General features: G+C 65.6%; 53 protein-coding genes and 4 tRNA genes (1 of these 57 cut by a window edge). 33 read left to right on the forward strand and 24 right to left on the reverse strand.

The window, feature by feature from the left end; translation table 11 throughout:
• Positions 1–495: 495 nt before the first annotated feature.
• The 3 genes from CT3_RS05245 to CT3_RS05255 form a co-directional block, all read right to left on the reverse strand.
• Complete coding sequence (locus tag CT3_RS05245) at positions 496–1,425, reverse strand: segregation and condensation protein A (RefSeq protein ID WP_066539385.1); 930 nt, start codon at positions 1,423–1,425, stop codon at positions 496–498.
• Between the two features lie 95 nt (positions 1,426–1,520).
• Positions 1,521–1,727, reverse strand: a complete 207-nt coding sequence (locus CT3_RS05250) for a DUF3460 family protein (protein ID WP_066539383.1) — start codon at positions 1,725–1,727, stop codon at positions 1,521–1,523.
• A gap of 36 nt (positions 1,728–1,763) precedes the next feature.
• Positions 1,764–2,240 (reverse strand): hypothetical protein, encoded by a 477-nt coding sequence (locus CT3_RS05255; protein ID WP_066539380.1) that lies wholly within the window; start codon positions 2,238–2,240, stop codon positions 1,764–1,766.
• Positions 2,241–2,387: 147 nt separating this feature from the next.
• On the opposite strand from CT3_RS05255, the gene bamE reads away from it, so the two are divergent.
• The 3 genes from bamE to CT3_RS05270 all read left to right on the forward strand — a co-directional run bounded on the left by bamE (position 2,388) and on the right by CT3_RS05270 (position 5,175).
• Entirely contained in the window at positions 2,388–2,891 is a 504-nt protein-coding gene (gene bamE / locus CT3_RS05260) for an outer membrane protein assembly factor BamE domain-containing protein (protein ID WP_066539379.1), read from the forward strand.
• Positions 2,892–3,057: 166 nt separating this feature from the next.
• Positions 3,058–3,750, forward strand: coding sequence for a YitT family protein (locus tag CT3_RS05265; RefSeq protein WP_066539378.1), 693 nt, complete (start codon positions 3,058–3,060; stop codon positions 3,748–3,750).
• Between the two features lie 342 nt (positions 3,751–4,092).
• Complete coding sequence (locus CT3_RS05270) at positions 4,093–5,175, forward strand: sensor domain-containing diguanylate cyclase (protein ID WP_066539377.1); 1,083 nt, start codon at positions 4,093–4,095, stop codon at positions 5,173–5,175.
• Positions 5,176–5,277: 102 nt separating this feature from the next.
• Here CT3_RS05270 and soxZ read toward each other — a convergent pair whose 3' ends face one another.
• The 13 genes from soxZ to CT3_RS05335 all read right to left on the reverse strand — a co-directional run bounded on the left by soxZ (position 5,278) and on the right by CT3_RS05335 (position 19,258).
• Positions 5,278–5,613, reverse strand: a complete 336-nt coding sequence (gene soxZ / locus CT3_RS05275; protein ID WP_066539375.1) for a thiosulfate oxidation carrier complex protein SoxZ — start codon at positions 5,611–5,613, stop codon at positions 5,278–5,280.
• A gap of 14 nt (positions 5,614–5,627) precedes the next feature.
• Positions 5,628–6,122, reverse strand: coding sequence for a thiosulfate oxidation carrier protein SoxY (locus CT3_RS05280; protein WP_066539373.1), 495 nt, complete (start codon positions 6,120–6,122; stop codon positions 5,628–5,630).
• A 67-nt stretch (positions 6,123–6,189) separates the two neighbouring features.
• Positions 6,190–7,530 carry an FAD-dependent oxidoreductase gene (locus CT3_RS05285; RefSeq protein ID WP_066539371.1) on the reverse strand — a complete coding sequence of 447 codons (1,341 nt, stop codon included), beginning with the start codon at positions 7,528–7,530 and terminating at the stop codon, positions 6,190–6,192.
• 367 nt (positions 7,531–7,897) lie between these two features.
• Positions 7,898–8,956, reverse strand: coding sequence for a YeeE/YedE thiosulfate transporter family protein (locus tag CT3_RS05290; protein WP_066539369.1), 1,059 nt, complete (start codon positions 8,954–8,956; stop codon positions 7,898–7,900).
• 3 nt (positions 8,957–8,959) lie between these two features.
• A complete protein-coding gene (locus CT3_RS05295) occupies positions 8,960–10,237 on the reverse strand; it encodes an NAD(P)/FAD-dependent oxidoreductase (protein WP_066539367.1) in 1,278 nt (425 codons plus the stop codon).
• Entirely contained in the window at positions 10,237–10,593 is a 357-nt protein-coding gene (locus CT3_RS05300; RefSeq protein WP_083520531.1) for a c-type cytochrome, read from the reverse strand. The genes CT3_RS05295 and CT3_RS05300 overlap by 1 nt, the downstream gene beginning before the upstream one ends.
• 364 nt (positions 10,594–10,957) lie before the next feature.
• Complete coding sequence (locus CT3_RS05305; protein WP_066539365.1) at positions 10,958–11,254, reverse strand: hypothetical protein; 297 nt, start codon at positions 11,252–11,254, stop codon at positions 10,958–10,960.
• 13 nt (positions 11,255–11,267) lie between these two features.
• Positions 11,268–13,337 carry a methionine--tRNA ligase gene (metG, locus tag CT3_RS05310; protein WP_066539363.1) on the reverse strand — a complete coding sequence of 690 codons (2,070 nt, stop codon included), beginning with the start codon at positions 13,335–13,337 and terminating at the stop codon, positions 11,268–11,270.
• A 189-nt stretch (positions 13,338–13,526) separates the two neighbouring features.
• Entirely contained in the window at positions 13,527–14,084 is a 558-nt protein-coding gene (locus CT3_RS05315; RefSeq protein ID WP_066539360.1) for a TlpA family protein disulfide reductase, read from the reverse strand.
• A gap of 27 nt (positions 14,085–14,111) precedes the next feature.
• Positions 14,112–15,203, reverse strand: coding sequence for a transglutaminase-like domain-containing protein (locus tag CT3_RS05320; RefSeq protein WP_066539358.1), 1,092 nt, complete (start codon positions 15,201–15,203; stop codon positions 14,112–14,114).
• A gap of 264 nt (positions 15,204–15,467) precedes the next feature.
• The gene (locus CT3_RS05325) at positions 15,468–17,261 is read right to left on the reverse strand and encodes a sensor domain-containing diguanylate cyclase (RefSeq protein ID WP_083520530.1); all 1,794 of its coding nucleotides are present in this window, start codon (positions 17,259–17,261) and stop codon (positions 15,468–15,470) included.
• 74 nt (positions 17,262–17,335) lie between these two features.
• The gene (locus tag CT3_RS05330; protein WP_066539544.1) at positions 17,336–18,607 is read right to left on the reverse strand and encodes a patatin-like phospholipase family protein; all 1,272 of its coding nucleotides are present in this window, start codon (positions 18,605–18,607) and stop codon (positions 17,336–17,338) included.
• 75 nt (positions 18,608–18,682) lie between these two features.
• A complete protein-coding gene (locus tag CT3_RS05335) occupies positions 18,683–19,258 on the reverse strand; it encodes a restriction endonuclease (protein ID WP_066539357.1) in 576 nt (191 codons plus the stop codon).
• A 146-nt stretch (positions 19,259–19,404) separates the two neighbouring features.
• Between CT3_RS05335 and apbC the strand changes: the two genes are divergently transcribed.
• The 5 genes from apbC to CT3_RS05360 all read left to right on the forward strand — a co-directional run bounded on the left by apbC (position 19,405) and on the right by CT3_RS05360 (position 25,522).
• A complete protein-coding gene (gene apbC, locus CT3_RS05340) occupies positions 19,405–20,496 on the forward strand; it encodes an iron-sulfur cluster carrier protein ApbC (protein ID WP_066539356.1) in 1,092 nt (363 codons plus the stop codon).
• A 171-nt stretch (positions 20,497–20,667) separates the two neighbouring features.
• Positions 20,668–21,639: a LysR substrate-binding domain-containing protein gene (locus CT3_RS05345; protein ID WP_083520529.1), complete on the forward strand. Its 972-nt coding sequence runs from the start codon at positions 20,668–20,670 to the stop codon at positions 21,637–21,639.
• Between the two features lie 299 nt (positions 21,640–21,938).
• The gene (locus CT3_RS05350; RefSeq protein ID WP_066539355.1) at positions 21,939–22,883 is read left to right on the forward strand and encodes an ornithine cyclodeaminase family protein; all 945 of its coding nucleotides are present in this window, start codon (positions 21,939–21,941) and stop codon (positions 22,881–22,883) included.
• Positions 22,884–23,054: 171 nt separating this feature from the next.
• Positions 23,055–24,035 carry a Bug family tripartite tricarboxylate transporter substrate binding protein gene (locus tag CT3_RS05355; RefSeq protein WP_066539353.1) on the forward strand — a complete coding sequence of 327 codons (981 nt, stop codon included), beginning with the start codon at positions 23,055–23,057 and terminating at the stop codon, positions 24,033–24,035.
• An 11-nt stretch (positions 24,036–24,046) separates the two neighbouring features.
• Positions 24,047–25,522, forward strand: coding sequence for an N-acyl-D-amino-acid deacylase family protein (locus CT3_RS05360; protein ID WP_066539538.1), 1,476 nt, complete (start codon positions 24,047–24,049; stop codon positions 25,520–25,522).
• Between the two features lie 87 nt (positions 25,523–25,609).
• On the opposite strand, the gene CT3_RS05365 is transcribed toward CT3_RS05360, so the two are convergent.
• Positions 25,610–27,271: an L-lactate permease gene (locus tag CT3_RS05365; RefSeq protein WP_066539352.1), complete on the reverse strand. Its 1,662-nt coding sequence runs from the start codon at positions 27,269–27,271 to the stop codon at positions 25,610–25,612.
• Between the two features lie 322 nt (positions 27,272–27,593).
• Between CT3_RS05365 and CT3_RS05370 the strand changes: the two genes are divergently transcribed.
• The 5 genes from CT3_RS05370 to CT3_RS05390 all read left to right on the forward strand — a co-directional run bounded on the left by CT3_RS05370 (position 27,594) and on the right by CT3_RS05390 (position 33,369).
• Positions 27,594–30,113, forward strand: a complete 2,520-nt coding sequence (locus CT3_RS05370) for an ABC transporter permease (RefSeq protein ID WP_066539351.1) — start codon at positions 27,594–27,596, stop codon at positions 30,111–30,113.
• Positions 30,114–30,345: 232 nt separating this feature from the next.
• The gene (locus CT3_RS05375) at positions 30,346–31,569 is read left to right on the forward strand and encodes an MFS transporter (RefSeq protein WP_066539349.1); all 1,224 of its coding nucleotides are present in this window, start codon (positions 30,346–30,348) and stop codon (positions 31,567–31,569) included.
• A gap of 58 nt (positions 31,570–31,627) precedes the next feature.
• Positions 31,628–31,993, forward strand: coding sequence for a TraR/DksA family transcriptional regulator (locus tag CT3_RS05380; protein ID WP_066539537.1), 366 nt, complete (start codon positions 31,628–31,630; stop codon positions 31,991–31,993).
• Positions 31,994–32,127: 134 nt separating this feature from the next.
• Positions 32,128–32,532: a group II truncated hemoglobin gene (locus CT3_RS05385; RefSeq protein ID WP_066539348.1), complete on the forward strand. Its 405-nt coding sequence runs from the start codon at positions 32,128–32,130 to the stop codon at positions 32,530–32,532.
• A gap of 192 nt (positions 32,533–32,724) precedes the next feature.
• Positions 32,725–33,369 (forward strand): LemA family protein, encoded by a 645-nt coding sequence (locus tag CT3_RS05390; RefSeq protein ID WP_083520528.1) that lies wholly within the window; start codon positions 32,725–32,727, stop codon positions 33,367–33,369.
• Positions 33,370–33,537: 168 nt separating this feature from the next.
• Here CT3_RS05390 and CT3_RS05395 read toward each other — a convergent pair whose 3' ends face one another.
• The 5 genes from CT3_RS05395 to radC all read right to left on the reverse strand — a co-directional run bounded on the left by CT3_RS05395 (position 33,538) and on the right by radC (position 39,383).
• Positions 33,538–34,200, reverse strand: a complete 663-nt coding sequence (locus CT3_RS05395; protein ID WP_066539347.1) for a Smr/MutS family protein — start codon at positions 34,198–34,200, stop codon at positions 33,538–33,540.
• Between the two features lie 141 nt (positions 34,201–34,341).
• Positions 34,342–36,828, reverse strand: a complete 2,487-nt coding sequence (locus tag CT3_RS05400; RefSeq protein ID WP_066539536.1) for a TonB-dependent siderophore receptor — start codon at positions 36,826–36,828, stop codon at positions 34,342–34,344.
• A gap of 225 nt (positions 36,829–37,053) precedes the next feature.
• Positions 37,054–38,061: a FecR family protein gene (locus CT3_RS05405; RefSeq protein WP_066539346.1), complete on the reverse strand. Its 1,008-nt coding sequence runs from the start codon at positions 38,059–38,061 to the stop codon at positions 37,054–37,056.
• Positions 38,061–38,570 carry a sigma-70 family RNA polymerase sigma factor gene (locus tag CT3_RS05410; RefSeq protein ID WP_066539345.1) on the reverse strand — a complete coding sequence of 170 codons (510 nt, stop codon included), beginning with the start codon at positions 38,568–38,570 and terminating at the stop codon, positions 38,061–38,063. The genes CT3_RS05405 and CT3_RS05410 overlap by 1 nt, the downstream gene beginning before the upstream one ends.
• A gap of 99 nt (positions 38,571–38,669) precedes the next feature.
• The gene (gene radC / locus CT3_RS05415; RefSeq protein ID WP_066539343.1) at positions 38,670–39,383 is read right to left on the reverse strand and encodes a RadC family protein; all 714 of its coding nucleotides are present in this window, start codon (positions 39,381–39,383) and stop codon (positions 38,670–38,672) included.
• Between the two features lie 88 nt (positions 39,384–39,471).
• Between radC and CT3_RS05420 the strand changes: the two genes are divergently transcribed.
• The gene (locus CT3_RS05420) at positions 39,472–39,939 is read left to right on the forward strand and encodes an FKBP-type peptidyl-prolyl cis-trans isomerase (RefSeq protein WP_066539341.1); all 468 of its coding nucleotides are present in this window, start codon (positions 39,472–39,474) and stop codon (positions 39,937–39,939) included.
• Position 39,940: 1 nt separating this feature from the next.
• Complete coding sequence (ispH, locus tag CT3_RS05425; RefSeq protein ID WP_172591863.1) at positions 39,941–40,930, forward strand: 4-hydroxy-3-methylbut-2-enyl diphosphate reductase; 990 nt, start codon at positions 39,941–39,943, stop codon at positions 40,928–40,930.
• Positions 40,931–41,077: 147 nt separating this feature from the next.
• Here ispH and CT3_RS05430 read toward each other — a convergent pair whose 3' ends face one another.
• Together CT3_RS05430 and CT3_RS05435 are read right to left on the reverse strand one after the other, a co-directional pair.
• Positions 41,078–41,362, reverse strand: coding sequence for a hypothetical protein (locus CT3_RS05430; protein WP_066539339.1), 285 nt, complete (start codon positions 41,360–41,362; stop codon positions 41,078–41,080).
• Between the two features lie 106 nt (positions 41,363–41,468).
• Positions 41,469–42,143, reverse strand: a complete 675-nt coding sequence (locus CT3_RS05435) for a CBS domain-containing protein (RefSeq protein WP_066539532.1) — start codon at positions 42,141–42,143, stop codon at positions 41,469–41,471.
• Positions 42,144–42,371: 228 nt separating this feature from the next.
• Between CT3_RS05435 and serS the strand changes: the two genes are divergently transcribed.
• The 18 genes from serS to nuoF all read left to right on the forward strand — a co-directional run.
• Positions 42,372–43,688, forward strand: a complete 1,317-nt coding sequence (gene serS / locus CT3_RS05440) for a serine--tRNA ligase (RefSeq protein WP_066539337.1) — start codon at positions 42,372–42,374, stop codon at positions 43,686–43,688.
• Between the two features lie 33 nt (positions 43,689–43,721).
• Positions 43,722–43,812 (forward strand) — tRNA-Ser (locus tag CT3_RS05445).
• A 2-nt stretch (positions 43,813–43,814) separates the two neighbouring features.
• Positions 43,815–43,891 (forward strand) — tRNA-Arg (locus CT3_RS05450).
• 147 nt (positions 43,892–44,038) lie between these two features.
• A tRNA-Arg gene (locus CT3_RS05455) sits at positions 44,039–44,115 on the forward strand.
• Positions 44,116–44,200: 85 nt separating this feature from the next.
• The gene (gene greB / locus CT3_RS05460; RefSeq protein ID WP_066539335.1) at positions 44,201–44,761 is read left to right on the forward strand and encodes a transcription elongation factor GreB; all 561 of its coding nucleotides are present in this window, start codon (positions 44,201–44,203) and stop codon (positions 44,759–44,761) included.
• A gap of 296 nt (positions 44,762–45,057) precedes the next feature.
• Positions 45,058–46,143 (forward strand): bifunctional diaminohydroxyphosphoribosylaminopyrimidine deaminase/5-amino-6-(5-phosphoribosylamino)uracil reductase RibD, encoded by a 1,086-nt coding sequence (gene ribD / locus CT3_RS05465; protein WP_255503402.1) that lies wholly within the window; start codon positions 45,058–45,060, stop codon positions 46,141–46,143.
• Positions 46,144–46,301: 158 nt separating this feature from the next.
• The gene (gene rpsO, locus CT3_RS05470) at positions 46,302–46,568 is read left to right on the forward strand and encodes a 30S ribosomal protein S15 (RefSeq protein ID WP_083520526.1); all 267 of its coding nucleotides are present in this window, start codon (positions 46,302–46,304) and stop codon (positions 46,566–46,568) included.
• Between the two features lie 216 nt (positions 46,569–46,784).
• Positions 46,785–49,046 carry a polyribonucleotide nucleotidyltransferase gene (gene pnp, locus CT3_RS05475; RefSeq protein ID WP_066539329.1) on the forward strand — a complete coding sequence of 754 codons (2,262 nt, stop codon included), beginning with the start codon at positions 46,785–46,787 and terminating at the stop codon, positions 49,044–49,046.
• 153 nt (positions 49,047–49,199) lie between these two features.
• Complete coding sequence (locus CT3_RS05480; RefSeq protein WP_066539327.1) at positions 49,200–50,186, forward strand: NAD(P)H-quinone oxidoreductase; 987 nt, start codon at positions 49,200–49,202, stop codon at positions 50,184–50,186.
• An 8-nt stretch (positions 50,187–50,194) separates the two neighbouring features.
• On the forward strand, positions 50,195–50,941 hold the full coding sequence (gene tpiA / locus CT3_RS05485; protein WP_066539325.1) for a triose-phosphate isomerase: 747 nt from the start codon (positions 50,195–50,197) through the stop codon (positions 50,939–50,941).
• 39 nt (positions 50,942–50,980) lie between these two features.
• Positions 50,981–51,376, forward strand: coding sequence for a preprotein translocase subunit SecG (secG, locus tag CT3_RS05490; protein ID WP_066539323.1), 396 nt, complete (start codon positions 50,981–50,983; stop codon positions 51,374–51,376).
• 127 nt (positions 51,377–51,503) lie between these two features.
• Positions 51,504–51,589, forward strand: a tRNA-Leu gene (locus CT3_RS05495).
• 67 nt (positions 51,590–51,656) lie between these two features.
• Positions 51,657–52,016 carry an NADH-quinone oxidoreductase subunit A gene (locus tag CT3_RS05500; protein WP_066539531.1) on the forward strand — a complete coding sequence of 120 codons (360 nt, stop codon included), beginning with the start codon at positions 51,657–51,659 and terminating at the stop codon, positions 52,014–52,016.
• A 25-nt stretch (positions 52,017–52,041) separates the two neighbouring features.
• Positions 52,042–52,521 (forward strand): NuoB/complex I 20 kDa subunit family protein, encoded by a 480-nt coding sequence (locus tag CT3_RS05505; protein ID WP_066539321.1) that lies wholly within the window; start codon positions 52,042–52,044, stop codon positions 52,519–52,521.
• Between the two features lie 9 nt (positions 52,522–52,530).
• On the forward strand, positions 52,531–53,142 hold the full coding sequence (locus CT3_RS05510; RefSeq protein ID WP_066539319.1) for an NADH-quinone oxidoreductase subunit C: 612 nt from the start codon (positions 52,531–52,533) through the stop codon (positions 53,140–53,142).
• Positions 53,143–53,171: 29 nt separating this feature from the next.
• Positions 53,172–54,425: an NADH-quinone oxidoreductase subunit D gene (locus tag CT3_RS05515; RefSeq protein ID WP_066539317.1), complete on the forward strand. Its 1,254-nt coding sequence runs from the start codon at positions 53,172–53,174 to the stop codon at positions 54,423–54,425.
• Positions 54,422–54,913, forward strand: a complete 492-nt coding sequence (gene nuoE, locus CT3_RS05520; protein ID WP_066539315.1) for an NADH-quinone oxidoreductase subunit NuoE — start codon at positions 54,422–54,424, stop codon at positions 54,911–54,913. The genes CT3_RS05515 and nuoE overlap by 4 nt, the downstream gene beginning before the upstream one ends.
• A protein-coding gene (gene nuoF / locus CT3_RS05525; protein ID WP_066539314.1) for an NADH-quinone oxidoreductase subunit NuoF crosses the window boundary here: on the forward strand, positions 54,910–55,926 show its 5' portion. It continues 360 nt past the right edge of the window; only the first 1,017 of its 1,377 coding nucleotides appear in the window; its start codon is at positions 54,910–54,912; the stop codon falls past the right edge of the window. Before nuoE ends, nuoF begins: the two co-directional genes overlap by 4 nt.

A 55,926-nucleotide genomic window follows, 5' to 3' on the forward strand; every position in this document is an offset into this window, starting at 1 on the left:
CATTGTGGGCATGCTGCAGCGGGTGCAAATTGCGCCAGATGGCGCTGAATGGTCCGCGTGGCGCCAGCGTGTTTTTTGGGGAGAGGTTGAGCGTGGTTGAAGGGGTGTTGCTGCAGATTGCATGCAAGGTGGCTGCATCTCCGCGCAAATGGTGGTCAATTTCCCCTCCGCTGCCCGTTGTGGCGCTGCCAAACCGACCGGGTTGGACGGTGTTGCCGCTGTTTTCGCTGCGGAAATCGGTCTCCCGGTTAGTGGTTGCAAAAAGCGCCAGCGCTGTGACGGCCTTGGTGACCAGGTCTGGCGGCTTTGGGGAAGAAAAAAGCCGCCGCAATTCCGAGCGCAGGGCCCGGGTATGGCCTGCGCAGCAGGGTTTGGCGGTGGTGGTAGTGCACTGGCGTGCAGCGCCAGCGGGTGCTGCATGGCGGGCAGGTCCTCACCCCCGGCTGCGCGCAGCGCGACGGGGCCGAAAACAAGGGCCGGAACGTGGAGGGAGACTCAGTCCGTCGAGTACACGCCTTCGTCGGCGTCCAGCGGGGCCAGCACGGGCTCGACAGGGCGATAGGCCAGGCGCACATAGATGGGTGCGTAGGCCTCTGCCTGGGTGATTTCGATCAGGGTTTCCTTGCCCAGCTCCAGCAGCGCGATAAAGGTCACCACCAGCACGGTGCTGCCTTTTTCGGGCACGAAGATGTCCTCGAACGGTACAAAGCGGCGGCCCTGCAACTGCTTGAGGATCTGGCTCATGTACTCGCGCACCGACAGTTCTTCGCGGGTGATGCGGTGGGCCTGGACCAGCTTGGTGCGTTTGAGGATGTCCTGCCAGGCTGCCTGCAGCTCGGAGACCTCCACATCCGGAAAGCGCGGCTGCAGGCTTTGCTCGATGTAGACCTGGGCCTTCAGAAAGTCGCGGCCATACTGCGGAATCTGGCCCAGCTGGGCGGCAGCGAGCTTGATCTGCTCGTACTCCAGCAGACGGCGCACCAGTTCGGCACGCGGGTCTTCGGCTTCTTCCTCCCCCTCTTTCTTCTTGGGGGGCAGCAGCATGCGCGACTTGATCTCGATGAGCATGGCGGCCATCAAGAGGTATTCGGCCGCCAGTTCCAGGTTGCGCGTGCGGATTTCGTCCACATAGCGCAGGTACTGGGCGGTGACATCCACCATGGGGATGTCGAGGATGTTGAAGTTCTGCTTGCGGATCAGATACAGCAACAAGTCCAGCGGGCCTTCAAAGGCCTCGAGGAAGACCTCCAGCGCATCCGGCGGGATGTAGAGGTCATTGGGCAGGTTGAACAGCGGCTCCCCGTACAGGCGTGCCAAGGCCACCTGGTCCACCACGTCGGGCAGGCCGTCGGGCGACAGGGGCGTGAGTGCGGACGACGCGGCCAGCGCGTCGTTGTCACCGGCCTGGGAGGCGCGCTGCTTCATGGGTGCTGCAATTCAAGGAGCCGCGGGTGCGCACGGGGTGGCGCACGCGGCCCGTAGGACTGTGCAGGGTACACAGCCGGGCAGACCGCCTGGGATCAGCTGGCGTTGGTCTGGTAGACGTAGGGCTTCTGGGCCACCTGGGCCTGGGCGGTGTCTGCCGCCACTTCATAGTTCACGTTCTTGTCCCACAGCAGGGCGCGACCGGCCAGCTGCTGGGATTCCAGCGCGGGGTTCTGCTTCTTCAGCTCGTTCAGGAACTGGGTGGTTTCGGATTGGTAGTCGGGACGGCGGAAGATGGACATGTGGGTAAACCTCTCAGAAGAGGGGATTTTAGCGGTTCACGGGCGGATCGCCTGGCGAGCGTCGTCCAGGCTGTCCTGGGCGAAGGCCTTGCACTCCTCGGAGGCCAGAGGGTGGTGCAGCAGCTGCTCCAGCACGGCGGCGTAATCGGCCGGGCGCACCGGATTGGGGCCGCAGGGCAGATCCAGCCCCTCGGCACGCACGGCGCGGTCCAGCCAGCCCATGACCTGCACGCTGGGCTGGCGCTGCAGCGAGGCCAGCAACGCCGGGGTGTAGGCGGTCAGCGGGTGTTCTTCAATCAGGCTGCCGAACGGGCCGGGGCCGCCGTAGTCCAGCGTGGGATAGGTTTCGATCAGCTGCAGGATCTGGGGCAGAAGTTGCTCCAGGGGCTGGGCGGCCAGCTGTTCCATGTGGTCGTACACGGGGTCGATCACCAGCCATTTGTTGTCCTGCTGCAGTGCTTCAGCGGCACAGGCGTGAAATTGGGCGAACAGATCGGGCAGGGAAGCAGACATGGGCGGGCGGATACTCAGTGAAAGAACGTCATCATGCCCTGTTCGCCGGGCGGAACTGCCAAGGTGCTGCGCGCAGCGGGCCTGCAAGCCCGCTAGACTGGCGGGACTGTATGGTTGCAGTGCAGCATGATGGACAGGACAAAGCCCATGAAATCTTTCTCGCGTATCGCAGGCATGCTGGCGGCCGTGGCGCTGGGCGCCGTGGGCCTGGTGGGCTGTGACCAGCACAAGATCGACAAGTTGGAAGAAGGCCTGTCCACCGAAGCCGATGTGCGTGCCGAATTCGGGGAGCCGGCCTATGTGTGGAACGAGTCTGACGGCTCGCGCACCTTTGAATACAACCGCCAGCCAGCCGGTCACCGCAACTACATGGTCACCATCGGTCCGGACGGCAAGATGAGCGCGCTGCGCCAGGTGCTGGCGCCGCACATGTTCGAAAAGATCCAGCCCGGCATGACGGACGAGCAGGTCCGCCGCATGCTGGGCATGCCGGCCAAGCGCATGCGGTTTGCACTGAAGCAGGAGACGGACTGGGACTGGCAGTGGATCGACCCGCCCAACCGCGAGATGGTGTTCACGGTGACTTTCAGCGACGAAGGCCGGGTGATCCGCAGCGCTTCGGTGCAAAAACGCGCGTCAGGCGAGCACTGACCGCGGTGTGGCCCCGGATGTGCGTGGTGATTGCACCACGGCAGTGAATGGGGTTGCTGCGTTGCAGCAAAATACGGGCTGAGCGACGTGCTTGCAGGCATTCATCTTGCAAGCGTTTTTTTGCCGGCGGCACAACTGCCGGTGCAACGTCGCAAAGGTCCATACCATGGCTCACACTGTCACTGCATCCACCTCCGCCCCCCTGGCGGCCGGCGTTTCTGCCGGCACCGCCTCCAGCCCCCTTGCAGCGGCTGAACCCCCTTCCGGCCTACGCCACGGCACTTTCGAAGATGCCCAGGCCCTGTTCACCGGCTCCCTGTTTGTGGGCATCACCATGATGATGTTCTCCCAGGCCGGGCTGCTGACGGGTAGCACGGCCGGTCTGGCCTTTGTGCTGCACTACGCCACCGGCTGGCCGTTTGGTGCGATTTACTTTGCCATCAATATCCCGTTTTACTGGTTTTCCTGGAAACATATCGGCCGGGTATTCACGATCAAGACATTTGTAAGTGTGGGCATACTTTCGTTGATTATGGAGCTGGGACCCCGCTTCATCCACATCGATTATCTGCACCCGGTGTTTGCGGCCATCGCCGGCGGTCTGCTGATGGGCACCGGCATCCTGTTTCTGGCACGCCACCGCTCCAGCCTGGGCGGGGCCACCATTGCCTCGCTGTACCTGCAGGAACGCTATGGCATCCGCGCCGGCAAGGTGCAGATGGCCATCGACTGCACGGTGGTGATGCTGGCGCTGTGGGTGGTGCCGTGGGAGCGCGTGGCCTGGTCCGTGCTGGCGGCGGTGGTCATGGGCGTGTTTCTGGCGGTGAGCCACCGGCCAGGGCGCTATCGCGGCATCTAGGGCTGGGAGGTTTTTCCTCCGTCCATCGATAAAAGGCCTCGCAAGAGGCCTTTTTTTGTATCCCTGCAATCACATGGAATGCACTCGGGAATTGATAAATGAACTGTATTGCAATCTGAGTTTCTATAATTAAAAGCTAATAAATAATAAAAGCGTCAGCGGGTGCCAAGCGCCGGCGCGCTTGGCACATCAACCGCAGCCGCAGGCCACCGTGCCACAGGGAGGAGACAGGTCGAGCCCATGCTTGATCGGCCCTGCAGAAGGTTGCACACCTTCCGTGGATCACACCGTATGGCCGCAAGTCACACCGCTGTTGCCCCGCGCGCCCATTGGGCGGTGCGCATGAACTGGAAAAACCGCAGCACCTCGTTCGCCTTGCTGGGCCTGGCCCTGGGCAGCCAGGTGCAGGCCCAGCACGGTGCGGTCTGGCTGTGGGGGCTGCTGGTGCTGCAATTTCTGGTCTATCCCCACCTGCTGTATGTGCGCGGCCTGTATGCCGACCACCCGCGCAAGGCCGAAGTGCAGCACATGCTGGCCGATGCGCTGTGCTTTGGTGCCTGGGCGGCGGTGCTGGACTTTTCGCTGTGGGTGAGCTTCATCCTGTTCGTGGGGGCCAGTGTCAATCTGCTGGCGTTCCGCAGCTGGCTGGGCTGGCTGGAGGCCCTGGTGGCCATGGCGGTGGGGGTGTTGCTGGTCGGTTTGGTGCGCCCGCTGCACTTTGTGCCCGACAGCAGCATGCTGACCACGGTGCTGTGCATGGCCACGCTGATGGCGTTTCTGGCGGTGTTTGCTCAGAACAGCTACCGGCGTGCCACCGTGCTGCACCAGCAGCGCAGCCAGTTGCGCAACAAGCTGGAAGAGATCCGTGCACTCAAGGACCGCCTGACCGAGCAGGCCGAGCGCGACCCGCTGACCGGCCTGCTCAACCGCCGCATGCTGGAAGACAGCCTGCCGCGTCTGCTGGAGTCCTGCCGGGTGCGCCAGACCAGCCTGGCGCTGATGCTGCTGGACGTGGATTTCTTCAAGCAGACCAATGACCGCCACGGCCATGCGGCGGGCGACCAGTTGCTGCAGTCTCTTGCCCGCCACCTGCAGCATTCCTGCCGGTCGCAGGACATGGTGTTCCGCTACGGCGGAGATGAGTTCCTGGTGCTGTTTCCCGATACGCCGATCGAGGCCGCCTGGGAGCGTGCCCAGACGCTGCGCCAGGCATTTGCCGGCAGCCCGCGGCGGCTGGAGCGCCATACGGTGCATGCCACGTTGTCGTGCGGGCTGGCGGCGTTTCCCGTCCATGCCGGCCAGGCCAAGGCCTTGATGGAGCGTGCGGACGATGCGCTCTATCGGGCCAAGGCCCTGGGGCGCAACCGCGTGGCGGTGTATGCCGCATGCCAGCCGGATGCGCGCACAGCCTGCACCGTGCTGTAAGCGCCGGGTCGCCGGCAACCGCGGACATGAAAAAGCCCCGCAGAGCGGGGCCGAGGCCGGGGGAAAGGGGGGGGTGCGCCTTGCATGGCGCATGCTGCGGCGTCAGGCCACGGTGATGGCTTTTTCGGCTTTCAGCGTCTGGCCGCCGTCATCCTTCCAGTGGAAGTGCAGCGTGCCGCTCTGGCGGGCCAGGAAGGTGAATTCGATGTAGGGGTTCTGGGCCACGGAGATGCCGGGCGTCCAGGCAAACAGCAGGGCATCGTCCAGCCGGGCTTCAAAGCGGTTGACGATGTTGCGCGGGCGCAGCTTGCCGGTGGCCGGGTCGGTGCGCAGGCCGCTTTCCATCACATGTTCGATCTGTGCGCGCACGCGCAGCACTTCGCCCTTTTTGGGGCTGGCATTGCTGACCCAGATGCGGGGGGGCTTGGAAGGGTTCATGGAGGCTCCTTGGCTCACATGCCGCAGCCGCTGGCGGCAACGGTGACGGCCTGCTTGGCCACCAGTACCTTGCCGCTTTTCATGCGGGCCAGGGCGTGGATGGTCTGCGTTTGCGACAGGCGCACGCGCACGGCGGCTTCGGCCGTGCCCGTCAGCGCGGTGAAGTGCAGGCGGCAGGTCAGCGGCGAGGGGTTGAGTTCGGCCAGCACGATGATTTCCTCGCACCAGTCCTGCTCGGTGATGGGGGCCGTGACTTTCACCTTGACCGGCACGGCGCTGGGGTTGTCGGCCAGGGCCGGCACGTCCAGCTGCAGGCCGTCGGCCACGGGCGTGGCACTGCCGGTGAACTGGTCCACCTGCTTCTTGAATTCGGCCGGATTCGGGGCCAGCGGGCCGACCAGCGGCGCCTTGGCGCCGGTCGCGCTGCTTTGCTGGGCCAGTGCGGCCACCGGCAGGGCCAGCGCTGCCGCGCCCAGTACCAGGCTTCTGCGGGAGGTGTGGTGAAGCATGAAGTCGGTCTACCTTTTTTGCTATCGGTCGCTATGCAGAACCCGGGCGGCATCCCGCCCGGAGGGCTTACACGCCCAGGAAGTCGCTGAACTTGCTGTTGATCCAGGCAAAGTCTTCCTTGACCAGGTCGGGCGTGCGTACGTCCATGTCGATCTGGTGCTGGATCACATTGCCGCTGGCGGCGTCCACTTCGTACTCGAACTTGACCGAGATTTCCTCCTGCGGATCCCCGTTGACCATCATGTAGCACAGGTTGTCCGGCAGCAGCGGCGTGACTTCCTTGCCTGCCACGCGCTGGGCAATGTTCTTGGCCACGATCTTGCCGATGTAGTTGGCCACGTGGCCGCTCTTGGGGTAGTGGCCGAACTGGGGCGAGATGGCACCCATCAGGTCGCCCACAAAGTAGACGCGGTCGTCGGTCTTGGCATGGTAGAGGCGGTTGTGCATATCGGCCCAGCCGGTGGGCTTGCCGGTGGCCGGGTCCTTGCCGATCAGGTCGGCCTGCCAGACCATGTCGGCCGCCTGGTGCGGCGGCATCAGGATGGCATCGTCGAACTTGAATTCGCCGGCGGCGGTCTTGATCTTCTTGTTGAAGGGGTCGACTTCTTGTACTCGCGCATTGGGCACGTGGGTGATGATGTCCGGATACAGCTCTTCGAAGGCCTGCTGGTAGCCCATGCTGATGGGGGCGATCTTGGGCTTGGGATCCAGGATCAGGATCTTGCCGGGGATCTTGTTCTTCTTGATGTGCCAGGCAATCAGGCAGGCGCGCTCGTAGGGCGAAGGCGGGCAGCGGTGCGGCGGCGGTGGCAGGGTCATCACCAGCGTGCCGCCCTTGAAGTTCTTGACCTTGCTCTTGAGCGACAGCATCTCCTGGTTGGGGATGTAGGCGTTGGGGAAGTGCGTGCGCGTGTATTCAATGGCGCGCTGGTCGTTGCCGAACCAGGCTTCGTAGTCGTTGCGGATACCGCCCGACAGGATCAGGAAGTCGTATTCGATCAGGCCATGGCTGGTGCGCACCAGCTTCTGGTCGCGCTCGAAGCCGGTCACCTCGGTCTGCAGCAGCGTGTAGCCGTACTTGTTGGCCGGGTGCAGCATGTCGCGGTTGACGAAATCGGTGTTCACGATGTCGATCAGCCACTTGTTGCTCATCGGGCCGGACCAGAAGGTCGCATTGCGCTCCAGCAGCACCACTTCGGATGTCGGCATCAGCTCGCGCAGGTAGCGCGCCGCCGTCATGCCGCCCCAGCCGCCGCCGCAGATCACGATGCGCGGGCCCTTGCCCTGGCGGGGCAGGATGCGCGACTGGGGTGTCAGGATGGCTGGTGCGGCCAGGGCCAGCGAAGGCGCTGCGATGGCGGCAGCCGCCATGACGGGCGGACGGGTCAGAAAGTGGCGACGTTGCATGTGGCGGGACCTTGCAAAAGAAAAAGAATGACGCAGACCAAAAGGCAGCGCAGCGGCCCGGCAGCCAGCCCGGTTCCAGGCGCCCCGGAGACACCGCCGCGCACCAGCGCAGCAGCAGCCAGGGGCCTGGCGGCGGCAGCCAGCGCCGATGCGATCAGCGAAGGCGTCAGCAGGGGGATGTGGTCGGTGGGCGCAGGGTGGAACACCCCGGCAAGGCTGGGCAGGCAGACGGTATCCGGGGATCCGTCACAGCCGTCACGCGGCACATACAGCACTGTCTGATGCGCGGATTCTAGGACAGCGACCGGACGGTACCGCACCGCTGTGGTGCGTATGCCGCAGTGGTGTGGCGTGAGAGTGTGCTCACTTATCGCAAAGTGACCGGAAGCAGGCGCAGTGCCAGCCAGGCGCCCAGCACAATCCCGACTGCGGCGGGCAGGCTGGCCACTGCCAGGGTGGACAGCCCGCTCAGGCCCTGACCGATGGAGCAGCCAGCCGCCAGCACCCCGCCCAGGCCCATCAAGGTGCCGCCCAGTGCCGACGCTGCCAGGCGTGGCGTGCTGTCAAACCCCTCCCACCGGGCGCTGCGGTCCAGCAGTGCGCCCGCTGCGGCGCCGGCCAGAATGCCGGCGGCCAGGGCCGGGCCCCAGCTGAAGTCGCGCCCCACGGCCAGCTGCAGGTAGAGCAGGCTTTCGGACACCGGCGCAATCAGGCTCAGCGAGGTGGTGGGTGTGGGCTCGAACGGGTCCACCCCCACATGGCTGCTGATCCACCAGCCGGCGGCCACCAGAGCGCCGATGGCCCCAGCACCCAGCCATTGCACCGGGCTGCGGCGCAGAGCGGGGTTCCAGAATGCATAAACGAGCAGTGCTGCCGCGGGCAGGGCGGTGCACAGCGCCAGTGCCGTGGTGCTGTTCCCGCCCGCTGCGGACAGGACAGCAGGCAGGGTGCTGTGTTCCAGCGCCACCGCACCCAGGTTTTGCCACCACTGGCGCAGCGGTGCCAGCACGCCGGTGAACGTCGCCTGGGCCGCCAGGCCCAGAAACACCAGCGTGACCAGCGCGCGCAGATTGCCTCCTCCCAGCAGCACCAGGGCCCGCGCACCGCAGCTGCGTGCCAGCACCATGCCCACACCGAACAGCGCACCGCCCAGCAGCACGCCGGGCACCGAGAACTGCGTGCGCACGATGGGCGCCAGGCTCCAATCCAGCTGGCCGGCCCAGACCAGGGCCTGGGTGCCCAGCAACGCCACCGCCAGGGCCAGCGCAAAAGCCTGCAGCGCCGGCGCGCTGCCGCGTGCGGCATCGCCATCCAGCCCCTGCGCCTGGCGCAGGCCGCGCAGCAGGCAGAAACGGCTGAGCCGTGCGGCCAGACCGAAGGCGCAGCCCAGAGCGAATGCGGCAGCCAGCTGGGTGGAGGGCGGCATGGATCAGCGGTCCCAGATGTCGGTGCTGATGGCCTTGTACCAGGCCGAGCCGTAGTCGGCCTCGGCCTTGCGGAAGGCGGCATTGCCATCCAGCGGGCTCACGCCACCGGAGTTGGGCACTTCGATCAGCTTGCCTTCCTGGGCGCGGTAGACCCCTGCCACGGAGATGCCGTAGTCGTTGCCGATCAGGCTGTAGCAGGTGTTGGCGTACGAGGCGGCGGGCAATGGCTGGCCGGTCAGCTCGGCCGCAATGGCCGCAGCGGCCACCTTGCCCTGGGTGTTGGCGGCAAAGCCCGATTTGGGCATGGGGGCGGCGATGGTGGCATCGCCCAGCACATAGACGTTCGGCACCTTCGAGGATTCGAACGATTCGGCCTTGACGGGCACCCAGCCACTGGCGTCCGTCACGCCAGCGCGGTCGGCGATGAAGCCGGCTTTCTGGGGCGGGATGACGTTCAGCACATCGGCCTTGTGCTTGGTGCCGAAGGCGGTTTCCACTTCCAGGTTCTTGGCGTCCGCGCGGGTGACCTTGCCGTCGTCGGACTGCTTGACCCACTCGATCATGTCGCCGTACAGCGCCTTCCAGCCCTGGATGAACAGCCCTTGCTTGGAGAAGGCGTCCTTGTCGTCCAGCAGCAGGATCTTGCTCTTCGGTTTGTGCTGCTTGAGGTAGTGGGCCACCATGGCGGCGCGCTCGTAGGGGCCGGGCGGGCAGCGGAAAGGGTTGGCGGGGATCACCATGACAAACTTGCCGCCATCGGGCATGGCTTCCAACTGCTTCTTCAGCAACTGGGTCTGCGGGCCCGCCTTCCAGGCATGGGGGGCCAGCTGCGAGGCAGCCTCGTCATAGCCTTCCAGCGCGTTCCAGCGCATGTCCACACCGGGCGAGAGCACCAGCTTGTCGTAAGAGAGTGCCTGGCCGTTGGACAGCAGCACCCGGCGGGTGTCGGTCAGCACATGGTCGGCACGGGCGTGGACCACGTGCACGCCGGCCTTGCGCAGCCCGTCATAGCTGTGGCCGATGCTCTCCCAGCTGCGCAGGCCGGCCAGGTACAGGTTGGAGAAGGGGCAGGTGTAAAAGCGTGCGGCAGGCTCCACCAGCGTGACACGCAACTGGGGGGCTAGCTGGCGCAGGTAGCGGGCGGCGGTGGCTCCACCAAAGCCGCCGCCGATCACCACCACATGGGCGGATGCGGCCTGGGCGCGGACGATAGACGGCAGGGCCAGGCTGGTGACGCCGGCTGCGGCACCGCCCAGCATTTGACGACGGTTGAATTGCATCACTTGCCCTCCTTGCTGAACCATGCGGCCAGCGCCTTGATTTGTTCGTCTTCGTAGCCCTTGGCCAGGCGGGTCATCACGGTGGCATCCTTGGCAGTGCCGGCCTTGAAGGCCTGCAGGCGTTGCAGCAGATGGGCCTCGCCCACACCGCGCAGCTGTGGAATGCCGCCCGTCGAACGGCCGTCGGGTCCGTGGCAGTTGGCGCAGGTGGCTGCCAGCACCGCCACATCCTGGGCGCGCAGGGGGGCGGGTGCGTCGGTGGCGGCCTGGGCGTGGAATGCCGTCGTCAGGGCAAGCACGGGCCAGAGCGCCAGGACAGCACGGGGGGCTCGGGAAGAGCGAAATGCAAGAGGCATGGGGTCTCCTGAAGAGTCTGTGGGGCAAGGCCATCGCAGGCATCCGCATCCTAGGGAAAAGCCTGGCTGCTTGGACGTCCTGGCGACAGGGGGACGCGGTGGCACCCAGGGTGCAGGCTCTCGCGGCCTTGTCGCCCGCCGCAAGCAAAGCGGTGGGTGGGCGGATTCTAGGAACAGACGCAGCGGCACAGCGGCCAATAACGGAGCACTGTTACAGGAAGTTATTGGTTATTTATTTATGCCGCTGCAATGTGCTTGGCCGTGCCGGCGCTGGTGCGTACAGGCAGTGAATGGCATGGCGTCCGCTGCAGCATGGGGCGGCGCAGCACGCTGTTTGTCTGTGGAGCGCTGGTGCGCTGTGGAATCACTGTTGTGGGGCCGATGCCACCGGTGCCACTGCGTCACGGTAGTGCACGTTCACGCCGGAGGTGTCGGGCGGGTCGTCGTCCATCAGCGCATCGGCGGCCTTGCCCACGCCTTTGCCGACGATCTTGGCCGTGCCGATCGCGGCGTCGGCCGCCAGACCCACGGCACCGGCCGTCACGCTGATGGCCGTGCCCGCCACGGCGATCACGGTACAGCCGGAGAGTGGCAGCAGCGCACAGAAAAAAGCCCCGGCGGCCAGGGACCGCAGGGGCTGGGTGATGGGCGGAAAGCGCATCAGGGTCTGGGCATCAGCCGATGCGCATGCCCGGCTGGGCGCCCGGGAAGGGCTCCAGCACATAGATGCCGGGCTCGGCCTTCTCGTCCGCGTGGCTGGCGGCCAGCACCATGCCTTCGCTGATGCCGAACTTCATCTTGCGCGGTGCCAGATTGGCCACCAGCACCGTCAGCTTGCCTTCCAGCTGTTCCGGGCGGTACATGCTGGCGATGCCGCTGAACACATTGCGCATCTTGCCTTCGCCGGCGTCCAGCGTCAGCTGCAGCAGCTTGGTCGAACCTTCCACGGCCTTGCATTCGACGATCTTGGCAATGCGCAGGTCGATCTTGGCAAAGTCATCGATGGTGATGGTGGGCGCAATTTCTTCGCCACCGGGCTTCACCGCTTCCACCACGGGAGCTGCGGGTGGCTCGAACAGGGCGTCGAGCTGCTCTACCACCACGCGCTGCATCAGGTGTTCGTACTTGCCGATGCCATGGCCGGCACCCAGCAAGGTGGCAGCATCGGCAAACTGCAGCGGCTGCACGTTCAGGAAGGCTTCGACCTGCGTGGCCACGGCGGGCAGCATGGGCTTGAGGTAAATCGTCAGCAGGCGGAAGGCTTCGATGCAGGTGGTGCAGACATCCTGCAGGCGGGCGTCCATGCCTTCCTGCTTGGCCAGTTCCCAGGGCTTGTTGGCATCCACGTAGCTGTTGACCTTGTCGCACAGCAGCATGATTTCACGGGCCGCACGGGCCGTGTCGCGGCCCTCGTAGGCGGCCACGATGGCGTCCTTCTGCTCGCGCAGCGCTGCCAGCAGGGTCTGACCGTCTTCGCTGACCGCACCCAGCTTGCCTTCAAAGCGCTTGCTGATGAAGCCGGCAGCGCGCGAAGCGATGTTGACGTATTTGCCGATCAAATCGGAGTTGACCCGCAGCATGAAGTCTTCGGGGTTGAAGTCGATGTCTTCGTTGCGGCCATTGAGCTTGGCACCCAGGTAGTAGCGCAGCCACTCGGGATTCATCTTGAGGGACAGGTACTTCAGCGGATCCAGTCCGGTGCCGCGGCTCTTGCTCATCTTCTCGCCGTTGTTGACGGTCATGAAGCCGTGCACGCAGATCCGGGTCGGCGTCTTGCGGCCGCTGAACTTCAGCATCGCAGGCCAGAACAGTGTGTGGAAAGTGATGATGTCCTTGCCGATGAAGTGGTACTGCTCCAGGTCGGGATCGGCCATGTAGGCGTCGTAGTCCTCGCCGCGCCGGTTCAGCAACTCCTTCAGCGATGCCAGATAGCCCACGGGCGCGTCCAGCCACACATAGAAGTACTTGCCCGGTGCATCGGGGATCTCGATGCCGAAGTAGGGCGCGTCGCGGCTGATGTCCCAGTCATCCAGGCCTTCGCTGGTCGAGCCATCGGGGTTGGTGCGCACACCGAACCATTCCTTGATCTTGGCCGCCACTTCGGGCTGCACATGCTTGCCGTCCTGCGTCCACTCGGTCAGGAACTCGACGGCGCGCGGGTCGGACAGCTTGAAGAAGAAGTGCTCCGAGGTCTTGAGCACGGGCGTGGCGCCTGACAGGGCCGAGAACGGGTTGATCAGGTCGGTGGGTGCGTAGACCGAGCTGCAGACTTCGCAGTTGTCGCCGTACTGGTCCTTGGCGTGGCAGCGCGGGCATTCGCCCTTGATGAAACGGTCGGGCAGGAACATGTTCTTCTCGGGGTCGAAGAACTGTTCGATGGTGCGGGTTTCGATGAAGCCGGCCTGCTTCAGGTCCAGGTAGATCTGCTTGGACAGCGCGTGGTTTTCCGGGCTGTCGGTGTTGCTCCAGTTGTCGAAGGCGATGTGAAAGCCGTCGAGGTAGGGCTTGCGGCCGGCGGCGATGTCGGCCACGAACTGCTGGGGCGTCTTGCCGGCTTTCTCGGCGGCAATCATGATGGGAGCGCCGTGGGCGTCATCGGCACCCACGAAGTTGACCGCATTGCCCTGCATTCGCTGCGCACGCACCCAGGTGTCGGCCTGGATGTACTCCATGATGTGGCCGATGTGGAAGTTGCCGTTGGCGTACGGCAGGGCGGTGGTTACGAATAACTTTCGTTGAGACATAGGGTTGCGGAACTTTCTGATCGCTGAGGGGCGCACGGCAGGAGGCCGGGCACCGGTTCTGGTCACGTGGACGGCTGTTGCCAGCCGTCTGCGCCCCGCGGCGCACCAGAACCGACCAATTCTAGGCGTTTGTGGCGCGGGCCGGTCGCACGGGGATTCTGGTGTGGGGGTGCGGCAGGCGCCGGGGGCTCAGCCCTGCAGCACCGTCTGCAGCGCGGCTTGCACGTCCGCGCCCAGCCAGTCGATTTCGCCCATGTGCCAGAAGCGCGCTCGGCCCTGGGCATCGATCACAAAACTGGTCGGCAGGGCCATGCCGCCCCAGGCAGGCAACTGGGTCTGGCTGCGGTCGAGCAGCACATCGCCGTGGAAAGGCACGGTCTGCAGAAATTGCAGCACGCGTGCCGGCATTTCGCCGTGGTTGACGGCCAGCACGCGCAGGCCCCGGGCCTGGTGGCGGACCAGCAACTGGTTGAACTGGGGCATTTCCAGGCGGCAAGGCGCGCAGTAGGTGGCCCAGAAATTGAGAATCAGGGGGGCGCCCGCGAAGTCCGGCAGGCTGCGGCTGTGCCCGTCCAGCGCCAGGGCTTTAAGGGCCGGCGTGGCCTGGCGGGCAGGCCAGGGCGCCAGCCGACCCACAACCTGGGCAGGCGGCGACGCAGTGGCTTCACGGGCCAGGGCATGGCTGCCCCAGGTCCCCCCCAAGGCACCGGCCAGCAGTTGCAGGCAGCGGCGGCGGTTGGGGGGCATGGAGTGCACCGTGTCAGCAAGGGCTGGTCAGGCCAGCTTCTTGGAGGTGATGCGGTAGGCGAAGTGCACGGGGTCCAGGCTGTCCAGGCGGCCCTGGGCGGTTTCGCCGTGGGGGTACATGAAGAAGCCCACGGTCTTGTCCGCACCGGGCAGGCGCACATCGGCGGCCGTGTTGTAGGCCATCCAGTTGCCTTCCCAGCCGCCGAACAGCATGGCGCGGGCAGCGCGCACCTTGGGGGCGTCCTTGGGCAGGCCGCCGGGTTGCTCTTCCAGCGCGACCTTGGCGACGTCGGCGGGATCGACAGGCACCCAGCCGTAGCCGTCGGCGTAGAACTCGGCGCGGCAGTGCTGCGCCTTGGAGATGTCGCCGCTCTTGCCCAGGCTCTTGAAGCCGTGCACGGAATCGTCCACGCGCACGCCGTACACGTCGCGGGCTGGCACGCCGCTGGCGCGCGAGAGGGCCGTGAACAGGCCGTTCAGGTCGGCGCACTTGCCGGACAGATTGCCGCTGGTCAGCGTGTAACGCACATCGCCCGTACCGCAACCGGCCACGGATCCGTTGCGTGTGCAGTTGGCCACCATCCAGTCATAAATGGCGCGGGCCTTGCCCACGGCATCCTGGGGCTTGCCTGCCTCGGCCTGGATCTTGTCGGCGGTTTCCTTGACGATGCCGTCCAGCGGTGCCAGCGAAGTGGGCTGCAGGTAGGGCCGCAGCTGCGCGGCCGACAGCTTGCGGGCGGTGCCGGCATTGCCCAGGTCGGTGGCGCGGTCCAGCACGGCGATGCGGCTGGTCACTTCCACGGTGTGGGCGGCGCTGGCATCGGCCCATTGCACGGCGATCATGCGGGCATCGGTGCCGGGGACGCGGTACAACTCGGCCTTGGTGGCACCGGGGGCGTTGAAGGACACGTCCACCGTGCGCTGGTAGCCCGGCAGTTCGGCAGCGGGCACAGGGATCCACACTTTGGACTGGGCGGTCTTCTCGCTCAGGTCGACGGTGGTGGTGATCTCGAAATTGCGCCATCCGGCGGTCGTGCCGGAGACGGCGGCGAAGACGGAGCCAAAGCTGCCTGCGGACGCAGCAATGGTGGAGAGTTGGATAAATTGGCGGCGTTGCATGTGAAAGTCCCTCACAAGTGGTGGTGATCGAAACACTTGCACATCCCGCCTGGCTGAATGGGGCGTCGCAGCACGACCGCCTCCAGGGCGCAAGGTTGCTCGGTCGCCGGAGGGCAATGGTGCAAGCGGGCTTCATGTCCGGGCAGCATCCATCGTTCCACACTGCAGGACCTGCAAGAGTGGCGCGATCGTAGCACCGGGCTGCCGACTGTGGCGGGGCCCTCCGGGATCACCCTTGCAGGAATGAGACCGTCCGGTGTGCGCCTAGCGCGCAGGGGTGCTGCGCCGGGCCTTGTCCTGGTACATCTGCTGGTCGGCCTGGCGTAGCAGGGTCTGCACATCCTGGCCGTCCGCCGGGTACAGCGCAATGCCCACCGAGGCACCCAGGTGGACGGTTTCTCCGGCAGGAATGCCTTCCAGGGTGGTCAAGGGGGCGCTGAGCGTGGCGACCAGCTTGTCCGCCAGGGCGCGCGCCATCTCCGGCGTCTCCACGCCGCGCAGCACCACCACGAACTCATCGCCGCCCAAGCGGGCCACATGGTCCGCTGCACGCACCTGCTGGCGCAGGCGCTGCGCCACTTCGGCAAGTGCGCGGTCGCCGTTGTCATGGCCCCAGCGGTCGTTCAATGCCTTGAACAGGTTCAGGTCCATGAACAGCAAGGCGAAAGGCTGGGCCGATGCGGCATCGCCTGCCGTCAGCGCGGCCAGCACATGCTGCAGGGCGCTGCGGTTGGACACGCCGGTGAGGCGGTCGGTGAACAGTTCCTGACGCATGCCCTGGAAAGTGCGTGCCAGATCACCCAGTTCATCGGTACGGCGCGAATCGATGGGGGTGTCGATGGCCCCCTGGCCCATGCTGCGCACGGCCTCCGAGAGCTGGTGCACCTCGTCGGCCACCTTACCGAACACGCGCATGCCCATGATCAGGGCGCAGGCCAGTGCCAAGACCCCCGCGATGGTCACCATCTCCACCAGGTTGGACACATCGGCCAGCATGGCGGTGCGGGGCACGGCCACCACGGCCACCCAGTTCATGCCGGCACCGTCCAGCACGCGGCGGTACGCCACCAGCAGGTTGTTGCCCTGGCTGTCCTGCATGTGCATGGTCTTGCCGGCCACGGAGGATTCATCGTCGCGGGCCGGCACGTTGAACAGATGGCGAATTTCCTTGTACACGCCCTCCATCAGCGGATCGTCCACGCTGTGCACGGAAATGCGCTCCATCTCCCCGTTTTCCTTCTGGCGCACATTGGCCATGCCCGAGGCCGCCACCAGATCGCCGCTGGGTTCGATGATGAAGGCGCGTCCCTGCACGCTGTTGCCCAGTTCATTGACAAAGCGGTTCAGGGCCAGCAGCGACACATCGGTGGCCACGACGCCCTGGAATTCGCCGCGGGTGTCGAGCACACGGCGTGCGCGCGTCACGACCAGATCGTGCGCGCTGAAGTCGATGTAGACCGAGGTCCAGGTGTGACTGGGGGACGCCTGGGCTTGCTGGAACCAGGGCCGTGTGCGGGGATCGAACAGCCCTTTTTCCGTGAAAAGGAATTGCTCTTCGCCATCGATCTGTTCCAGCCGGAAATAGCGCCGGTGGGCCGTCGATTCGGTTTTGATCCGTAGCTCGGCCGCATGGTCGTGCAAACGCTTCAGGCCTGCGCCTTGCCCACGCAGATTGCCGTAGTACACATAGTCATTGGTGCTGGGGTGCAGCGTGGTGGCGGCCCACAGGCGGGTGCGCAGATCGCTCCACCCGTCTTCGATGCGGTCCGGCGCAGGCATGCCGGTGGGGAAGACGGCCTCCAGCACCGCACCGGAGCCGCTGACATGGTGTACCACCGACTGGCCGATGCGGTTCACCATCTCCTGCAGCATGCGCTCCGTCAGTGATGACACGGTGCGGGCACCGGCCCAGTAGGTGATGCCGCCGATGGTCGCGGTCAGCAGCACGATCAGGCCCACATAGGGCAGCAACAGGCTCAGCTTGAGCGTGTTGTTCCAGGACTTGGTGGAGACCGGCGCAGCAGCAGCGGGAGGGGCAGGGGCGGGGGAGTCGGGCATGGCAAGGAAAGGCGGGGCGGGCCGACGACGCAGCCACCGCCGGAAAACATCGCATTGTGGTGACAAAAGCCTGGTTACAGCGGTAAGCCTCGGTGCCGGGCCAGGTTGTGGTGCAGCGGAACTGCAACACCCCGATCGTGCCAGCCGAAAAACCGCACCACGTCTTCCCGCTTGGCCAGCGTGTCGGCGCGGCCCAGTGTCATCAGTGCGTGGATGTAGGGGGGGGTGAACATCAGGTAGCTGGCCAGGGCTGTGCTCTGGGCTTCGGGGTGCTGGCTGTCCACCCCCAGCACGCGCAGGAGGTTGCGCATGCCCTGCGGCAAGGCCGGGAGGTGGGCGGCCGCCAGTCTGTCCAGCCGGTCGCTGGGGTTGATGACCAGCAGTTCCAGCGGCCGCAGGTTGCTGCGGGCACGTTCGGCTGGGGGGATCAGCGACAGCGTCTGGTTGATACGCAGGGCGCGCTCCACGTCCAGTGGCAGGGTGTCCAGAAAGATGCTGGACAGCGCATGGCCGGCCATCTGTGCCAGGCTGGGGTAGTTGGCCGGCGGGAGCGGCGCCATGGACGGCTGTTCCCACATGCGGCCTGCACCCACCACCAGCACGCGCTGGGCCCCCAGATGGATCACCGGGGACAGTGGCGCGGTGTGGCGCATGGCGCCATCGCCAAAGTATTCCTGCGGGGCATGGTGTGGCAGCGGGCTGGCGGGAAACACGAACGGAATGGCAGACGAGGCCAGCAGGTGCTCGTGGGTCAGCGTGGTGCGGCGCGAACTGCGCTGGGAGCGCTTCCAGGGTTCCAGCTCGACCCGGGTGTCAAAGAACGTCACATGCTCGCCCGTGGTGTAGCTGGATGCGGTGACGGCCAGCGCGTGCAGGTAGCCATGGTCCAGCAGGCTGGGGATGCGATGCATGGGCAGCAGCTGTTGCAGGCGCTGGCGCAGCGGGCTATTGTCCAGCAGGGAGCGGGGGCGCATGCGGCGGCGGCTGGGCATGGCCCAGCCCAGCGCCAGCATGCCCAGCCAGTGCATGCCGGTGCGCAGCAGGCTGGGGTGGTCGGCCCGGTAGACGCTGCCTACATCCAGGGCGCGCCAGTGGCTTGCCAGGCGTTGCACGGCCAGGTCAAAGTGGTCGGCCCCGCAGGCCAGGGCCGTGGCGTTGATGGAGCCTGCCGAGGTGCCGGCCAGTACGCCGAAGGGGTTGGGCGTGTGGTGGGCGTAGCAGGCACGGCGCAGATCGGAAATGGCTTCCAGCACGCCGACCTGGTAGGCCGCACGCGCACCGCCACCCGACAGCAGCAAGGCCGTTGTCGGCAGCGCGTACTTCGGTGAAGGAGGAATGGCAGGCATGGCCTGCACAGTATGGCGCCGGGGAGGGGGGATGACAGTGCGGGCATCCCCCAGCGGTTGGTGCCGGCGGGGCCGTCAGGCCGAAGGGGAGGATTTGGCCTTGGCCAGCAGACCGGCCAGATCGCTGTCCTGCAACACGACGATGTTCTGGTCGCGGGCAAAGGCGCGGGCGTTGTCGTGCAGCGGCTGCAGGGCAATGTAGACCGCGTCCTGCAGGCCTTCGGCGCTGCGGGCGTTGTCCAGCAGCTTCAGCGGCTCCACGCCGTGGTGGGCGGCCTTCCAGCGCTTGGCGCAGACCAGTGCGGTCTTGCCCTGGCGTTCCAGGCGGAAGTCGGCAGCCGGGCTGCCGATGCGCTGCACGGTATAGCCCTCGGCCTTCCAGGCCGCTTCCAGCGTGGCGGAGAACTGGCTCCAGTTCTGGGCTGCGGCCAGGTCCAGCATGGCCTGCACGCGCGCCGGGCTGGGGGCATTCAGCTGCCGCACCAGGGCCACGATGCCCACGGCGAAGAACGGTGTGGCACCCAGTGCGCCCACCAGCTTGTAGTCCGGCGGCAGCAGGGCCAGGGCCAGCAGCACGATGGCCCCGGTGATGGCAAAGCTGATCCACCAGCGCGAGCGCAGCAGGATGGCGAACAGGGAGTTGGGGGCCATTTGGAACTTCACGGAGGGGACCTTTGTCGTCGGGGAATGCGCGAACGGAAGCCGGAGATTCTCCCGCATGCGCAGGGGGTGCTGTGCTTCGATAGACTAATCGACCCATACGTACAACAAACGTTCCCCTTCGAACCTCCAGAAGAATGTCACTCACCGAATCCAGCCTGCTGGCGGCGCTGACCAGCGTCCAGGACCCCCATACCGGCAAAGACTTTGTCAGCACCCGTGCCGTGCGCAATGTGCAGATCAGCGGTGGGGATGTCGCCTTTGATGTGGAACTGGGCTACCCCGCCCAGAGCCTGGTGCCCGAGCTGCGCCGCGCCTTCATTGCGGCCGCCAAGACGGTGGCGGGCGTGGACAATGTCTCGGTCAACATTTCCACCAAGATCCAGTCGCACTCGGTGCAGCGCGGTGTGCAGCTGCTGCCGGGCGTGAAGAACATCATCGCCGTGGCGTCGGGCAAGGGCGGCGTGGGCAAGAGCACCACTTCGGCCAATCTGGCGCTGGCGCTGGCCGCCGAAGGCGCGCGCGTCGGGGTGCTGGATGCCGACATCTACGGGCCCAGCCAGACCATGATGCTGGGCGTGTCCGGCAAGCCGGAGAGCTCCGACGGCAAGACCATGGAGCCCAAGATCAACCATGGCGTGCAGGTGATGTCCATCGGCCTGCTGGTGGACAACGACCAGGCCATGATCTGGCGCGGCCCCATGGCGGTGCAGGCGCTGGAGCAGATGCTGCGCCAGACCAACTGGAAAGACCTGGACTATCTGATCATCGACCTGCCGCCTGGCACCGGTGACATCCAGCTGACCCTGAGCCAGCGCGTGCCGATGACTGGTGCCGTGGTGGTGACCACGCCGCAGGACATTGCCCTGCTGGACGCCAAGAAGGGCATCCAGATGTTCGAGAAGGTGGGCGTGCCCATTCTGGGCGTGGTCGAGAACATGGCCATGCATGTCTGCAGCAACTGCGGCCATGTGGAGCACATCTTCGGCAACGGTGGCGGCGCCCGGATGGCGGCCGACTACCACATCGACTTCCTGGGCTCGCTGCCCCTGTCCATGCAGATCCGTGAACAGGCCGACAGCGGCACGCCCACGGTGGTTGCCTCGCCGGACAGCGAAGCCGCCCAGATCTACAAGAAGCTGGCACGCGATGTGGCGGTGAAGGTGGCACAGAAGGCCAAGGACTTCTCGGCCAAGTTCCCCACCATCACGGTGAGCCAGAACACCTGATCGGTACAGGGCAGGCGCCAGGCGGTGCCAGGCTCCGACCGGCGCTGGGAGACATCCCGCGCCGGTTTTTTTGTGCCCGCAGCCCGGACGGAACCGGAGAGGCTGGCGGTAAGCTTGGCGCTGAAACCGGGGCATGGTGGCTGCCGGTGCAGTCCCCACCTTCCGCATGCCATGACTACTGATTCCCCGCGCCCCTTGCCCGCCACGCCCGCCGTTTCGTCGGTGGGTGTGGGGCGGGGCATTCCCAGTCTCACGGCCTTGCGCTGCCTGGACGCCAGTGCCCGCCTGGGCTCTTTCACCCGCGCGGCCCAGGAGGTGCATCTGACGCAGGGTGCCGTCAGCCACCAGATACTGAAACTGGAGGAGGACCTGGGTGTGCCCCTGTTCGAGCGCAAGCGCAGCGGTCTGGTGCTGACACCTTGCGGACGGGCGTACTGGAATGATGTGCTGCTGGCGCTGCAGCAGCTGGAACGGGCCACGCAGAGCATCCGCATGCAGGGGGAGCAAGGCGGCATGCTGAACCTGAGCACGGCTTCCAGCTTTGGCACCTACTGGTTGCTGCCGCGCCTGGGCGGCTTTCTGGCCCGGCACCCGGAGGTGACCTTGAACATCTCCATGCACATCGGGGAGGTCGATTTCTCCAGCATGCGCCACGATGCGGCGGTGGAATTCAGTCCTGGCGCCACGCCGGAGCTGTGTGCCCACAAGGTGGCCGATGTGGTGGTGCACCCCTATGGCGCGCCCTTGCTGCTGGCAGAGCATGCCGGCCAGCCATTGGCGCAGCTGCTGCAGAGCGTGCCCTTGATCCACCAGAACACCCTGATGGAAGCCTGGCCCAGCTGGCTGGAGGCGGCGGGACTGGCGCAGCAGGTGCAGCTGGAGCACTGCGCGCGGGGCTCGCGCTACGACCTGCTGTCCATGGCGCTCAACGGGGCGATTGCAGGCCTGGGGGTGGCCTTGCTGCCCGGCTACATTGCCGATGCGGCACTGCAGACAGGACAGCTGCAGCGGCTGTCCGAGGTCTCATGGACCTCCTCCAAAGCCTACTACCTGCGCTTTCCCCGCTGGAAAAGCGGCCAGCCCGCGCTGCGCAAATTCTGTGAATGGCTGGACAGCATCCGCCCGCCTATGGCCATTCCCTGAGCTGGGGAGGAGCCCACGCCGGGTATGCATTGATTTGGTGCATCCACTGCTGCAGTGCACAGGCTGCGGATCCGGCCGTGGGCCACGCTGGGGCAGGGTTTTTACCGGATGTGGCGCGTCGTGCACCAGACAGGGTTGCATGAATTCAATTGATGCTGCAATGAGAATCTTTGGTTTGCCCAGCGCATTGGCCATGCCATAAATTGGCGGCTTACCGGGTTTTGGGCATGAAGTCTGCATCGACCGCTTCTGCCTGCCGATGTCCGCAGGTTGATGTGCGAGAGAAAGTTGAATTGAACATGTCCCAGGGTCTTTCTTTGATCACCGATGCCGAAGTCGGCACCTTGCTGCAGCATGGTCCGCTGGTGGATGCGCTGGACGCTGCCTTTGCCGATCTGGCGCAAGGCGAAGCGGCGGTGCAGGCGCGCCACCGCATCGACTGCGGCCCTGCCAAGCTGAGCAATATGGGGGGCATCTGGCAGGCGCGCCATGCCGCGGCCGTGAAGTCCTATATCACCGTGGATGGGCAGTTCAGCTTTCTGGTGAACCTGTTCGATACCGCCCAGCGCAAGCCGCTGGCTGTGCTGGAAGCCAATGAGCTGACACGGTTTCGCACGGCCGCACTGACCCGCCTGGTGGCACGCAAGGCCACGACGGGCATGGCGGCCCCCCGCAAGCTGGCGGTGTTTGGTGCCGGCCTGCAAGGCCGTACCCAGGCCGAGGTGCTGTGCGAGGAATTCGATCTGCAGCAGGTGTGCTTTGTCGACCCCGTGGGCGATGCTGCCTGGGTGCAGGCCTTTGGCCAGCGCATGGGCGTCGATGCCCAGCTGTGCATGCCACAGGCTGCCGTGACCGATGCCGATCTGGTGGTGACGGCGTCCCGCTCCAAAAAGCCCGTGCTGGACGGCGAATGGCTCAAGCCCGGGGCCGTGGTGGTGGCCATGGGCACGAGTCTGCCGAATGGTTCGGAATTGGACAATGCCACGTTCCGCCGCGCCGGCCGGCTGCTGGTGGAATGGAAGCCACAAAGCCTGGTCGAAGCCGGCGAAGTGGTGCAGGCCCTGTCGGCCGGGGTGCTGAGCGAAGCCGATGTGGTGGACCTGCCCCAGCTCTACCGCAACGAGGCCCCGTGGCGCCGCAGCGCACAGGACATTGTGGTGTTCAAGTCGGTGGGCATTGGCCTGACCGATGTGGTAGCCGCCTACAGCGCCTGGCAGGCTGCCTGCGGCCGCACCAGCGCCTGAGCGCAGCGGCGTGACCGCAGCCGTGCTGCGGTGCTGCATTCCTTGGGAACCCCAGGCCCGGCAAGGGCTGCATGCCCGGCTGCTGTCGGGCAGGGGGAATGCTGTGCGCGCTTTCCGGTGGCCCGCCTTTCTTCTCCTCCCTCTCTCCCATCCCTCTCTCGGAGTCTTCCCATGAAAAATCAGGTTCTGCGTCGCACCGCCGTGGCCGCTGTCGCCACCCTGGCCTGGAGCTGGTGCCTGGCCAGCCAGGCCGCCGAATGGCCCAGCAAGCCGCTGCGCGTGATCGTGCCTTCGGCGGCAGGCGGCAGCCCGGACATCGTCACCCGGCTGCTGGGCAATGCCCTGTCCAAGCGTCTGGGCCAGGCCGTGGTGGTCGACAACCGCCCGGGTGCCGCCGGCAACATCGGCATGCAGGCCGTGATGACGGCCGTGCCCGACGGCTACACCCTGGGCTATGCCAACAACGCCACGCTGGCCACCAACCAGTTTCTGTTCGCCAACCTGCCCTATGACCCGGCCAAGCTGCTGCCGGTGATCGGCCTGGTGTCCACCCACAGCCTGCTGGTGGTGTCGCCGCGTCTGCCGGTGAAGACGGTGCAGGAGCTGGTGGGCTACGCCAAACAGCATCCGGGACAGCTGACCTTTGCCTCGGGCGGCAACGGCACGTCGGGCCACCTGGGGGCCGAAATGTTCAAGGTGCAGGCCGGCATCCAGGCGCTGCATGTGCCCTACAAGGGCGCTCCGCAGGCGATCAATGACCTGGTCGCCGGCAATGTGGACTTTCTGATCGACAACATCGCCTCCGTGGGGCCCATGGTGCAGGGCAAGCGCCTGCATGCCCTGGCGGTGACCTCGCGCACCCGCCTGGCCACCTTGCCCGATCTGCCCACGGTGGCCGAATCCGGGCTGCCCCAGTTCGAGGTGCGTGCCTGGGGCGGTCTGGTGATGCCGCCGGGCGCGCCTGCCGAGGCGGTGCAGCGCGTCAACAAGGAGATGAATGCGGTGCTGGCCGATCCCGAGGTGCGTGAGCAACTGGCCAAGATTGCCTTTGTGCCGCTGGGCGGCACGCCACAGGCCTTTGCCGAGCTGGTGCGCAGCGAGCGCGGCACCTGGCAGGACATCGTGCGCAAGAGTGGCGCGCGCATTGATTGAGGATGCTGCACATGGAACTGCAAACCGAACAAGCCTTGCCTGACGGCATCTGGGATGTGCTGATCGAAGGGGGCGAAGTCATCGACGGCAGCAAACGCCCGCGCTTCAGGGCCGATGTGGGGGTGGTCGGCGACCGCATCGTGGCACTGGGGGATCTGCAGGGGCAGCCGGCACGGCTGCGCATCGATGCCCGGGGCAAGATCGTGGCGCCCGGTTTTATCGATGCCCACACCCACGACGACCACGCGGTGCTGTGCCAGCCGGACATGGTCTTCAAGGTCTCGCAGGGGGTGACCACGGTGGTCACCGGCAACTGCGGCATCAGCCTGGCGCCGATGCGCGCGGGCCAGTCCTTGCCCGCGCCGCTGAACCTGCTGGGCGACGGCAGCCTGAGCTTTCCGACTTTCCGGGGCTATGTCGATGCGCTGAAGGCCCAGCCGGCCGCCGTCAACGTGGTGCCCATGGTGGGCCATGCCAATCTGCGCGTGCTGAGCATGGACGATCTGGGACACAGCGCCACCGCGCCGGAAGTGCAATCCATGCAGGCCCTGCTGGAGGAGGCCCTGGACGCGGGTGCCGTGGGCATGTCCACCGGCACCTACTACCCGCCTTCGGCGGCGGCCAGCACCGACGAGGTGATTGGCGTGTCGCGCCCGCTGGGGGCCCGGCAGGCGCTGTATGTGACGCACATGCGCAACGAGGCCGAGGGCTGCATGGCCTCCATCGAGGAGACCTTTGCCATTGGCGAGGCGGTGGACACGCCGGTGCTGATTTCGCACCACAAGCTGATGCGCGAGCCCAACTTCGGCCAGTCGACGGCTACGCTGGCGCGCATTGCCGAACAGATGCAGTGCCAGTGCGTGGCGCTGGACTGCTACCCCTACAACGCCAGCTCCACCATGCTGCACCTGGACGAGGCACGCTTGCAGGGCAAGGTGGTGATTGCTTCCAGCGGCAGCCACCCGGAGATGCGCGGCAAGGAGCTGGGGGATATTGCCGCGCTGTGGGGTGTGTCGCGGGCCGAGGCTTCGGCCCGCCTGCAGCCGGCCAGCGCCATCTACTTCAGCATGGACGAGGCAGACGTGCAGCGCATTCTGGCGTTCGAGCCGACGATGATCGGCTCCGATGGCATTCCCACCGGGGAGCTGCCCCACCCGCGCCTGTGGGGCACCTTCCCCCGCGTGCTGGGCCACTACAGCCGCGACGTGGGCCTGTTTCCACTGGAGACTGCGGTGTGGAAAATGACGGGCCTGACGGCCGGTGTCTTCGGTCTGGCGCATCGCGGCCAGGTGGCCCCCGGCTGTTTCGCCGATCTGACGGTGTTCGACCCGGTCACCGTGCGGGACCGCGCCAGCTACGACCAGCCCAAGCAGGCGGCCGAAGGCATTGACTGGGTGCTGGTCAACGGCCAGCCGGTCTACCAGGCGCAGGCCTGTACGGGAGCCCGCCCGGGCCGGGTGCTGGCGCGCACGGTGGAGGCCGCCTGAGGACCTTGCCCGCAGCCCTGCGGCAGCCGGCAATAAAAAAGGCCCATGCAGTGCGCATGGGCCTTTTGTCTGGTGCAAACCAGGTGCTTAGTGGACGACCATCAGGTGGAACGGCCAGACATACGCCTGCAGCGTCACGAACAGACCCATCAGGCAGGCCAGTGCGATCGAGTGGAAGAACACATAGCGCAGGATGTCGCCTTCACGGTCGAACCAGCGGGTGGCGGTGGAGGCCACGACGATGGACTGTGCATCGATCATCTTGCCCATCACGCCGCCGGAGCTGTTGGCCGCGCCCATCAGGTTGGGCGACAGGCCCAGCTGCTCGGCTGCCACCTTCTGCATGCCGCCGAACAGCACGTTCGAAGCGGTGTCCGAACCCGTCAGCGCCACGCCCAGCCAGCCCATCAAGGTGCCGAAGAAGGGGTAGAACACGCCGGTGTTGGCAAAGGCCAGACCCAGGGTGGTGTCGGTGCCGGAGTAGCGTGTCAGCGTACCCAGCGCCAGCATCAGCACAATGGTCAGCAGCGAGAAACGCACCAGCCAGATGGTCTTGAAGAACGTGCGCACGATGGCGACCGGGTTGTACTTCATCACGAAGGCGCTGACGATGGCCGCCAACAGGATGGCGGTACCGGTGGCCGACAGCAGGTTCAGCGTGTAGACAGCGCCTTCCTTGGTCGGGCCAGCCACCACGGGGGGCATCTTCTCGATCAGGTTGTGCAGGCCGACCATGGGGAAGGCGGGGGCGAACAGGCTGTTCAGCCAGGCCTTGACCGGAGGCATGCCCCAGATGAACACGAAGACCGACAGGATGACCCAGGGGGTCCAGGCGGCGATCAGCGCGCTCTTGCTGTGCTGCACGCGGGGCTGGGGCGGCTTGGCTTCCGAGGCGCTGATGTCCTTGCCGCGGATGGCGGCCGAGGTCCAGATGTTCTTGGGTTTCCACACACGCAGGAAGCCCACCAGGCAGGCGATGGAGACCAGCGCGGCGATGATGTCCACCAGTTCGGGGCCCATGAAGTTGGACACCAGGTACTGCGGAATCGCGAAGGACACACCGGCCACCAGAATGGCGGGCCAGATTTCCCACATCGCCTTGCGGCCGGCAAAGGCCCAGATCAGCCAGAAAGGAACCAGCACCGAGAAGAAGGGCAGCTGGCGGCCGATCATGGCCGTCACTTCCATCAGGTCGTAGCCGTGCACCTTGGCCAGCGTGATCACCGGCGTGCCCAGGGCGCCGAAGGCCACGGGAGCGGTGTTGGCGATCAGCGACAGGCCCGAAGCGGCCAGCGGCGAGAAGCCCAGGCCGATCAGGATGGCGGCGGTCACGGCCACGGGGGTGCCGAAGCCGGCTGCACCTTCAAAGAAGGCGCCAAACGAGAAAGCAATCAGCAGCAGCTGGATGCGGCGGTCTTCCGTGATGCCGGACAGCGAGTCCTGCAGCACCTTGAAGCTGCCGTTTTGCTCGGTCAGCTGGTGCAGGAAGATGATGTTCAGCACGATCCAGCCGATGGGCAGCAGGCCTGTGAACGCGCCAAACAGCGCGGCACGGCCGGCCATGTCGGCGGGCATGTTGTACACAAAGACGGAAATCAGCAGGGCGGCGACCAGGCCGGCGCCCGCCGCAATATGGGCTTTCATGTGCAGAAAGCCAAGACCCACCAGCATGACCACGACCGGAATAGCAGCCAACAGCGTGGAAATCCACATGTTGCCCATCGGGTCATAGATTTGTTGCCAAACCATGATTGAAACGCTCCCAAGTTATCTAAGTTGTTGCGGGCGCAATGGTCATCGGTGGCCTGTTTTCAAGGTCTAGTGGAAACCCTGGGTTTTGTCATCCTGAAGAAAATTTCAAAACCGTCATAAATACCTTCAATCTGCAAGTGGCATATGGACAGTCGGTTGTCAGCAATGCGGTGCGGAACTGGTGTGGGCAATGACTTCGGAATGCGCTGCAGGCGCCCGGAGTTGACGCCCGCGCGACAGTTGGGGGCACTGCGGGCCGCCGCCGCACGGGTGCGCAGCGGCGGCTGGGGTTATGGGGGCATGCGCTATCGTGCGAACCATGCACATGGGTTTTTTGCAACTGGGCTGGCGCACGCTGTGGCGCGATGCGCGTGCGGGCGAGCTGCGCCTGCTGGTGATTGCCGTGGCGCTGGCGGTGGCGGCGCTCACCTCGGTGGCCTTCTTTGCCGACCGGCTGGAAGGCGGCCTGCAGCGCGATGCACGCCAGCTGCTGGGTGGCGATGTGGTGGTGGTCAGCGACAACGCCCCGCCGGCCGTGTTTGCCGAACAGGCCCGCCAGCGCGGCATGCGCACGGTGCAGACGCTCAGCTTTCCCACCATGGGCCGGGCACCGGACGCCAACGGCGGCGCGGCCAAGCTGGTGGCACTGAAGGTGGTGGATGCCGGCTATCCGTTGCGCGGTCAGTTGCAGACCGCGCAGGGGTTGGAGCAGCCCGGCGGGGTGACCAGGGACATTCCTGCCCCGGGCACCGCCTGGGTCGAGGCCCCGCTGCTGGCCGCGCTGAATCTGAATGTGGGCGACAGCCTGCTGCTGGGCGACGCCAGCTTGCGCATCGCCCGCATCCTGACGGTGGAGCCTGACCGGGGCGCAGGCTTCATGGCCTTTGCCCCGCGGGTGATGATCCACGCCGCCGATGTACCGGTCACTGGTCTGGTGCAGCCCGCCAGCCGCCTGACGTACCGCCTGGCCGTGGCCGGCGATACGGAGAGCGCCATCGCCGCCTATGCCCGCTGGGCCAGGGCGGAGGTCGAAAACCCTGCCTACCACGGACTGCGCGTGGAAGCCATGGACAGCGGCCGGCCCGAAATGAAGCAGACGCTGGAGCGGGCCGAGAAGTTTCTGAGCCTGGTGGCCCTGCTGGCCGCGCTGCTGTCGGCCGTGGCCGTGGCACTGGCAGCGCGCAGTTTTGCCGCTCGCCACCTGGATGCGGCCGCGCTCCTGCGTGTGCTGGGCTTGCCGCAGCGCCGCATTGCCGCCGCCTATGCGCTGGAGTTTGCGCTGGTGGGGCTGGTGGCCAGCGCCATCGGCGTGGCCATCGGCTGGGGTGTGCACCATGTGTTCGTCTGGCTGCTGGCGGGCCTGGTGGAGGCCGGCCTGCCCGCGCCCAGCGGCTGGCCGGTGGCCTTTGGCGTGGGCATGGGGCTGACCTTGTTGCTGGCCTTTGGCCTGCCGCCGGTGCTGCAGCTGGCCCAGGTGCCCCCGCTGCGCGTGATCCGGCGTGAGCTGGGGGCGCTGCGGTCGGCATCGGTGGGTGTGCTGGCCGTGGGCGTGGCCGGGTTTGCCGCACTGTTGATGGCGGTCAGCCAGGATGCCAAACTGGGCGGCATCGCCGTGGGCGGTTTTGCGGCCGCCACGCTGCTGTTTGCAGGCCTGGGCTGGTTGGCGGTACGGGCCTTGCGCCGCCTGGTCAATGAGGCCACGGCACCGCGCTGGCTGGTGCTGGCCACGCGCCAGCTGTCGGCCCGGCCGGGTTATGCCGTGGTGCAGATCAGCAGCCTGGCCGTGGGCCTGCTGGCCCTGGTGCTGCTGGTGCTGCTGCGCACCGACCTGGTGGCCAGCTGGCGCGCCGCCACGCCGCCGGATGCGCCCAATCGCTTTGTCATCAACATCCAGCCCGAGCAGACGCAGGACTTCCAGGCCGCGCTGCAGCGCGGCGGCGTGGCGCGCTACGATTGGTACCCCATGATCCGCGGCCGGCTGGTGCAGGTGAATGGCCGGGACGTGGCGCCTGCGGACTACGCCGAAGAGCGCGCCCAGCGCCTGGTGGACCGGGAATTCAATCTGTCCAACGCGCTGCAGGCGCCGGCGCACAACCCCATCACCGCCGGCCGCTGGACGCCCGGCGAGGCGGATGGTGCCAGCGTGGAAGAAGGCATTGCCAACACCCTGGGGCTGAAGCTGGGCGACCAACTGACCTTCGATGTAGGTGGGGTGCGGCATGCTGCGCGCATCACCAGCCTGCGCAAGGTGGACTGGGGCAGCATGCGGGCCAACTTCTTTGTGATGTTCCCGGTGGAGCAACTTGAAGGCGTGGCCACCACCTATCTGGCGGCCTACCGTGCGCCGGACACCCCAGGCTTTGACAACGCCCTGGTCCGCGACTTCCCCAACATCACCAACGTGGACATGGCTGCCACCATCGCCCAGGTGCAGGGCGTGCTGAACCAGGTGATCCGGGCGGTGGAGTTCCTGTTTGCCTTCACGCTGGCGGCGGGGCTGGTGGTGTTGTTTGCTGCCGTCACGGCAACCCGCGAGGAGCGAGCACACGAATACGCGCTGATGCGCGCCATGGGGGCCCACAGCGGCTTGTTGCGCCAGGTGCAGCGGGCGGAGCTGGCCGGGGTGGGGCTGCTGGCCGGTGCCCTGGCCAGCGCCGTGGCCGTGGCCGTGGGCTGGGCGCTGGCGCGCTGGGTGTTTGAATTCACCTGGACCGCGCCGCTATGGGTGCCGCTGGCCGGCGCCCTGGCCGGTGCCGTGCTGGCACTGGCGGCCGGCTGGTGGGGACTGCGCGAGGTGCTCACCCGCCCGGTGATGGCCACGCTGCGGGAAGCCCAATAGGCGTTGCGACGGCCCGCAGGGCTTGGGGTGCGACGGCTTGTGTCGGCTGCAATGTACCCATGACCGTCGGGTGCGGATGCGGTCCTGGCACGGCCCGGTGCTGTCGCCGGTTTGCCAGCCGCAGCGGCGGTCAGCCCCGCCGCTGTAGCGGCACTGATTAAGATGCCCCGTCGCCCCTGCACGGGGCATTCACATTTCCAAGATCAGGCGCTGCAACGCAGCGGGGCAAGCCATGGCACAGGGCGGGAACAGGGCGAACAACCGGACATTGGTGCTGCTGCTGGGCAGTACCCAGACGCTGTCCTGGGCTTCCAGCGTGTACCTGCCCGCCGTGCTGGCGCCGGCCATGGCGGCCGACCTGGCGGTGGCTCCGCCGGCGGTGTTTGCAGCGTTTTCCGCGGCGCTGGTGGTGACGGCGCTGTTGGGACCCAAGGCCGGGCGGCTGATCGACCAGCGCGGCGGCCGCCAGGTGCTGGGCGGCAGCCACATTGTCTTTGCCCTGGGTCTGGCAGCGCTGGCCTGGGCGCCTTCGCTGGCCTGGATGTGGGCCGCCTGGCTGTGGCTGGGCGTGGGCATGGCGCTGGGGCTGTACGAAGGCGCGTTTGCCACCATCGTGCGCATCAAGGGACGTGACGCCAAGACGGCCATCACCGGCGTGACATTGATTGCCGGTTTTGCCAGCACCGTGGGCTGGCCGCTGTCGGCATGGATGGCGACGGCCTGGGGCTGGCGGGAGGCCTGCCTGGCCTGGGCGGCGCTGCACCTGCTGCTGGGCCTGCCGCTGGCCGCCTGCCTGCCGGGGCGCGGCGTGCGGGCTGCGGACGTGGTGGCGGCGGATGCGCAGCCTGCGGCGGCAGCGCCTGCTGCCACTTCCGTGGCTTCCCAGTCCGCCGTGCCCTGGCGCGTCACGGCCTTGCTGGCCTTTGCCTTTGCGGCCTGCGGTTTCGTCACCAGTGCCGTGGCGTCGCACCTGCCCCAGTTGCTGCAACTGCAGGGCCTGAGTCTGGGCGAGGCCGTGATGGTGGGGGCGCTGATCGGCCCTTCCCAGGTGGCCGCACGGCTGCTGGATTTTGTGGCCTTGCGCAGCGCTTCGCCGCTGTGGTCGGCGCGGTTGGCCGCACTGGCCCATGCGGCCGCGGTGCTGCTGCTGTGGGGGCTGGGCAACAAGGCGGCACCGGCGTTTGGTGTGGTGCACGGGGCGGGCAACGGCGTGCTGACCATTGCCCGGGGCACGCTGCCGCTGCAGCTGTACGGCCCGGCGGGGTACGGCCGCCAGATGGGCTGGATCCACGCGCCCGGGCGCTTTGCCCAGGCGCTGGCTCCTTGGGGCTTTGGCTGGTGCATGCAGTGGTGGGGAGGCGCGGCCTTCGGGTTGACGCTGGCCCTGTCGCTGCTGGCCGGCGGGGCCTTGCTGGTGCTGGGCTGGAAGGCGCCTGCGGCAGAGCACACCACGTAGGCTGTCCTACGTGAAAAAAAGCACACCGGCGGCAGGCCATCGTGGCATGCTGAACGGCATGACCATCTTGAACGCCACCCAACGTGAGCAGCTGCGCGCGACCCTGGAGGATCGCAAGGAAGTGCTGTTGCAGGAGCTGGAAGCCGTGCAGCACAGCCACCTGCGCCAGGCAGCCGATCCGGATGACCGGGTGGTGGATGACCCGGAAGAACAGGCGGAGCGCCTGACCGGCGAGGTGCTCAGCGATGCCGAAGCCCGGCGCGACCATGACGAGCTGGTGCTGGTGCGTGCGGCACTGGCCCGCATGGCCGAAGGCAGCTACGGCCTGTGCATAGACTGCGGCAAGGCCATTGCCGTGCCGCGCCTGCTGGCCCACCCGGCAGCGGCACGCTGCATTGCCTGCCAGTCCCAGTTTGAGAAGTAGCCCGCAGGGCAGCGCCTACACTCCTGGGGTCGGGAAACCCTTGCGGCGTGGCAGCACTGCCCGCAGCGCTTTCCCTTGGCCTTTCCGTTCTGGGCGCCGTGGGCGACCCGGGGCGCTTTCCGTGTTCTGCTGCTATGTCTTCTGACGACCAACCCGCTTTTGCCACCCCCTTCGAATGGATTGGCGGCGAGCCCGCCGTGCGCCGCCTGGTGGACCGTTTCTATGACCTGATGGACCTGGAGCCCGCCTACACCGAGCTGCGTGCCGCCCACGGCAGCACACTGGAGGATGCACGCGACAAGCTGTTCTGGTTTCTGTGCGGGTGGCTGGGCGGACCCGATCACTTTGTGGAGCGCTTTGGTCACCCACGCCTGCGTATGCGCCACATGCCGTTTTCCATCGGCATTCTGGAGCGCGACCAGTGGGTGGCGTGCATGGACCAGGCCATGGGCGAGGTGCAGCTGGATCCGGCGCTGCGCGAACGCCTGAAAGCCAGCTTCACCCAGACGGCCGACTGGATGCGCAACAAAGGCGCCTGAATCCGACGACCCGGCGCTGCCGCCCAGACCGGTGCGGTGGTGGGCGGCGCAGACGCTTTGGTGGCCTGCCAGGCCGCCTGTGTTGATGCGGGTCAACGACGGCCCGATTTCGGGGACGGAAGACCGATGAGCGTAGCGCGCTGACGCTAGGGTATCCGCTAGGATGCGCCATCCAATAAGAGGGAGGCGCATATGGCAACAGGCGGGTGGGGCGTGCTGGTGGCGATCGTGCTGGCATTGCTGTGGGTGGCCTTGGCTTACAACCGTCTGCGTGTGCTGCACCACAGGGTGGAGACTGCCTACGGGCAGATCGATGTGCAGCTCAAGCGCCGCCACGATCTGATCCCCAACCTGGTGGAGGTGGCCCGCGCCCACATGGTGCATGAAGCCGCCACGCTGGAGGCCGTGATCCGCGCCCGCTGCATTGCCCAGGGCGCTGCCAGTACCGCCCGCCGGCACCCCGGCCAACCCGGTGCCATGGGCGCTCTGGCTATGGCCGAGCAGAGTCTGAATGAGCAACTGGGCCAGTTTCGTCTGCAGGCCGAAGCCTATCCCCAGCTGCAGGACGACGAACGCATGCTGCAGCTGCGTGAAGCACTGGGCAGCACCGAAAACCGCATGGGTCTGGCGCGCCAGGCCTATAACAGCCAGGTCGCGGACTACAACCGCCGCGCCGGTCGCTTTCCCGATCTGTTGCTGGCGCGGCTGATCGGCTTTGCCCATCTGGACCTGCTGCAGGCTGCCGAAGGTGTGCCGGCGCAGGGCGAGCCCAGAGGTGTTTCTGATCCCGAGGTTGCAGCCGCCGCGCTGCAGGCGAGCAGGCCATGTGCCAGTTGACCGCCTGAAAGTGCATGCGGTGGTGGTGCGTGGATGCCCTGGCGATCTGCAGGCGTACTGACACTGCCGCGGTCGTGGGCTCCTGCGCCGGGTGAGCGCGTCACCGGGGTGAGCCAGTGCCGCCACATCCGCGGCAGCAGCAGGGTGTAAGCAAGCCCCCGGTTGCCGTCAGCCGCCGGGGACCCAGCGCTTGCCGGGCTGCAGCAGCACCACCAGCGCACCGGCCCCGCCTTCGGCCGGGCGGGCCTGCACAAAAGCCAGCACCTCTTTCTTCTGCACCAGCCAGCTTTGCACCCGGCCTTTGAGCACCGGTGTCTTGCCCGGTGAGCCCAGGCCTTTGCCGTGCACCACCCGCACACAGCGCAGGCCGGTGCGGTGCGACAGGCGGATGAACTGGCCCAGCGCCTCGCGTGCCTCGTCCACGCGCAGGCCGTGCAGGTCCAGCTGGCGCTGGATGCTCCACTGGCCGCCGCGCAGCTTGTGCGTCACATCGGTGCCAATGCCGGGGCGGCGGAAGCTCAACTGGTCGTCGGTGTCCAGCAAGGTGCTGACATCGAACTCGTCGCTCATGGCTTCCATCAGCACGCGCTGCTCGTCCAGCACGAACTGGATGGGTTCGGGCGCGGGCACCGGCGCTTCCAGAGCGGCCTGGTTGTGGGTGGGCAGCGGGGTCACATCCCCCACGCTGAGCACGAACAGATTGCGTTCGCGCTCTACGCGGGCAGCGGCTTCGCGCCGCGCCTGGGCTTCGGCCTCTGCACGCGCAGCTGCCTGCGCCAGGTGCTGGCGCAGCGGCTGGAGGTCCTGCAGTGAATGGGCTTTGAGCATCATGGAAGCCCGTTTGTACCGGATAAACCAAGTCCATGGATGGCACACAGGGCTTTGTCGTTCCTCGTCAGCTACGGCGACAGACGGGGACGGTCGCCCAGGGTGCCCTGCCCGGGCACCCCGGTGCGCTGCAGTGGCGCAGCCTCAGTACTGGTAGCGCACGGTCACGGCAAAGCTGCGCGGGGTTCCGGTCATCAGATTGCCCCAGTTGGCACGGCTGGGGATGGTCTGGTAGTAGTGCTTGTCCGTGGCATTGCGCACATTGAACTGCACGCTCAGGTGGCGGTCATGCTGGTAGTTGGCGTGCAGGTTCAGCAGGGTGTAGCTGCCCTGGGCCAGGTTGGGCAGCAGGCTGCTGTGGGTGCCGCTTTGCATCTGCACATCGCCGCCCAGGCGCCACTGGCCGCCGGGCAGGCGGTAGTCGGTGGCCAGTTTCAGCAGTTTGCGCGGGGTGAGGGTGTCGTAGTCCATGCCGTGGCTGCTGCCCTGCACATACTTGGGGTGGCTGTAGCTGTAGCCCGCGCTCAGGTTCCAGCCCGGCAGGGGGGAGCCGGAGGCTTCGATCTCGAAGCCGCGGTTGCGCACCTTGCCGCCTTCGGTGTAGCAGCTGCTGGTGCCGGAGGTGCCGCAGGTGGGGTCGAGGTCCAGTTCTTCGGGCAGGTTGGTCAGCTCGGACTGGAACACCGACAGCGCGGTCTGCAGGCGGCTGTCGAAGAAGCTGCTCTTGATGCCGGTTTCGTAGTTGTTGCCCTTGACGGGGTCCAGCAGGCCGCCGGGGCCGAAGTAGTCCTGGATCTGGTAGATGCTGGTGTAGCTGGCGTAGAGGCTGTGGTGGCCGTTCAGGTCGTAGACCAGGCCGGCATAGGGAATGAACTGGCGGCCCGTGGCGTAGGGTTCGTTCACATAAGGGCTTTGGACATCGTATTCGGCCCAGCTCAGGCGGCTGCCGATGATGACGCTGAGGGCATCGGTGGCGCGCAGCCGGGTGGCGGCGTACAGGCCTTTTTCGCTGCGCTGGTAACGGTAGTTGGCCGGCTTGGCGTAGTTGATGATGGGGACCGGAATGGCCCAGTAGTCGAAGTTGGTGATATCGACGATGGGGGTGTTGGTGGCCGAGTAGATGGGGAAGGCAAAGTCATCCTTGCGGTGGCTGGCACCCAGCATCAGCTCGTGTTCGCGGCCCCAGAGCGTGATCGGACCGCTGGCCTTGAGGTCGAACGCCAGTTGCTTGTCGGTGTAGTCCACATCCACGGCCACCAGGCGGTAGAGATCGTCCGAGCCGCTGACCCGTGCCGGGTAGGAGGCCAGGTAGTCGGCATTGGAGCGCATCACATTGACCGCGCCCGTGACCTTCCAGCCGTTGCCGAACTGGTGGCTCAGCTCGCTGAACAGGGTGTAGTTGTCGCGGTTCAGGTGGGCCCAGGGGCCTGCCAGCGAGATGGAGCGGGGCAGCTGGTAGAACGAGCCGTCGGGCCGGGTGTTCAGCCCGCCCCATTCATAGCCGCGGTGGCGGTCCCGCTGGACGGTGGCGCCCAGCGTCAGCAAGGTGTCCGGGCTCAGGTCGGCTTCCAGGATGCCGTAGAGCAACTGGTTGTCCTTGCCGGAGCCGGTTTTGTAGCTGTTGCCGTTGTTGGCATAGGCCACGGCACGGCCGCGCAGCGTGCCGGCTTCGTTCAGCGGGCCGGCCACATCGACCTGGGCACGGTAATCGGCCCAGGAGCCGGCGCCGACTTCGCCCTTGAGCTGGAATTCCCGCGTAGGGCGCTTGCGCACCAGATTGATGGCGCCGGACGGGTTGCCTGACCCCTGCATCAGACCGTTGGCACCGCGCACGAATTCCACGCGGTCGTAGATCACCAGGTTGTTGCCGGACATGGCGTCCATCGAGTAGTTCTCGGACATGCTGACCGACATGCCGTCGATCTGCAGGTCGCTGACCTGCAGGCCGCGCGCGTAGTAGACCGAGCGCTCGGTGCCGTTCTTGGAGTAGCTGATGCCGGTGGCCGCGTTGGCCACGTCGTCCAGCGACTGCATGTTCTGGTCCAGGATCTGCTGCCGCGTGACCACGGTGACGGCCTGGGGCGTTTCCCGTTGTGTCAGCGACAGGCCGGTGGCCATGCGACTGGGGCCGGTCGCGGTGTAGCTGGTGGAGCCCTCGGTCACGCCATTGAGTTCCGGCGCGGCCTTGACGGTGACTTCCTTCAAGGTGGCGCTGTCGCCGCTGCTGCTGACCGGTGCCGGCGGGTTGCCCGGCACCACGGTCAAGGTGCCGCTGGTGGTCACGGCCAGTTGCAGGCCGCTGCCGGCCAGGGCGCGCTGCGCGGCCTGCTCGGCGCTCAGTGCGCCCACCACGGGGGCTGCCTGCTTACCGGCCAGCAGCGCGGGGTCGGCACTGATGCGGCGGCCGCCTTCGCGGGCGATGCGCGCCAGGGTGTCGCCCAGCGGGCCGGCGGGCAGATTCCATTGCAGCACGGCTGCGCTGCGGGACGTGGGCGGCGTGGTGGTCTGTGCGTGGGCGAGCGGGATCTGGGCCAGCAGGCCCCATGCCAAGGCCAGCACCAGGGGCGAGTGGCGGTGGGGCGGCGTGCGGGAGGCAAGCGATGCGAAAGAAGGCGAGAGCGGTGCAACCATGGTGCAGACCATCCTTGTGAGGGCAATGAGAAAAAAACGGGTTCTTTGGTCTGTCCAACGGGGTGGGACAAAACCCTCACGAAATGGAAAATTTTTTTCAAGAGGCAGTGGTGTGCGTCTCCACCCGGGCGGCCTGCCGCGGTGGCTGGAGGCTGTCGGGCGGGAACGTCCGGAGCCCCCAGGGGGGAATCCGTTGCGCTGCACCGGTGCCGTGCGGCCCTGGCTTCAGGTGCGCGGGGGCGCCAGGTCGATCAGCGTCAGCCACTGGCCCCAGTGGCGCACCCGGATGGGATGGGTGTCCACCAGGTCCTGGAGCACCTGCCGCGGGTGCTCCAGCGCAAACACGCCAAAGATGCGCAGCTGCGCGGCTTCGGGGCTGATGCGCAGCAGCCCGGGCTGGTAGGGGCGCAGCGCATCGATGACCTCGCCCAGTGGCTGGTTGCGCACATCGATCAGGCCGTCGGCCCAGGCGGCGGGGGCACTGCCGCGTTCCAGCAGGGTGATCTGCGTGTCGGTGAATTGGGCGCTTTCGCCCTGCTGCAAGCTGCGCTGCTGGCCACTGGCGGTGGTGATGCGCACGCTGTGTTCCAGCACCTGCACCAGGGTGCTGCCGGACTGCTGGCGCACCATGAAGCGTGTGCCCAGCGCCTGGGCCGTGCCTTGGGCACTTTGCACGGTGAAAGGGCGGAGCACGCCGGGCAACCGTGACACCTGGGCGATCAACGCGCCTTCACGCAGCTGCACCAGTCGCTGCGTGCTGCTGAAGGCAATGTCCACGGCGGAGCCTGCGTCCAGCAGCAAGGTGCTGCCGTCGGCCAGCTGCTGCTGCAGGCGTTCCCCGGTGCCGGTATGCAGATCGGCCACCAGGGCGGGAAAAGGGGTGTTGCGGCTGGCCAGCCAGGACGTACCCAGGCTGGCCAGCACCACGGCTAGGCCCGAGCCCAGCAGCTTGCGCCGCCGCGCCTGGGTGGGGATCGGGGCCAGCAGCGCCTGGCGGCTGGCATGGTGGACGCCAGCGCTGCTGCGTTGCAGCTGCTGCATGGCTGCGCCCATGCTGCCTTGCAGCCGGGCGTGCAGATGGTTCCAGGCCTGGCGGTGCAGCGGATCCTGCGCCAGCCATTGCTCCAGGGCCTGTTGCAACTGGGCATCCGCCTGGTGGGGCGGATCCAGACGCAGCAGCCAGTCCACGGCCTGTTCCAGGGCCCAGCCGGGCAGTGCAGGTGTGGGCGACATCACCACAGCGGCTCGGGCAGGGTGCACAGGTGCAGCAAGGCCTGCTTCTGGTAGCGCTCGGCCGTGGAGAGGGATACGCCCAGGTGGGTTGCGATATCGCTGTGGCTCAGGCCGTCGAGCTGGCGCAGCAACAAGGCCTGGCGCACCTTGGGCGGCAGACCGCCCAGCCAGAGATCCAGTGTGTGGATGGCCTCGCACACCAGGGCATAGTCCTCGGCCGAGGGAGCCAGTGCGGGCGGTTGCTGGGCCAGGGCATCCAGCCAGGCCTGTTCCAGCTCACGCCGGCGCCAGAAGTTGTAGAGCACCCGCTGCGCCAGGGTGGTCAGGTAGGCACGCGGCTCCAGAATGGCCTGGGCCTGGCGGCCGGTAATGACGCGCACAAACGTGTCCTGGGCCAGATCCGCCGCCTGGTGCGAATCCCCGAGCCTGCGGCGCAGCCAGCCATGCAGCCATTTGCCGTGGTCGACATACAGGGTGTGGACCGGATCGGTGGTGGCAGGCGCGGACATGGGAGTAGATGAATGCAAATGAGAGTTTTTCTCATTATATGGCGGTGCCGCACCTGGCTGCGGCCTGCGCCGGTGCGGGGCCGGGGTGTTGCCTGGCTGCTACATCCAGCCGGCTTCGGCCATGGACAGTGCCGCACCCGGGCCGACGATCACATGGTCCAGCACGCGCACATCCACCAGGGCCAGGGCGGAGGTCAGGGTGCGGGTCAGCTCCTTGTCGGCCGGACTGGGCTGCACGCTGCCACTGGGGTGGTTGTGTGACAGGATCACGGCGCCGGCTTGGTGGTGCAGGGCGCGCAGCACCACTTCACGGGGGTAGACCGCGGTGGCGGTGAGGGTGCCGCGAAACAGCTCTTCGAGCGCGATCAGGCGGTGCTGGCTGTCCAGAAACAGAGCGGCAAACACCTCGTGCGGGCGTGGTGCCAGATGCAGCTGCAGGTAGTGCTGCACCGTCTGCGGGTCGGTGAACACGGTGCGCTCGCGCAGCTGCTGGGCGGTGGCACGTTTGGCCAGTTCCATCACGGCCAATAGTTCGGCACGCTTGGCCGGACCCAGCCCCTTGATGCGCGCTAGATCCTGGGCGTTGGCATTCAGCAGGCCGGCGAGGCCGTCAAACCCGCCCTGGGGCAGGCCGGTCTCCGGGTGGCGGCCCGGGGCATCGAGCAGGCTTTGCGCCAGTTGCAGCACCCCGCAGCCCGCCAGGCCGGTGCGCAGCAAAATCGCCAGCAGTTCGGCGTCGGCCAGTGCGGCAGGGCCGCGGGCCAGCAGTTTTTCACGGGGTTGGGCGTCGGTGGGCAGGTCTTTGAGGGCCATGGGCAGTGCGGTCGGACCACGCTATGCGCGTGGAGGCTGCGGGGGCATGTGCGGCTTTTTACAATAGCGGCAGATTAACGGGACATCCATGACGACCACCACCCACGCATCCGTGCCCACCGTACAGCCGGGCTCCTTCCTCACACTGCATTACCGTCTGGCCGGTCCGGCCGGTGACGTGATCAACACTTTCAGCGAAAAGCCCGCCACCCTGTCGCTGGGCGCAGGTGAGCTGTCGCCTGCGATGGAAGAGCAACTGCTGGGCCTGGCCGAAGGCACGCACACCACGTTCGAGCTGCCTGCGGGCGCTGCCTTTGGGGATCGCAACCCCGACATGGTGCAGTGGGTGGCGCGCAAGCTGATGAACGAGCTGGGCGACCCGCACGAGCAGTACAGCGCCGGCGATGTGGTGCAGTTCCCCACGCCCGACGGCCTGGGTCAGTACGCCGGCGCCGTGGTGCAGGTGCGCGAGGACGGAGCCGTGCTGTTCGACTTCAACCACCCGCTGGCCGGCCAGCCGGTGACGTTCGAAGTCAAGATCATCGGGGTGCTCTGAGGTGCAGGGCGCCAAGGAAATCCTGATGGCCGAGCCGCGCGGCTTCTGCGCCGGCGTGGACCGTGCCATCGAGATCGTGGAGCGCGCACTGGCCAAGTTCGGCGCACCCATCTACGTGCGCCACGAGATCGTGCACAACACCTTTGTGGTCAACGACCTCAAGGCCAAGGGGGCCATCTTCATTGAGGAACTGGACGAAGTGCCGCCTGGGGCCACGCTGATTTTCAGCGCCCATGGCGTGAGCAAGGCGGTGCAGCTGGAAGCCCAGGCGCGCGGTTTTTCCATCTTTGACGCGACCTGCCCGCTGGTCACCAAGGTGCATGTGGAAGTGGCCAAGCTGGCCAAGGAAGGCTACGAGTTCCTGATGATCGGCCACAAGGGCCACCCGGAAGTCGAAGGCACCATGGGCCAGCTCTCCGAAGGCATCCACCTAGTGGAAGACGAGGCCGATGTGGCCACCGTGGCGCCGCGCCAGACCGAAAAGCTGGCGGTGGTCACGCAGACCACGCTGTCCGTGGACGATGCTGCCGGCATCATGGCGGCCATCAAGCTGCGCTTTCCACAGGTGCGCCAGCCCAAGCAGCAGGATATCTGCTACGCCACGCAGAACCGCCAGGACGCCATCAAGGTGCTGGCGCCGCAGGTGGACGTGGTGATTGTGGTGGGCAGCCCCACCAGCTCCAACAGCAACCGCCTGCGCGAGCTGGCCGCCCGCCTGGGCACGCCGGCCTACATGGTGGACAACGCGGGCGAGCTGAAGGAAGAGTGGTTTGCCAATGCGGCCCGCGTCGGCCTGACGGCGGGAGCCTCGGCACCCGAGGTGCTGGTGCACGACGTGATCGCCCGGGTGCGCAGCTTGGGCGCGGTGTCGGTGCGCAAGATGGACGGTATCGAAGAGACGGTGAAGTTCCCCCTGCCCAAGGGCCTGAAGATCGACGCGGCCACGGGGCTGGAGATCGAGGTGCGCAAGACGCCGGAAACCGGCGCCTGAAAAAGGCTGTGCAGGCTGCGGCGGCGGCCTGCTCCTCTCTCAATCTCTCTATCTCTCAAGATCAGGACGTCCCATTTTTTGGGACGTTCCTTTTTGGGGGAATCCAGCCGCCGCGTGGGCCCGCCGGCAGCCGTTAGCTGGCAGTGTTCAGCGGTGCATGGCCAGGGTCAGCGGCACCGGACGGTGGCGCAGCAGGCCCTTGGCGGCGCAGGCGCTGGTCACCACGGCCAGCACCAGGCTGGCGCGCCAGGTGGCGGCGCCCGACAGGCTGCTCCACCAGGTCAGCACGGCCAGCGCCAGGGCGGCCAGGGCGCTGCCCAGCATCAGCAAGGCCAGCGCAGCGGCGCGCGCCGGATTGGGCGCCTGGCGGTCCAGCGGCCAGAAAGCCAGGGTGGCGGTGCCCAGCAAAGCCAGCAGACAGAGCGTGAACATGGTCCTTCCTCCCTTTAACAAGTCTCTGCAGTATGCAGTGCAAGCCAAATGCGCACAGCCTGCTATGGATTGATCGCGTTGTCTGTACAGGACTGCCCGTAGCGCATCAGCTCCACAAATCCAGAGGTGGGTCGCTGGCAATCGCCTTGAGCAGGTCGGTGCGCGAGATGAAGCCGGCCAGGTGGCCCTGCTCATCGGTCACGGGCAGGCCGGGCAGCCCATTGTCCAGCAGCACACCGGCCACGCGACGTAGGTCGGTGTCTTCCGCCACGGTGGGCACGGGCGTCACCATCACCTCAGACACCGGGCGGCGCGCCAAGGCAATGGCGTCGCGCACCGCACCGGGGGTGGGCAGCAGGTCCAGCGGGGCCATGTCGGCACGCAGCAGCAAGCCGATCACCTGCTGGGCATCGTTGAGCACCGGCGCCTGGCTGACACGGTGCAGGGCCAGGGTCTGCCAGGCATCGTTGACCATGCTGCGTGGCGAGACGGTGAGGGCGCCGCGTGTCATCACATCCCGTACCAGGCTCAGCGGGCGGCGCTCTTCCTTGGGGCCCTGGGCGGCGCTGGCGTAGGCAGACACCGCACTTTGCGCCGGCGCGCGGCGCAGCGTGGTCTCGGTGGACGGTTGCGGCAACAGGGTGCTGGAATCGGTGTCGGTGTCGGCGACCAGCGTGTTCAATGCCTGGGGGCGCTGCACGCGGCGCACCGGGGCGATCTGCGACAGCCGTTCCGGCCCGCCGTGGTACATGGGGCCGTTGATGCCAAATACATAAAACATGGTGTTTCCCTCGTGCTGGTCGGTCTGTGCGCGCCATGGGCCGCCCACTGCAGTGCGCTCTCCATGCTATCGGCATCTGCGCGCTTTTCTTGTGCCCGGTTTCGCTGACAGTCCGGCTTCGCATCTGGCGGGGCAGGTCGGGGAACGCGGGGTGCGGGGCCATGCCGGCGCGGCATGCAAGCCACTGCGGCGCGCGCAGCGGCGGCGGCGCCACTAAAATCGCGCTCTATGCTCGACATTCAACTTCTCCGCAAAGACCTGGACTCGGTCGTCGCCCGACTGCTGACCCGCAAGAACCCCCAAGCCTTCCTGAACGTGGAAGCCTTCAAGGCCCTGGAATCGGAACGCAAGTCCATCCAGACGCGCACCGAGGAACTGCAGTCCAAGCGCAACCAGCTGTCCAAGCAGATCGGCATGCTGATGGGCAAGGGTGAGAAAGACGCCGCCGAAGCCGCCAAGGCCGAGGTGGCCGCCATGAAGACCGAGCTGGAGCAGTCCGCCGCACGCCTGGAGCAGATCCAGACCGAGCTGCAGGCAATGCTGGTGGCCGTGCCCAATCTGCCGCACGCCTCGGTGCCCGTGGGTGCGGATGAGGAAGGCAATGTGGAAGTGCGTCGCTGGGGCACGCCCAGGACGTTCGACTTCGACATCAAGGACCATGTGGACCTGGGCACCCCCCTGGGCCTGGACTTTGAATCCGGCATCAAGCTCAGCGGTGCCCGTTTCACCGTGATGAAGGGGCAGATCGCCCGCCTGCACCGCGCGCTGGCGCAGTTCATGGTCGATCTGCAGACCGAAGCGCATGGCTACACCGAATGCTATGTGCCCTATATCGTCAACAGCGACTCGCTCAAGGGCACGGGCCAGCTGCCCAAGTTCGAACAGGACCTGTTTGCGGCCAAGAAGGGCGGGCAGGACGCCGAGCCGGTGCCTGACACCGCCGCGCTGTACCTGATTCCCACGTCGGAAGTGCCACTGACCAATCTGGTGCGTGACGAAGTGCTGGCCGAAGAGCAGTTGCCGATCAAGCTGACGGCGCACAGCCCCTGCTTCCGCTCGGAAGCCGGTTCGTCCGGCCGCGACACCCGTGGTCTGATCCGCCAGCATCAGTTCGACAAGGTCGAGATGGTGCAGATCGTGCACCCCGACAAGAGCTACGAAGCGCTGGAAGAGATGACGGTGCATGCCGAGCAGGTGCTCCAGAAGCTGGGCCTGCCTTACCGTGTGGTCAGCCTGTGCACCGGCGACATGGGCTTTGGCGCCGCCAAGACCTATGACCTGGAAGTGTGGGTGCCTGCCCAGAATGTGTACCGCGAAATCAGCTCGGTCTCCAACTGCGAAGCCTTCCAGGCCCGTCGCATGCAGGCGCGCTTCAAGAATGCCCAGGGCAAGAACGAACTGGTCCATACCTTGAACGGTTCCGGCCTGGCCGTGGGCCGTACGCTGGTCGCCGTACTGGAGAATTACCAGAACGCGGATGGCTCCATCACGGTGCCCGAAGCACTGGTTTCGTACATGGGTGGCAAAACTTTGCTGAAGGCCTGATTTTTTAGGCTACAATAGATGCTTCGACACACCGGAGAGGTGGCAGAGTGGTCGAATGTACCTGACTCGAAATCAGGCGTACGTGAATAACGTACCGTGGGTTCGAATCCCACCCTCTCCGCCAATGCGGCTGTAGCTCAGCTGGATAGAGTACTTGGCTACGAACCAAGGGGTCGTGGGTTCGATTCCTGCCAGCCGCACCAGATACAAGCCCCAGAAACGAAAGTTTCTGGGGCTTTTGTCTATTTGTGAAGGCCTTGCTTTTCAGCGTCATGGAAAACAAGCTTCTTCCAAAGAAATTTGGAATTTCGAAAGTAAGACAATAAAACTGTCCTATAATCGATAGCTTAGCGGCTGTAGCTCAGCTGGATAGAGTACTTGGCTACGAACCAAGGGGTCGTGGGTTCGATTCCTGCCAGCCGCACCAAACGTCAAGCCTCAGAACAGAAATGTTCTGAGGCTTTTTCGTTTTCGGCGTGGGCGCGGCGCGGATGTGTGAAGATGGGCAGCCTATGAACAAGGCCTTCACCAAAGAATCCGACGGGGATGATGATGACGATCAGCCCGGCTTGCCGCCTTTGCCCGCAGGTGGCAAGAACTACATGACGCCTGCAGGTTGCCAGCGGCTCAGGGCCGAGTTGCTGGAGCTGATCGACAACGAACGTCCCAAGATCGTGGATGTGGTGCACTGGGCGGCCAGCAATGGCGACCGCTCGGAAAATGGCGACTACCTGTACGGCAAGAAGCGGCTGCGTGAGATCGACCGCCGCATCCGCTTTCTGACCAAGCGCCTGGAAATTGCCGAAGTGGTGGACCCTGCTGTGCACCATGGCAGCGACCAGGTCTACTTCGGCGCCACGGTCACCTATGCCGACGACGAAGGTGAAGAGCGCACCATCACGATTCTGGGGATTGATGAGGCGGACAGCAGCCAGGGGCAGGTGAGCTGGATTGCGCCGGTTTCGCGTGCCTTGCTGAAAGCGCGCGTAGGGGATGAGGTGCCGCTGCCGACGCCGGGTGGCGTGCGCATGCTGGAAGTGCTGGAGGTGCGCTACCCGCCGCCTGCTGATTAGAGGGCGCTTGCGCAAGCTACCGCGCCGTCCGGTGGCGGGCGGGGTGCGGCTGCGTGGATAAGGGTGCGATGGGCGGCGGAAAATCGGGATGCGGAGGTCCTGGTGTGGACTGGTGCCAAAACCCGGGACAATGACGGCGGCCTGCATGCCGCCGCTGTCAAGGCGCTGGCTTGGTGCTGCCAATGGCTGGTTCCGGGGTGTGCGGTGCCGGTGGCGTGGCGAATAAATGGCCGATTCGGATGGGAGTGCACATGGGTGACAGTCAGCAGCAGCCGCACAGCGAGGCTGCTTTTTTTATGAACCGGGCTTTGGAATTGGCGCAGCAGGCGATGAACCGCACCTCGCCCAATCCCCGGGTGGGTTGTGTGCTGGTCAATCCGCAGGGGCAGGTGGTGGGCGAAGGTGCCACGCAGAAGGCCGGTGGCCCGCATGCCGAGGTCATGGCGCTGCGGGATGCGGCGGGGCGCGGTCAGCAGGTGCAGGGTGCCACGGCCTATGTCACGCTGGAACCCTGTGCTCACACCGGGCGGACCGGGCCCTGCTGCGTGGCCTTGTCCGAGGCCGGGGTGGCCAAGGTGGTGGTGGCCTTGCTGGATCCCAATCCCCGTGTGGCGGGGCAGGGCATTGCCCATCTGCGCGCCCATGGCATTGCCGTGGAAGTGGGGGAGGGGGCTGCCCAGGCGCGTGAGCTGAATCTGGGCTTTCTGAGCCGCATGGTGCGCGGCCAGCCGTGGGTGCGCATGAAGGCGGCCACGTCTCTGGATGGGAAAACGGCGCTGCCCAACGGGCAAAGCCAGTGGATCACAGGGCCTGCGGCGCGCGAAGACGGCCAGGTCTGGCGCGCCCGGGCCTGTGCCATCCTGACGGGGGTGGGGACGGTGCTGGCGGACAATCCGCGCCTGGATGTGCGCAGCCTGCCCACGGAGCGCCAGCCGCGCCTGGTGATTGCCGATAGCCAGTTGCGTACGCCGCCCGATGCCGCGCTGTTCGCGGCCGACCGGCAGGTGCTGATCTATGCCGCCCAGCTGCAGGGGGCGCGCGCCGAGGCGCTGCAGGCACGCGGTGCGGTGCTGGTGGAAATGCCGGATGCCCGGGGACGGGTGGATGTGTCTGCCATGCTGCGGGATCTGGCGCGGCGCGAAGTCAACGAACTGCATGTGGAGGCGGGGGCCGTGCTCAATGGTGCGGTGATTGCCTGCGGCATGCTGGATGAGCTGCTGTTGTATCTGGCGCCCAGCTTGCTGGGGCCGGGGGCGGACATGGCGCAGTGGGGGCCGCTGACGGATCTGGCCCAGCGCGTACCGCTGGCATTTCACGATGTGGTGCCGGTCGGTGGAGACCTGCGGGTGCTGGCCCGTGTCCCGGGACGCGACCAATTCTGAGGCTCTGACCGGCTGGAAGGGTTGCGCTGGGGCAGGCGAGCGGCGACTTGTTATAATCGCGGGGTTTTGCATGGTGCAAGACGCACGCAGGCGGCCGTTCCAGCCCTTGCGCAAGTAACCAAAGGCGGCTTTGCGCTGCCTTCCAATAAGGAAAAATCATGATCGCTGCCTCTATCAAGGCTGAAGTTGTCAAGGCCAACGCCCGTGCTGAAAACGACACTGGTAGCCCCGAAGTGCAAGTGGCTCTGCTGACCGCTCGCATCAACGAACTGACCCCTCACTTCAAGCAACACGCCAAGGACCACCACGGTCGTCGCGGCCTGCTGCGCATGGTGAGCCGTCGTCGTAAGCTGCTGGACTACCTGAAGTCCAAGGACGCTGACCGTTACACCGCCCTGATCGCCAAGCTGGGCCTGCGTAAGTAAGCACAGTGCAAGATCAAAACGCCTGAGTTAGCGCGCTAGCTCAGGCGTTTTTTACTTTGGAGTTTGCCCAGACAGAGCGAAGCTGTGTCATTCCACAAATCTGCAAGCTATTGAAAAAATAGCGTTTTGTGCGTTTGTGGAATGGCATCGTGTTCTGTTTGATCTCCAAATCCTGGCTGCAAGAGTGCTTGCGGCCATTCCAACAGGAGTACACACATGACGATGTTCAACAAAGTCACCAAGACCTTCCAATGGGGCCAGCACACGGTCACCATGGAAACCGGCGAAATCGCCCGCCAGGCCTCCGGCGCCGTGCTGGTCAACATCGATGACACCGTGGTGCTGGCCACCGTGGTGGGTTCGAAGATCGCCAAGGCCGGTCAGGACTTCTTCCCTCTGACCGTCGACTACATCGAGAAGACCTACGCCGCCGGCAAGATCCCCGGCAGCTTCTTCAAGCGTGAAGCCAAGCCTTCCGAGCTGGAAACCCTGACCAGCCGCCTGATCGACCGCCCGATCCGTCCGCTGTTCCCCGAAGGTTTCTTCAACGATGTGCACGTGGTCATCCACACGATCTCGCTGAACCCCGAAGTGGATGCCGACATCGCCGCCATGATCGCTGTGTCCGCCGCCCTGTCGGTGTCGGGCATCCCGTTCAACGGCCCCATCGGCGCCGCCCGCGTGGGTTACATCAATGGTGAATACGTGCTGAACCCCGGCCAGACCCTGCGCAAGGATTCGCAGATGGATCTGGTGGTGGCCGGTACCGAATCCGCTGTGCTGATGGTGGAGTCCGAAGCCCTGCAACTGCCGGAAGAAGTGATGCTGGGCGCCGTGATGTTCGGTCACGAGCAAGGCAAGATCGCCATCGACGCCATCCACGAGCTGGTGCGCGAAGGCGGCAAGCCCGCCTGGGAATGGACCGCTCCTGCCAAGGACGACGCCCTGATCGCCAAGGTCGCTGAACTGGGTGAAGCCAAGCTGCGCGATGCCTACCAGCTGCGCAACAAGCAAGCCCGTACGCACGCCTGCCGTCTGGCCTACGCCGACGTGAAGGCCGGCCTGACCGAGCAAGGCATTGCATTCGACGGCGTCAAGGTCGAAGGCATGCTGTTCGACATCGAAGCCCGTATCGTGCGTTCGCAGATCCTGGCCGGTGAGCCCCGCATCGACGGCCGCGACACCCGCACCGTGCGCCCCATCGAGATCCGCAACTCCGTGCTGCCCCGCACCCACGGCTCGGCCCTGTTCACACGTGGTGAAACCCAGGCCCTGGTGATCTCCACCCTGGGCACCGAGCGCGATGCCCAGCGCATCGACGCGCTGGCTGGCGAGTTCGAAGACCGCTTCCTGTTCCACTACAACATGCCTCCCTTTGCCACCGGTGAAGTGGGCCGCATGGGTTCGACCAAGCGCCGCGAAATCGGCCACGGCCGTCTGGCCAAGCGTGCTCTGGCCGCTTGCCTGCCGACGAAGGAAGAATTCCCCTACACCATCCGCGTGGTGTCGGAAATCACCGAATCCAACGGCTCCTCGTCGATGGCATCGGTGTGCGGCGGCTGCCTGTCCATGATGGACGCCGGCGTGCCCATGAAGGCGCACGTGGCTGGTATCGCCATGGGCCTGATCAAGGAAGACAACCGCTTCGCCGTGCTGACCGACATCCTGGGTGACGAAGATCACCTGGGTGACATGGACTTCAAGGTGGCCGGTACCACCAACGGCATCACGGCCCTGCAGATGGACATCAAGATCCAGGGCATTACCAAGGAAATCATGCAGGTTGCCCTGGCCCAGGCCAAGGAAGCGCGCATGCACATCCTGGGCAAGATGCAAGAGGCCATGGGTGAAGCCAAGACCGAAGTCTCCAGCTTTGCTCCCAAGCTGTACACCATGAAGATCAACCCCGAGAAGATCCGTGACGTGATCGGCAAGGGCGGCGCCACCATCCGTGCGCTGACCGAAGAGACCGGCACCCAGATCAATATCGAGGAAGACGGCACCATCACCATTGCTGCCACCGACGGCGCCAAGGCCGAAGCCGCCAAGCTGCGCATCGAGCAGATCACGGCCGAAGTTGAAATCGGCAAGGTCTACGAAGGTCCCGTGGTCAAGATCCTGGACTTCGGCGCACTGGTCAACCTGCTGCCCGGCAAGGACGGTCTGCTGCACATCAGCCAGATCGCCCACGAGCGCGTGGAAAAGGTCACCGACTACCTGCAAGAAGGCCAAGTGGTCCAGGTCAAGGTGCTGGAGACCGACGACAAGGGCCGTGTCAAGCTGTCCATGAAGGCGCTGACCGAGCGTCCCGCCGGCATGGAGCGCAGCGAGCGTCCGGCCCCGGCCGAGCGCGGTGACCGTGCTCCCCGCCAACCGCGCGAGTTCCGTGAACCCCGCGAGCCGCGTGAGCCCCGCCAGCCGCGTGACCCGGCTGTCGATGCTGACCAACAGCAGCAACAGCAACAGCAACAGCAGTAATCCCTTCCCGTAAGGGATGCTGCCGGCCGTGGGTGGCTGCAGAGCAATCTGCAGCACCCACGGTTTTTGTGTCAAAAAGCGCGCTATTGCCGCACAGGTCTTGGACGGTGCCTGCAATGGAGGCCAGAATTTTGTAAAGGATGTGCGCCAAGCATGCAGGCCATAGAAATCAGCCGTTTCGGTCCTCCCGAAGTGCTGCAGCCCTGTGAACGACCCACGCCCCAGCCGCAGGCGGGCGAGGTGTTGATTCGTGTGCGCGCCAGTGGCGTCAACCGCCCGGACGTGGTGCAGCGCAAAGGTGCCTACCCCCCGCCGCCCGGTGCGTCGGACCTGCCGGGTCTGGAAGTGGCTGGTGTCATCGAGTCGGGTGATGCAGCCGCCATGGCGGCTGCCGGTCTGGCCGTGGGTGACCGGGTCTGTGCGCTGCTGCAAGGCGGCGGCTATGCCCAGTACTGCACCGTGCCGGTGGGTCAGTGCCTGCCGGTGCCGCAGGGGCTGAGCGACGAAGAGGCCGCAGCGCTGCCCGAGACCTTTTTCACGGTCTGGAGCAATGTGTTCCAGCGGGGGCGTCTGCAGGCGGGTGAAACGCTGTTGATCCAGGGTGGCAGCAGCGGCATTGGCGTTACGGCCATCCAACTGGCCAAGGCCTTTGGATCCACGGTCATTGTGACTGCGGGTTCGGATGAAAAATGCGCCGAATGCCTGGCTCTGGGTGCGGACCATGCCATCAACTACAAGAGCCAGGATTTCGAGCAAGAAGCCTTGCGCCTGACGGGTGGCAAGGGGGTTGACGTGATCCTGGACATGGTGGCCGGTAGCTATGTGGAGCGCGAAGTGCGCTGCCTGGCGGAAGACGGTCGCCTGGTGGTGATTGCGGTGCAGGGCGGTCTGGAGTCGGGCTTCAATGCCGGCCTGCTGATGCGCCGCCGCCTGACGGTGACGGGAAGCACGCTGCGTCCGCGCAGCGAGGCGTTCAAGGCCGCCATCGGTCAGGAACTGCGGGACAGGGTGTGGCCGCTGCTGGAGCAGCGCCGCGTGCGTCCCATCATCCACAGCCGCTTTGCAGCGCAGGATGCCGCCCAGGCCCATGCCTTGATGGAGTCGGGTCAACTCATTGGCAAGATCGTTTTGACGTGGTGAGCGAACACATGAAGAAGAAGCTGATTGTTGGCAACTGGAAGATGAATGGCGGCCTGCAGGCCAATGCCGAGCTGCTGGCGGGCATCCGCCAGGGTCTGCCGGCCGCGCTGCAGTGCGGCGTGGGTGTGGCCGTTCCGGCGGTCTACCTGGCCCAGGTGCAGGCGCTGGTGCAGGACTCGCCGATTGCGCTGGGTGTCCAGGATGTGTCGCAGCACGAAAAAGGTGCCTACACCGGAGAGGTGTCGGCCGCCATGCTGCAGGAGTTTGGTGTGCGCTACGCCCTGGTGGGGCACAGCGAGCGCCGCCAGTACCACGGCGAAACCGATGCCGATGTGGCGCACAAGGCCCAGGCCGCTCTGGCCAAGGGCATCACGCCGGTGGTGTGTGTGGGCGAGACCCTGGCCGAGCGCGAAGCCGGCCAGACCGAAGCCGTGGTCAAGCGCCAGCTGGCGGCGGTGATCCAGCACGTGGGCCATTGCGTCAGCGAGCTGGTGGTGGCGTACGAGCCGGTCTGGGCCATCGGCACCGGCAAGACGGCTTCGCCCGAGCAGGCCCAGCAGGTGCATGCCGTGCTGCGTGCACAGCTGGCGGCCGCGACCCAGCAGGCCGATCGCGTGCCGCTGCTGTACGGCGGCAGCATGAATGCCGCCAATGCGGCCCAGCTGCTGGCCCAGCCCGATATCGATGGCGGTCTGATTGGCGGTGCGTCGCTCAAGGCCGCAGATTTTCTGCAAATTATTGCTGCAGCTCAATAAGCTGGAGTGTGAATAGCTACTGATTTAGGAGTGAATGAAATGCAAGCGTTTTCTGGTGTGATTCTGGGCATTCAAATGCTGGCGGCCCTGGGCATGATTGGTCTGATCCTGATCCAGCACGGCAAGGGTGCGGACATGGGTGCGGCCTTTGGCAGCGGCAGCTCCGGCAGCCTGTTCGGGGCTTCGGGCAGTGCCAACTTCCTGTCGCGCACCACCGGCATTCTGGCCGCGGTATTCTTTGTCTGCACGCTGGCCCTGGCCTACCTGGGCAACACACGCCCTGCCAGCACAGGCAGCGTGCTGGAAAACACGCCTGCCGCCAGCATTCCTGCCCCGGCTGCCGTGAGCAAGGATGTGCCCGCGCCCGTTGCGAACGACGTGCCCGCACCGGTGCAGCAGCCTGCTGCCACAACGGAGCCTGCTCCCGCGAAATAAATTGAAGCAATCCGGAAAATACTTCGATGCAAGTGTTTTTCCGGATAGAATATAGGGATTGCCTGGACAGCCAAAGCCCAGTTAGAGGGGGCTCCTCATGCCATCCGGGTGATCTGAGACGAAAAAAGCCGTCGTGGTGGAATTGGTAGACACGCTATCTTGAGGGGGTAGTGGCGTAAAGCTGTGCGAGTTCGAGTCTCGCCGACGGCACCACACATAACAAGCCTGCCCTGATCAGGCAGTGGTCGGGGCAAGGTCAAGCGGGAAACGCGACCTCAAGATGAACCTCGATCAATACCTCCCCGTTCTCTTGTTCATCCTCGTTGGCATGGCCGTCGGTGTCGTGCCCCTGGTGCTCGGCTACGTGCTGGGTCCCAACCGACCGGATGACGCCAAGAACTCTCCTTACGAATGCGGTTTTGAGGCCTTCGAAGACGCGCGCATGAAATTCGATGTGCGCTACTACCTCGTCGCCATTCTGTTTATCCTCTTTGATTTGGAAATCGCTTTCCTGCTGCCTTGGGCCGTTGCGCTCGAGGATGTGGGCATTGCTGGTTTCGTCGCTGTGCTGATCTTCCTGGCCGTTCTTGTCGTAGGCTTTGCCTACGAGTGGAAAAAGGGCGCCCTGGACTGGGAATAACAGCTGAATTCGAAAAGGAAACACGATGATCGAAGGTGTGATGAAGGAAGGCTTCGTCACCACCAGCTATGACGCTGTGGTGAACTGGGCCAAAACCGGATCGATCTGGCCCATGACGTTCGGTCTGGCCTGCTGTGCGGTGGAAATGATGCATGCCGCCGCGGCGCGCTATGACCTGGCGCGCTTTGGTGCGGAAGTGTTCCGTCCCAGCCCGCGCCAGTCTGACCTGATGATTGTGGCTGGCACGCTGTGCAACAAGATGGCACCGGCCCTGCGCAAGGTCTACGACCAGATGTCCGAGCCGCGCTGGGTGCTCTCCATGGGTTCCTGCGCCAATGGCGGCGGCTACTACCACTACAGCTATTCCGTGGTGCGCGGTTGCGACCGCGTGGTGCCTGTGGACGTGTACGTGCCGGGCTGCCCCCCCACTGCCGAAGCGCTGATCTACGGCATCATTCAGCTGCAGCAAAAAATCCGCCGCACGAACACCATCGCTCGCGTCTAAGGAGTCGAGATGTCTGCTATCGCTATCCATCCCGAAAAGCTTCGGGATCTGGTGGCTGCTGCCCTGGGCGACAAAGCCCGCAGCGTCACTGTCGCGCTGGGCGAGGTCACCGCTGAGGTGCCTGCGGCCCAGTATTACGCTGCCATGCAAACGCTGCGCGATGCGCCCGGCTGCCAGTTCGAACAACTGGTCGACCTGTGCGGTCTGGACTACTCTGCTTACGCTGAAGTGGGTACCGAAGGTGCCCGCTTTGCCGTGGTGTCGCACCTGTTGTCGGTGTCGCTGAACCAGCGTCTGCGGGTGCGCGTGTACGCCGAGGACGATGATTTCCCGGTGGTTGCTTCGGTGAATCCGCTGTGGAGCTCGGCCAACTGGTTCGAGCGCGAGGCGTTCGACCTGTTCGGCATCATGTTCGAAGGCCACGACGACCTGCGCCGCATCCTGACCGACTACGGTTTCATCGGCCACCCCTTCCGCAAGGACTTCCCCCTGTCGGGTCACGTGGAAATGCGCTTCGACGAAGAGCTGGGTCGCGTGGTCTACCAGCCGGTGACGATCGAGCCGCGCGAAATCACTCCGCGCATCATCCGTGAAGAAAACTACGGCGGAGGCCTGCACTGAAGGCGCGCGTCGCTTTCTGACGGAAGACCATGGCTGAAATCAAGAACTATTCCCTGAACTTTGGTCCGCAGCACCCGGCAGCGCACGGTGTGCTGCGTCTGGTGCTGGAGCTGGACGGTGAAGTGGTGCAACGTGCCGACCCGCACGTGGGCCTGCTGCACCGCGGGACCGAAAAGCTCGCCGAGCACAAGACCTTCATCCAGTCGCTGCCCTATATGGACCGCCTGGACTACGTGTCCATGATGTGCAACGAGCACGCCTACTGCCTTGCTATCGAAAAACTCATGGGCATCGAGGTGCCCAAGCGTGCGCAGTACATCCGTGTGATGTTCTCCGAAATCACGCGCCTGCTGAACCACCTGATGTGGCTGGGTTCGAACGGCATGGACTGCGGCGCGTCCACAGTGCTGATGTACACCTTCCGCGAACGTGAAGACTTGTTCGACATGTACGAGGCCGTCTCCGGCGCGCGCATGCACGCAGCCTACTTCCGTCCGGGCGGCGTCTACCGTGACCTGCCGGACACCATGCCCCAGTTCAAGGCCAGCAAGGTCCGCAATGCCAAGGGCATCGCGGAGCTGAACAAGAACCGCCAGGGTTCGCTGCTGGACTTCATTGAAGACTTCACCAACCGCTTCCCCAAGTGTGTGGATGAATACGAAACCCTGCTGACGGACAACCGTATCTGGAAGCAGCGCATGGTCGGCATCGGCGTGGTGAACGCCGAGCGCGCGTTGAACATGGGCTTCACCGGCCCGATGCTGCGTGGCTCCGGCATTGCCTGGGATCTGCGCAAGAAGCAGCCTTATGAGGTGTACTCGGAGCTGGACTTCGACATCCCCGTGGGAAAGACCGGCGACTGCTACGACCGCTATCTGGTGCGCGTGGCCGAAATGCGCCAGTCCAACAGCCTGATCCAGCAGTGCGTGAAGTGGCTGCGTGCCAACCCCGGTCCGGTGATCACCGAGAACCACAAGGTGGCCCCGCCTGCCCGCGAAGCCATGAAGTCCAACATGGAAGAGCTGATCCACCACTTCAAGCTCTTCACCGAAGGCTTCAAGGTGCCCGAAGGCGAAGCGTATGCCGCCGTTGAGCACCCCAAGGGTGAGTTTGGTATTTACATGGTGAGCGATGGCGCCAACAAGCCCTATCGTCTGAAGATCCGTGCCCCGGGCTTTGCCCACCTGTCCATGATGGACGAGGTGATTCGCGGACACATGCTGTCCGACGTGGTGGCGGTCATCGGCACCATGGATATCGTGTTCGGAGAGATTGACCGATGATTACTGAAGCGACTAAGGCGCGTTTTGCGCGCGAGGTGGCCAAGTACCCGCCCGAGCAGAAGCAGTCTGCCGTGATGGCCTGCTTGACCATCGTTCAGCAGGAACAGGGCTGGGTCAGCCCTGAGAGCGAAGCTGAAATCGGTGACTACCTGGGCATGCCGGCCATTGCCGTGCATGAGGTCACGACGTTCTACAACATGTACAACCAGCAGCCGGTGGGCAAGTACAAGCTGAATGTGTGCACCAACCTGCCATGCCAGCTGCGCGACGGCTACAAGGCTTTGCACCACCTGGAGCATAAGCTGGGCATCAAGATGGGCGAGACCACGGCCGACGGCATGTTCACGCTGCAGCAGTCCGAGTGCCTGGGCGCCTGCGCCGATTCGCCCGTGATGCTGGTCAACGACCGTTGCATGTGCAGCTTCATGAGCAATGAAAAGCTCGACGAGCTGGTGGACGGCCTGCGCGCTGCGGAGGGCAAGGCATGAGCTCCACCATCCTGAACAATCCCGCCGCCAACGCGGTGCTGGCCAAGTTCGCTTCGTCCGGCAACGAAACCTGTTTCCATGGCCGCCACATCAATCCGCAGATCTATGCGGATCTGGACGGCAGCAACTGGTCCATCAAGGACTACGAAGCACGCGGAGGCTACCAGGCCCTGCGCAAGCTGCTGGGCAAGGATGGCGGCGAAGGTCTGACACAGGACCAGGTCATCGCCACCATGAAGGAATCCGGTCTGCGCGGCCGTGGCGGTGCAGGCTTCCCCACGGGTCTGAAATGGAGCTTCATGCCCCGCCAGTTCCCCGGCCAGAAGCACCTGGTGTGCAACTCGGACGAGGGCGAGCCCGGGACGTGCAAGGATCGTGACATCCTGATGTACAACCCGCACATCGTGATCGAAGGCATGATCATTGCCGCGTACGCGATGGGCATCTCGGTCGGCTACAACTACATCCACGGCGAAATCTTCGAAGTCTATGAACGCTTCGAAGCCGCTCTGGAAGAAGCCCGTGCCGCCGGCTTCCTGGGCAGCAACATCCTGGGCAGCAGCTTCAGCTTCCAGCTGCACGCCCACCACGGTTTTGGCGCCTACATCTGTGGCGAAGAAACCGCGCTGCTGGAGTCGCTGGAAGGCAAGAAGGGGCAGCCCCGCTTCAAGCCGCCATTCCCGGCCAGCTTTGGTCTGTACGGCAAGCCCACGACCATCAACAACACCGAAACCTTCGCGGCGGTGCCCTGGATCATCCGCAACGGCGGTCAGGCCTACCTCGAATGCGGCAAGCCCAACAACGGCGGCACCAAGATCTTCTCGGTCAGCGGTGACGTGAACCTGCCCGGCAACTACGAAGTGCCGATGGGCACGCCTTTCAGCAAGCTGCTGGAACTGGCGGGCGGTGTGCGCACCGGTCGCAAGCTCAAGGCGGTGATCCCTGGCGGTTCGTCCTCCCCGGTGCTGCCGGCCGACGTCATCATGGAATGCACGATGGACTATGACTCCATC

The sequence above is a fragment of the Comamonas terrigena NBRC 13299 genome (assembly GCF_006740045.1).
GTDB lineage: Bacteria > Pseudomonadota > Gammaproteobacteria > Burkholderiales > Burkholderiaceae_C > Comamonas > Comamonas terrigena.

Coding starts and splice junctions, on each gene's coding strand:
- CT3_RS05405 (WP_066539346.1), bottom strand. CDS start 38,061: ATGTCGCCCACACCTGCACTGCCCGGCTGGGCCCTGGAACAGGCCGTG.
- CT3_RS05270 (WP_066539377.1), top strand. CDS start 4,093: ATGAACTGGAAAAACCGCAGCACCTCGTTCGCCTTGCTGGGCCTGGCC.
- CT3_RS05380 (WP_066539537.1), top strand. CDS start 31,628: ATGACCATCTTGAACGCCACCCAACGTGAGCAGCTGCGCGCGACCCTG.
- metG (WP_066539363.1), bottom strand. CDS start 13,337: ATGTCTCAACGAAAGTTATTCGTAACCACCGCCCTGCCGTACGCCAAC.
- CT3_RS05280 (WP_066539373.1), bottom strand. CDS start 6,122: ATGCTTCACCACACCTCCCGCAGAAGCCTGGTACTGGGCGCGGCAGCG.
- CT3_RS05390 (WP_083520528.1), top strand. CDS start 32,725: ATGGCAACAGGCGGGTGGGGCGTGCTGGTGGCGATCGTGCTGGCATTG.
- CT3_RS05480 (WP_066539327.1), top strand. CDS start 49,200: ATGCAGGCCATAGAAATCAGCCGTTTCGGTCCTCCCGAAGTGCTGCAG.
- CT3_RS05315 (WP_066539360.1), bottom strand. CDS start 14,084: ATGCCCCCCAACCGCCGCCGCTGCCTGCAACTGCTGGCCGGTGCCTTG.
- pnp (WP_066539329.1), top strand. CDS start 46,785: ATGACGATGTTCAACAAAGTCACCAAGACCTTCCAATGGGGCCAGCAC.
- CT3_RS05290 (WP_066539369.1), bottom strand. CDS start 8,956: ATGCCGCCCTCCACCCAGCTGGCTGCCGCATTCGCTCTGGGCTGCGCC.
- CT3_RS05365 (WP_066539352.1), bottom strand. CDS start 27,271: ATGGTTTGGCAACAAATCTATGACCCGATGGGCAACATGTGGATTTCC.
- CT3_RS05430 (WP_066539339.1), bottom strand. CDS start 41,362: ATGTTCACGCTCTGTCTGCTGGCTTTGCTGGGCACCGCCACCCTGGCT.
- CT3_RS05355 (WP_066539353.1), top strand. CDS start 23,055: ATGAAAAATCAGGTTCTGCGTCGCACCGCCGTGGCCGCTGTCGCCACC.
- CT3_RS05345 (WP_083520529.1), top strand. CDS start 20,668: ATGACTACTGATTCCCCGCGCCCCTTGCCCGCCACGCCCGCCGTTTCG.
- CT3_RS05265 (WP_066539378.1), top strand. CDS start 3,058: ATGGCTCACACTGTCACTGCATCCACCTCCGCCCCCCTGGCGGCCGGC.
- CT3_RS05385 (WP_066539348.1), top strand. CDS start 32,128: ATGTCTTCTGACGACCAACCCGCTTTTGCCACCCCCTTCGAATGGATT.
- secG (WP_066539323.1), top strand. CDS start 50,981: ATGCAAGCGTTTTCTGGTGTGATTCTGGGCATTCAAATGCTGGCGGCC.
- tpiA (WP_066539325.1), top strand. CDS start 50,195: ATGAAGAAGAAGCTGATTGTTGGCAACTGGAAGATGAATGGCGGCCTG.
- CT3_RS05375 (WP_066539349.1), top strand. CDS start 30,346: ATGGCACAGGGCGGGAACAGGGCGAACAACCGGACATTGGTGCTGCTG.
- greB (WP_066539335.1), top strand. CDS start 44,201: ATGAACAAGGCCTTCACCAAAGAATCCGACGGGGATGATGATGACGAT.
- ribD (WP_255503402.1), top strand. CDS start 45,058: ATGAACCGGGCTTTGGAATTGGCGCAGCAGGCGATGAACCGCACCTCG.
- CT3_RS05350 (WP_066539355.1), top strand. CDS start 21,939: ATGTCCCAGGGTCTTTCTTTGATCACCGATGCCGAAGTCGGCACCTTG.
- CT3_RS05505 (WP_066539321.1), top strand. CDS start 52,042: ATGATCGAAGGTGTGATGAAGGAAGGCTTCGTCACCACCAGCTATGAC.
- CT3_RS05250 (WP_066539383.1), bottom strand. CDS start 1,727: ATGTCCATCTTCCGCCGTCCCGACTACCAATCCGAAACCACCCAGTTC.
- CT3_RS05395 (WP_066539347.1), bottom strand. CDS start 34,200: ATGATGCTCAAAGCCCATTCACTGCAGGACCTCCAGCCGCTGCGCCAG.
- CT3_RS05360 (WP_066539538.1), top strand. CDS start 24,047: ATGGAACTGCAAACCGAACAAGCCTTGCCTGACGGCATCTGGGATGTG.
- CT3_RS05295 (WP_066539367.1), bottom strand. CDS start 10,237: ATGCAATTCAACCGTCGTCAAATGCTGGGCGGTGCCGCAGCCGGCGTC.
- radC (WP_066539343.1), bottom strand. CDS start 39,383: ATGGCCCTCAAAGACCTGCCCACCGACGCCCAACCCCGTGAAAAACTG.
- CT3_RS05500 (WP_066539531.1), top strand. CDS start 51,657: ATGAACCTCGATCAATACCTCCCCGTTCTCTTGTTCATCCTCGTTGGC.
- CT3_RS05245 (WP_066539385.1), bottom strand. CDS start 1,425: ATGAAGCAGCGCGCCTCCCAGGCCGGTGACAACGACGCGCTGGCCGCG.
- CT3_RS05420 (WP_066539341.1), top strand. CDS start 39,472: ATGACGACCACCACCCACGCATCCGTGCCCACCGTACAGCCGGGCTCC.
- bamE (WP_066539379.1), top strand. CDS start 2,388: ATGAAATCTTTCTCGCGTATCGCAGGCATGCTGGCGGCCGTGGCGCTG.
- CT3_RS05285 (WP_066539371.1), bottom strand. CDS start 7,530: ATGCAACGTCGCCACTTTCTGACCCGTCCGCCCGTCATGGCGGCTGCC.
- CT3_RS05330 (WP_066539544.1), bottom strand. CDS start 18,607: ATGCCTGCCATTCCTCCTTCACCGAAGTACGCGCTGCCGACAACGGCC.
- CT3_RS05410 (WP_066539345.1), bottom strand. CDS start 38,570: ATGTCCGCGCCTGCCACCACCGATCCGGTCCACACCCTGTATGTCGAC.
- serS (WP_066539337.1), top strand. CDS start 42,372: ATGCTCGACATTCAACTTCTCCGCAAAGACCTGGACTCGGTCGTCGCC.
- CT3_RS05435 (WP_066539532.1), bottom strand. CDS start 42,143: ATGTTTTATGTATTTGGCATCAACGGCCCCATGTACCACGGCGGGCCG.
- soxZ (WP_066539375.1), bottom strand. CDS start 5,613: ATGAACCCTTCCAAGCCCCCCCGCATCTGGGTCAGCAATGCCAGCCCC.
- CT3_RS05305 (WP_066539365.1), bottom strand. CDS start 11,254: ATGCGCTTTCCGCCCATCACCCAGCCCCTGCGGTCCCTGGCCGCCGGG.
- CT3_RS05370 (WP_066539351.1), top strand. CDS start 27,594: ATGCACATGGGTTTTTTGCAACTGGGCTGGCGCACGCTGTGGCGCGAT.
- apbC (WP_066539356.1), top strand. CDS start 19,405: ATGTCACTCACCGAATCCAGCCTGCTGGCGGCGCTGACCAGCGTCCAG.
- CT3_RS05320 (WP_066539358.1), bottom strand. CDS start 15,203: ATGCAACGCCGCCAATTTATCCAACTCTCCACCATTGCTGCGTCCGCA.
- CT3_RS05510 (WP_066539319.1), top strand. CDS start 52,531: ATGTCTGCTATCGCTATCCATCCCGAAAAGCTTCGGGATCTGGTGGCT.
- CT3_RS05325 (WP_083520530.1), bottom strand. CDS start 17,261: ATGCCCGACTCCCCCGCCCCTGCCCCTCCCGCTGCTGCTGCGCCGGTC.
- CT3_RS05300 (WP_083520531.1), bottom strand. CDS start 10,593: ATGCCTCTTGCATTTCGCTCTTCCCGAGCCCCCCGTGCTGTCCTGGCG.
- rpsO (WP_083520526.1), top strand. CDS start 46,302: ATGATCGCTGCCTCTATCAAGGCTGAAGTTGTCAAGGCCAACGCCCGT.
- CT3_RS05255 (WP_066539380.1), bottom strand. CDS start 2,240: ATGTCTGCTTCCCTGCCCGATCTGTTCGCCCAATTTCACGCCTGTGCC.
- CT3_RS05515 (WP_066539317.1), top strand. CDS start 53,172: ATGGCTGAAATCAAGAACTATTCCCTGAACTTTGGTCCGCAGCACCCG.
- CT3_RS05335 (WP_066539357.1), bottom strand. CDS start 19,258: ATGGCCCCCAACTCCCTGTTCGCCATCCTGCTGCGCTCGCGCTGGTGG.
- nuoE (WP_066539315.1), top strand. CDS start 54,422: ATGATTACTGAAGCGACTAAGGCGCGTTTTGCGCGCGAGGTGGCCAAG.
- CT3_RS05400 (WP_066539536.1), bottom strand. CDS start 36,828: ATGGTTGCACCGCTCTCGCCTTCTTTCGCATCGCTTGCCTCCCGCACG.